This is a genomic window from Streptomyces sp. NPDC001135, from assembly GCF_053598395.1.
Genome location: NZ_JBSFKD010000051.1, coordinates 1 through 49,059, shown reverse-complemented (window position 1 = coordinate 49,059; position 49,059 = coordinate 1). Strand labels below are relative to the sequence as shown.

45 protein-coding genes and 2 pseudogenes are annotated in these 49,059 nt (G+C 72.6%); 28 read left to right on the top strand and 19 right to left on the bottom strand.

Annotated features, from left to right (window positions below):
• Positions 1-153 precede the first annotated feature (153 nt).
• Positions 154-1,365 (bottom strand): cytochrome P450, encoded by a 1,212-nt coding sequence (locus tag ACWC94_RS39310; protein ID WP_450802193.1) that lies wholly within the window; start codon positions 1,363-1,365, stop codon positions 154-156.
• On the bottom strand, positions 1,362-2,072 hold the full coding sequence (locus ACWC94_RS39305) for a tRNA-dependent cyclodipeptide synthase (RefSeq protein WP_450802191.1): 711 nt from the start codon (positions 2,070-2,072) through the stop codon (positions 1,362-1,364). The genes ACWC94_RS39310 and ACWC94_RS39305 overlap by 4 nt, the downstream gene beginning before the upstream one ends.
• A 227-nt stretch (positions 2,073-2,299) precedes the next feature.
• On the opposite strand from ACWC94_RS39305, the gene ACWC94_RS39300 reads away from it, so the two are divergent.
• From ACWC94_RS39300 to ACWC94_RS39285, 4 genes are all read left to right on the top strand, one after another.
• On the top strand, positions 2,300-3,136 hold the full coding sequence (locus ACWC94_RS39300; RefSeq protein ID WP_450802199.1) for a fructosamine kinase family protein: 837 nt from the start codon (positions 2,300-2,302) through the stop codon (positions 3,134-3,136).
• Positions 3,137-3,452: 316 nt separating this feature from the next.
• Positions 3,453-3,644, top strand: coding sequence for a putative ATP-grasp-modified RiPP (tgmA, locus tag ACWC94_RS39295; RefSeq protein WP_020938095.1), 192 nt, complete (start codon positions 3,453-3,455; stop codon positions 3,642-3,644).
• 17 nt (positions 3,645-3,661) lie between these two features.
• Complete coding sequence (gene tgmB, locus ACWC94_RS39290) at positions 3,662-4,645, top strand: ATP-grasp ribosomal peptide maturase (protein WP_450802190.1); 984 nt, start codon at positions 3,662-3,664, stop codon at positions 4,643-4,645.
• 35 nt (positions 4,646-4,680) lie between these two features.
• Complete coding sequence (locus tag ACWC94_RS39285) at positions 4,681-5,568, top strand: Gfo/Idh/MocA family protein (protein ID WP_450802188.1); 888 nt, start codon at positions 4,681-4,683, stop codon at positions 5,566-5,568.
• Positions 5,569-5,881: 313 nt separating this feature from the next.
• Here the strand turns inward: ACWC94_RS39285 and ACWC94_RS39280 are convergent, their stop codons facing one another.
• On the bottom strand, positions 5,882-6,790 hold the full coding sequence (locus tag ACWC94_RS39280; protein WP_450802186.1) for a GNAT family N-acetyltransferase: 909 nt from the start codon (positions 6,788-6,790) through the stop codon (positions 5,882-5,884).
• Between the two features lie 676 nt (positions 6,791-7,466).
• Here ACWC94_RS39280 and ACWC94_RS39275 point away from each other — a divergent pair.
• The 4 genes from ACWC94_RS39275 to ACWC94_RS39260 all read left to right on the top strand — a co-directional run bounded on the left by ACWC94_RS39275 (position 7,467) and on the right by ACWC94_RS39260 (position 12,212).
• Entirely contained in the window at positions 7,467-8,573 is a 1,107-nt protein-coding gene (locus ACWC94_RS39275) for a PP2C family protein-serine/threonine phosphatase (protein ID WP_450802184.1), read from the top strand.
• 204 nt (positions 8,574-8,777) lie between these two features.
• Positions 8,778-9,245 carry a hypothetical protein gene (locus ACWC94_RS39270; protein ID WP_450802182.1) on the top strand — a complete coding sequence of 156 codons (468 nt, stop codon included), beginning with the start codon at positions 8,778-8,780 and terminating at the stop codon, positions 9,243-9,245.
• A gap of 367 nt (positions 9,246-9,612) precedes the next feature.
• Positions 9,613-10,860: a serine hydrolase domain-containing protein gene (locus tag ACWC94_RS39265; RefSeq protein ID WP_450802180.1), complete on the top strand. Its 1,248-nt coding sequence runs from the start codon at positions 9,613-9,615 to the stop codon at positions 10,858-10,860.
• A gap of 119 nt (positions 10,861-10,979) precedes the next feature.
• Positions 10,980-12,212 (top strand): cytochrome P450 family protein, encoded by a 1,233-nt coding sequence (locus ACWC94_RS39260; protein WP_450802178.1) that lies wholly within the window; start codon positions 10,980-10,982, stop codon positions 12,210-12,212.
• A gap of 120 nt (positions 12,213-12,332) precedes the next feature.
• Here the strand turns inward: ACWC94_RS39260 and ACWC94_RS39255 are convergent, their stop codons facing one another.
• Complete coding sequence (locus ACWC94_RS39255; protein WP_450802176.1) at positions 12,333-13,874, bottom strand: helix-turn-helix domain-containing protein; 1,542 nt, start codon at positions 13,872-13,874, stop codon at positions 12,333-12,335.
• Between the two features lie 555 nt (positions 13,875-14,429).
• On the opposite strand from ACWC94_RS39255, the gene ACWC94_RS39250 reads away from it, so the two are divergent.
• The 3 genes from ACWC94_RS39250 (at position 14,430) to ACWC94_RS39240 (ending at position 17,273) form a co-directional block, all read left to right on the top strand.
• Positions 14,430-15,050, top strand: coding sequence for an L-threonylcarbamoyladenylate synthase (locus tag ACWC94_RS39250; RefSeq protein ID WP_450802175.1), 621 nt, complete (start codon positions 14,430-14,432; stop codon positions 15,048-15,050).
• 116 nt (positions 15,051-15,166) lie between these two features.
• Positions 15,167-15,922 carry a dienelactone hydrolase family protein gene (locus tag ACWC94_RS39245; RefSeq protein ID WP_450802173.1) on the top strand — a complete coding sequence of 252 codons (756 nt, stop codon included), beginning with the start codon at positions 15,167-15,169 and terminating at the stop codon, positions 15,920-15,922.
• 151 nt (positions 15,923-16,073) lie between these two features.
• A complete protein-coding gene (locus tag ACWC94_RS39240) occupies positions 16,074-17,273 on the top strand; it encodes a glycoside hydrolase family 64 protein (RefSeq protein ID WP_450802171.1) in 1,200 nt (399 codons plus the stop codon).
• A 54-nt stretch (positions 17,274-17,327) separates the two neighbouring features.
• Here the strand turns inward: ACWC94_RS39240 and ACWC94_RS39235 are convergent, their stop codons facing one another.
• Together ACWC94_RS39235 and ACWC94_RS39230 are read right to left on the bottom strand one after the other, a co-directional pair.
• The gene (locus ACWC94_RS39235; protein ID WP_450802197.1) at positions 17,328-19,646 is read right to left on the bottom strand and encodes a M4 family metallopeptidase; all 2,319 of its coding nucleotides are present in this window, start codon (positions 19,644-19,646) and stop codon (positions 17,328-17,330) included.
• Positions 19,647-20,406: 760 nt separating this feature from the next.
• Positions 20,407-20,595, bottom strand: a complete 189-nt coding sequence (locus ACWC94_RS39230) for a hypothetical protein (RefSeq protein ID WP_450802170.1) — start codon at positions 20,593-20,595, stop codon at positions 20,407-20,409.
• Between the two features lie 280 nt (positions 20,596-20,875).
• On the opposite strand from ACWC94_RS39230, the gene ACWC94_RS39225 reads away from it, so the two are divergent.
• The gene (locus tag ACWC94_RS39225; RefSeq protein WP_450802168.1) at positions 20,876-21,226 is read left to right on the top strand and encodes an antibiotic biosynthesis monooxygenase family protein; all 351 of its coding nucleotides are present in this window, start codon (positions 20,876-20,878) and stop codon (positions 21,224-21,226) included.
• Between the two features lie 155 nt (positions 21,227-21,381).
• Complete coding sequence (locus ACWC94_RS39220) at positions 21,382-21,807, top strand: DUF4267 domain-containing protein (protein ID WP_450802166.1); 426 nt, start codon at positions 21,382-21,384, stop codon at positions 21,805-21,807.
• A 384-nt stretch (positions 21,808-22,191) separates the two neighbouring features.
• Here ACWC94_RS39220 and ACWC94_RS39215 read toward each other — a convergent pair whose 3' ends face one another.
• Together ACWC94_RS39215 and ACWC94_RS39210 are read right to left on the bottom strand one after the other, a co-directional pair.
• Positions 22,192-23,466 carry an MFS transporter gene (locus ACWC94_RS39215; protein WP_450802196.1) on the bottom strand — a complete coding sequence of 425 codons (1,275 nt, stop codon included), beginning with the start codon at positions 23,464-23,466 and terminating at the stop codon, positions 22,192-22,194.
• A 17-nt stretch (positions 23,467-23,483) separates the two neighbouring features.
• The gene (locus ACWC94_RS39210) at positions 23,484-24,023 is read right to left on the bottom strand and encodes an ArsR/SmtB family transcription factor (protein ID WP_450802165.1); all 540 of its coding nucleotides are present in this window, start codon (positions 24,021-24,023) and stop codon (positions 23,484-23,486) included.
• A gap of 212 nt (positions 24,024-24,235) precedes the next feature.
• Here ACWC94_RS39210 and ACWC94_RS39205 point away from each other — a divergent pair, with 212 nt between their 5' ends.
• Together ACWC94_RS39205 and ACWC94_RS39200 are read left to right on the top strand one after the other, a co-directional pair.
• Positions 24,236-25,738: a metallophosphoesterase family protein gene (locus tag ACWC94_RS39205; RefSeq protein WP_450802163.1), complete on the top strand. Its 1,503-nt coding sequence runs from the start codon at positions 24,236-24,238 to the stop codon at positions 25,736-25,738.
• A 72-nt stretch (positions 25,739-25,810) separates the two neighbouring features.
• A complete protein-coding gene (locus ACWC94_RS39200) occupies positions 25,811-26,866 on the top strand; it encodes an LLM class flavin-dependent oxidoreductase (RefSeq protein ID WP_450802162.1) in 1,056 nt (351 codons plus the stop codon).
• Here the strand turns inward: ACWC94_RS39200 and ACWC94_RS39195 are convergent.
• Together ACWC94_RS39195 and ACWC94_RS39190 are read right to left on the bottom strand one after the other, a co-directional pair.
• Entirely contained in the window at positions 26,797-27,219 is a 423-nt protein-coding gene (locus ACWC94_RS39195) for an SbtR family transcriptional regulator (protein ID WP_450802160.1), read from the bottom strand. The genes ACWC94_RS39200 and ACWC94_RS39195 overlap by 70 nt on opposite strands.
• A 3-nt stretch (positions 27,220-27,222) precedes the next feature.
• Entirely contained in the window at positions 27,223-28,218 is a 996-nt protein-coding gene (locus ACWC94_RS39190; RefSeq protein WP_450802159.1) for a TauD/TfdA dioxygenase family protein, read from the bottom strand.
• Positions 28,219-28,299: 81 nt separating this feature from the next.
• Between ACWC94_RS39190 and ACWC94_RS39185 the strand changes: the two genes are divergently transcribed.
• From ACWC94_RS39185 to ligD, 3 genes are read left to right on the top strand one after another with little or no spacing between them, the layout of a single operon-like run.
• Entirely contained in the window at positions 28,300-28,521 is a 222-nt protein-coding gene (locus tag ACWC94_RS39185; RefSeq protein ID WP_450802157.1) for a hypothetical protein, read from the top strand.
• A 25-nt stretch (positions 28,522-28,546) separates the two neighbouring features.
• Positions 28,547-29,155 carry a DNA polymerase ligase N-terminal domain-containing protein gene (locus ACWC94_RS39180; protein WP_450802156.1) on the top strand — a complete coding sequence of 203 codons (609 nt, stop codon included), beginning with the start codon at positions 28,547-28,549 and terminating at the stop codon, positions 29,153-29,155.
• Positions 29,156-29,161: 6 nt separating this feature from the next.
• Complete coding sequence (ligD, locus tag ACWC94_RS39175) at positions 29,162-30,172, top strand: non-homologous end-joining DNA ligase (RefSeq protein ID WP_450802154.1); 1,011 nt, start codon at positions 29,162-29,164, stop codon at positions 30,170-30,172.
• 345 nt (positions 30,173-30,517) lie between these two features.
• Here ligD and ACWC94_RS39170 read toward each other — a convergent pair whose 3' ends face one another.
• The 4 genes and pseudogenes from ACWC94_RS39170 to ACWC94_RS39155 form a co-directional block, all read right to left on the bottom strand.
• Positions 30,518-32,848, bottom strand: coding sequence for a SpoIIE family protein phosphatase (locus ACWC94_RS39170; RefSeq protein WP_450802152.1), 2,331 nt, complete (start codon positions 32,846-32,848; stop codon positions 30,518-30,520).
• A gap of 77 nt (positions 32,849-32,925) precedes the next feature.
• Positions 32,926-33,393 (bottom strand): peroxiredoxin, encoded by a 468-nt coding sequence (locus tag ACWC94_RS39165; RefSeq protein WP_450802150.1) that lies wholly within the window; start codon positions 33,391-33,393, stop codon positions 32,926-32,928.
• Positions 33,390-33,770, bottom strand: a complete 381-nt coding sequence (locus ACWC94_RS39160) for a DoxX family protein (RefSeq protein ID WP_450802149.1) — start codon at positions 33,768-33,770, stop codon at positions 33,390-33,392. The genes ACWC94_RS39165 and ACWC94_RS39160 overlap by 4 nt, the downstream gene beginning before the upstream one ends.
• A gap of 298 nt (positions 33,771-34,068) precedes the next feature.
• A pseudogene (locus tag ACWC94_RS39155) lies at positions 34,069-34,516 on the bottom strand (MarR family winged helix-turn-helix transcriptional regulator); the annotation flags it as partial.
• A gap of 196 nt (positions 34,517-34,712) precedes the next feature.
• On the opposite strand from ACWC94_RS39155, the gene ACWC94_RS39150 reads away from it, so the two are divergent.
• Both ACWC94_RS39150 and ACWC94_RS39145 read left to right on the top strand, forming a co-directional pair.
• A complete protein-coding gene (locus tag ACWC94_RS39150; protein ID WP_450802147.1) occupies positions 34,713-35,288 on the top strand; it encodes a hypothetical protein in 576 nt (191 codons plus the stop codon).
• 186 nt (positions 35,289-35,474) lie between these two features.
• On the top strand, positions 35,475-36,266 hold the full coding sequence (locus tag ACWC94_RS39145) for an XRE family transcriptional regulator (RefSeq protein ID WP_450802145.1): 792 nt from the start codon (positions 35,475-35,477) through the stop codon (positions 36,264-36,266).
• Positions 36,267-36,389: 123 nt separating this feature from the next.
• Here the strand turns inward: ACWC94_RS39145 and ACWC94_RS39140 are convergent, their stop codons facing one another.
• Positions 36,390-37,247, bottom strand: coding sequence for a LysR family transcriptional regulator (locus ACWC94_RS39140; RefSeq protein WP_450802143.1), 858 nt, complete (start codon positions 37,245-37,247; stop codon positions 36,390-36,392).
• Between the two features lie 68 nt (positions 37,248-37,315).
• Between ACWC94_RS39140 and ACWC94_RS39135 the strand changes: the two genes are divergently transcribed.
• From ACWC94_RS39135 to hemC, 4 genes and pseudogenes are all read left to right on the top strand, one after another.
• Complete coding sequence (locus tag ACWC94_RS39135) at positions 37,316-38,215, top strand: EamA family transporter (protein ID WP_450802141.1); 900 nt, start codon at positions 37,316-37,318, stop codon at positions 38,213-38,215.
• A 357-nt stretch (positions 38,216-38,572) separates the two neighbouring features.
• Positions 38,573-38,975, top strand: a pseudogene (locus tag ACWC94_RS39130) (LuxR C-terminal-related transcriptional regulator); the annotation flags it as partial.
• A gap of 116 nt (positions 38,976-39,091) precedes the next feature.
• The gene (locus tag ACWC94_RS39125; RefSeq protein WP_450802194.1) at positions 39,092-40,048 is read left to right on the top strand and encodes an ATP-dependent DNA ligase; all 957 of its coding nucleotides are present in this window, start codon (positions 39,092-39,094) and stop codon (positions 40,046-40,048) included.
• 41 nt (positions 40,049-40,089) lie between these two features.
• Positions 40,090-41,031, top strand: coding sequence for a hydroxymethylbilane synthase (gene hemC, locus ACWC94_RS39120; RefSeq protein WP_450802139.1), 942 nt, complete (start codon positions 40,090-40,092; stop codon positions 41,029-41,031).
• Positions 41,032-41,056: 25 nt separating this feature from the next.
• Here hemC and ACWC94_RS39115 read toward each other — a convergent pair whose 3' ends face one another.
• The gene (locus ACWC94_RS39115) at positions 41,057-41,581 is read right to left on the bottom strand and encodes a hypothetical protein (protein WP_450802137.1); all 525 of its coding nucleotides are present in this window, start codon (positions 41,579-41,581) and stop codon (positions 41,057-41,059) included.
• A gap of 904 nt (positions 41,582-42,485) precedes the next feature.
• On the opposite strand from ACWC94_RS39115, the gene ACWC94_RS39110 reads away from it, so the two are divergent.
• Positions 42,486-43,277, top strand: a complete 792-nt coding sequence (locus tag ACWC94_RS39110; RefSeq protein WP_450802136.1) for an RNA polymerase sigma factor SigF — start codon at positions 42,486-42,488, stop codon at positions 43,275-43,277.
• A gap of 60 nt (positions 43,278-43,337) precedes the next feature.
• Here ACWC94_RS39110 and ACWC94_RS39105 read toward each other — a convergent pair whose 3' ends face one another.
• The gene (locus ACWC94_RS39105) at positions 43,338-43,652 is read right to left on the bottom strand and encodes an ANTAR domain-containing protein (RefSeq protein WP_450802135.1); all 315 of its coding nucleotides are present in this window, start codon (positions 43,650-43,652) and stop codon (positions 43,338-43,340) included.
• Positions 43,653-43,781: 129 nt separating this feature from the next.
• Between ACWC94_RS39105 and ACWC94_RS39100 the strand changes: the two genes are divergently transcribed.
• The gene (locus tag ACWC94_RS39100; protein ID WP_450802133.1) at positions 43,782-44,591 is read left to right on the top strand and encodes a VOC family protein; all 810 of its coding nucleotides are present in this window, start codon (positions 43,782-43,784) and stop codon (positions 44,589-44,591) included.
• 154 nt (positions 44,592-44,745) lie between these two features.
• On the opposite strand, the gene glgX is transcribed toward ACWC94_RS39100, so the two are convergent.
• Both glgX and ACWC94_RS39090 read right to left on the bottom strand, forming a co-directional pair.
• Complete coding sequence (gene glgX, locus ACWC94_RS39095) at positions 44,746-46,890, bottom strand: glycogen debranching protein GlgX (RefSeq protein ID WP_450802132.1); 2,145 nt, start codon at positions 46,888-46,890, stop codon at positions 44,746-44,748.
• Complete coding sequence (locus ACWC94_RS39090) at positions 46,887-47,399, bottom strand: pep a2 (protein ID WP_450802130.1); 513 nt, start codon at positions 47,397-47,399, stop codon at positions 46,887-46,889. Before ACWC94_RS39090 ends, glgX begins: the two co-directional genes overlap by 4 nt.
• 323 nt (positions 47,400-47,722) lie before the next feature.
• On the opposite strand from ACWC94_RS39090, the gene ACWC94_RS39085 reads away from it, so the two are divergent.
• Together ACWC94_RS39085 and ACWC94_RS39080 are read left to right on the top strand one after the other, a co-directional pair.
• Entirely contained in the window at positions 47,723-48,022 is a 300-nt protein-coding gene (locus tag ACWC94_RS39085; RefSeq protein WP_450802128.1) for a DUF5133 domain-containing protein, read from the top strand.
• 108 nt (positions 48,023-48,130) lie between these two features.
• Positions 48,131-49,059: maltotransferase domain-containing protein (locus ACWC94_RS39080; RefSeq protein WP_450802126.1), on the top strand; the 929-nt coding region annotated here is incomplete at its 3' end.

Sequence of the window (49,059 nt, the reverse complement as noted above, 5' to 3'; positions counted from 1 at the left end):
AGATCCCCCCTTTCATTGGGGAAGACACGCCCGTCCTTAGCGGTGCCGAACTCATTCAGGTGCGCTCGGAGCACCGCCGTCGGCCGGTCCCCTCGGCGTCCCCGCCCGGGGTGCCGGGGCGGGGACGCCGTACGGGTGGCGGGGTGTCGCGGGTTACCAGGTCACCGGGAGCCGCTCCGGGATCCGCTTCATGAAGCCCGTGCGCCAGACGAGTTGGCCGGACGGTACGGCGAGCGCGAGGTCCGGGAGCCGGTCGAGGAGGACCTCCAGGGCGATCCGGGCGTGCGCGCGGCCGAGCGCGGTGGCGGGGCAGTAGTGGGCGCCGCCGCCGAAGGAGAGGTGGTCGGCGGTGTTGTCCCGGTGGATGTCGAAGCGGTGCGGGTCGGGGAACTTCTCCGGGTCGAGGTTGGCCCCCTCCACCAGCACCAGGACGAGTTCGCCCGCGCGGATGTCGGCACCGCCGAGCCGGACGTCCTCCAGGGCGAGGCGGGGCAGGGCGTCACCGATGGAGAGGTTGACCCGCAGCAGTTCCTCCACACCCGGGCCGATCAGGTCCGGGCGGTCCCGCAGGAGGTCGCGGGCGATGGGATGGGTGAGCAGGTACACCAGGGCCATGGAAAGGAAGCCCGAGGTGGAGATGACTCCCGCGCCGAACATCGTGACACCGACGGTGGCCAGCATCTCGTCGGACAGGTGCGCGTACTCGGGGTCGTCGCGCAGGGCGGCGAGTTCGCCCATCAGGCCGTGCGTCGCCGGGTCGTCGAGCAGAGCCGTCATCCGGGCGATGTCCCGGTCCCAGTTGATCTTCGCGCCGGTGATCGGGCACGGGGAGTTCATGAAGGCGATGTCGAGGCTGCGCAGAAAGACCGGGGCCTCGGTCTGCGGGATGCCGAGGATCCGGCAGTGCATACCCGCCGAGTACGGCTCGCAGAACGCGCCGCGCAGGTCGGCCGTCGGGCCGTCGGCCGCCATCCGGTCCACCAGCCGGTGCGCCTCCTCGCGCAGCCACTCCATCAGACCCGGTGACTTCGGGTTGAGCGCCTTCAGCACCGCCCGGCGCAGTCCGGCACCGGTGATGTTGCCCATGTTGTTCACGACCTCGGGCGGGATCGTGAGGGCGTACTGCCGGGGTACGCCGGGGGCGGAGGTGTCCTTCAGGGAGAACCGGTCGTCCTTCAGCACCTGCGCGCACAGCTCGTACGACGACACCAGCCAGGCCTCGTCACCGGCGATGGTCCGCACGCGCCGTACGGGGGTTGCGGCGCGTACCTCCTCGACCTCGGCGGGAACCCGGGTGCCGTCCCAGGAGAACGGGAAGTCGAGCAGGGGTGGGCGGTCGGTGGGGGTATCGGGGGCGGTGGTCATGCCACGGCTCCTTCCAGGGCGGCAGGGGTGACGATGGCGTGGCCCTGGTTGCGGGAGGCGCGCAGGCCTGCGCCGCGGGAGTACAACAGCTCGGCCATCGGCAGCAGTTGGTGGTAGCAATTGAGTGAGGAGGGAACTTTGAGAATGGCGGGGGTGTCCAGGAAGAGCGGGGCCTCGGCGCACACGTACTCCAGGCACACCGCGCGCTGGCGCTCGGTGGGCTCCTCGCCACGGGCACTGAGGAAACGATTCACCAGGGCGTCGCACACGGCCCGGAAGGCCCCGTCGGAGGCCAGGCGCACCGTGAGGTGCCGGTGGATGTCCTGGTAGGCGGGGTTGGTGCGGAATTCCGACATGGGGTGCCAGTCCAGTCGCAGGCCCTCCGGGTCGGCCGCCGACACGGCGTCACGGACCTTGGCGCGTACCCCGCGCAGGTTCTTCACCGCCTTGCGCCGGGCCTCGTCCGGCGGGTAGCCGGAGGCCTCGTACATCTCGGCGACGTACAGGTCGGTGTACACGAAGTCGACCCTGTCGAAGTGGTCCAGTCCCCAGCGGGCGAGGTCGTGCAGGCGACGGGCGGAGAAGTAGCTGTTGCCCGGGGACACACCGATCACGGCGTGCGCGCCCTCGCCGAGGATGACTTCGCAGTGGGAGGTGTAGGGCTGGACTTCGAAGACGTCGGCCATCAGCACGGATGCTGTGGTCAAGGGGGAAATCCTCCGCCGCGCGCTAGTCCCGGCGGGGCCCTGTGCCCCTGGTGTGGCAGCGCGGCGTGCTCACGCTAGCCGTACGGATTCAGCACGGGTAGTTACCGCCGGGGTTTGGCTGAAAACAGTCGTAGTAATGGTTGAAGTTCCCCACTGCTGGGCCCAGTTGCGGGCCGTAGGCTGGGGTCGTGGTCAACCGAGACGAGGATCACGAGGATCCGCGGCGGGTGGCGTCCCGGCTCACCGGACGCCCGGTCACCGGCGCGCGGGCGCCCTCCGGGACACTTGCCCAGGTCACGCTGGACGGCGGGACTTCGGTGATGGTCAAGCACGGCGACGCTCCCGGGGCCGTGCGCGCCGAGGTGGCGGGGCTGCGCTGGCTGGCCGCCGCGGACGCGGTCCGGGTGCCGGCGGTGCTCGGGTACGACGAACACTGGATGGTGACGGAGCGGGTGCCGACCGGACGGCCGGATCCGACGGCGGCGCTACGTTTCGGCCAGGCTCTCGCCGCGCTGCACGCCGCGGGTGCTTCGGATTTCGGAGCGCCGCCGCCCGACGGCCCCGAGGACGCGTTCATCGGCCTGGCCCCGATGCGCAACACGCCGGGCACCGACTGGCCCGGCTGGTACGCCGAGCACCGCGTGCTGCCGTACGTGCGCGGCGCGGTCGACCGCGGCACGCTGCGGCCGGGCGAAGCGGCCGTGTTCGAACGCGTCTGCGCGCTGCTGCCGGAGCTGGCCGGACCCGCCGAGCCTTCCGCGCGGCTGCACGGGGACCTGTGGAACGGGAACGTGCTGTGGGGCGCCGACGGTGAGGTCCGGCTCATCGACCCGGCCGCGCACGGCGGCCACCGGGAGACCGACCTGGCGATGCTCCAGCTGTTCGGCTGCCCTCATCTCGACCTGGTGCTCGCCGGGTACGAGGAAGCCACACCGCTCGCGCCCGGCCGGCGGGAGCGGGTGGGCGTGCACCAGCTGTTCCCCCTGCTGGTCCACGCGGTGCTGTTCGGACGCGGGTACGCGGAACAGGCCCTGACGGTGGCCCACAGCGCGCTCGCGGCCTGACCCGGATCACCGGCCCCTCCCCCAGCCCCTCCACCCACAGCGGGAACGGCATCGCACCGCCCCCGCACCCGACGACGGTCGGCAGTCGACAGTCGGCAGTCGGCAGTCGGCAGTCGGCAGTCGGCAGTCGGCAGTCGGCAGTCGGCAGTCGGCAGTCGGCAGTCGGCAGTCGGCCGCAACGCCGCGGGGCTCGCCGGCGTCATGAGCCATGCGGGTCCTTTCAGCGCGGCCCCCCGGCCCGTGGTTACGCAGCGTAAGGAAACCAATCACCCGTTCGATTCGTATAAGGACGTGAAAGCCGAAACAGGGAGAGACCATGCAACCGTTCACGCTCAACTACGCGCGGCCCGCTGTGCAGTTGGACGTCACCACTCCGTACGCGTACGACTCCGGACTGCAGTTGAACGTCCTCCCGGACGGGCGGATCGCCGCCACCGACCATGCCACCCTCAGGGCACTTGGGACCACGACCTCCACGGCGGGTTCCAAGACGCACTTCGACGACTGAATCGCGGGCCCTGGAAGATGACCGTGCTCATCCTGACCAGTGAAGAAGACGTGACGGCCGACATGGTGGTCCTGCGGCTGGGCGAGGCCGGCGTGCCGGTCGTCCGGCTGGACCCCGCCGACCTCACCAACGGGGTGGCGCTGTCGGGCGAGTACGTGCAGGGCGCCTGCCGTGGACACCTGTCCGCCGGCGGGCGCCTCGTGAGCATGAACGGCCTGCGCTCCATCTGGGTCCGCAGACCCGGGGACGCCGCCACCCGCGCCGCCCAGCCGTCCGCCTGGCTGACGGAGGAGTCGTCGCAGGCGCTGTACGGCATGCTGCGCGCCACCGACGCGCGTTGGATGAACCATCCGGACGCGGCCCGCCGCGCCCGCCACAAGCCCTGGCAGCTGCGCCTCGCACAGAACAGCGGTCTGGCGGTGCCGGCCACGCTGATCACGACGTTCCCGCAGGCGGCGCGGGAGTTCGCCGAGCGCTTCCCGGACCTGGTGGTCAAGCCGGTGTCCGGCGCGCATCCGCAGGAGCCGCCGCGTGCGGTGCCGACCAGCCGGGTCCCGCCGGACACCGACTTCTCGGCGGTGGCCTTCGGCCCGACGCTGCTGCAGCGGCGGATCACCAAGCGGGCCGACATCCGGCTCACCGTCGTCGGCGACACGCTGCTGGCCGCGCACAAGCCCACCGACCCGGACGCCCACCCGGACGACGTGGACGTCCGTTTCGCCCCGCAGGTCTCTCCCTGGCTGCCCGCGGAGGTGCCGCCGCGCGTTGCCGAGGGCGTACGGCGGTACATGAGGGGCGCGGAACTGGCTTACGGCGCATTCGACTTCGCGGAGGACGCGGACGGGATCTGGTGGTTCCTGGAGTGCAACCAGTCGGGCCAGTTCGGGTTCGTCGAGATGGACACAGGTCAGCCCATCTCCGCCACGATCGCCAAGTGGCTTGCCGAGGGCGGGGATCGGGACCGCGGGTGTGCGGAGGGCGACCGGAGCGCAGCATCTTGAGGATGCGGGGATCGGCTGGGAGAGAGGAACGCCACATGCGTATCGGACTGCTGGGAACGGGCCCGTGGGCCCGGGCGGCGTACGCCCCCGCCCTCGCCGGGCACACCGGCGTGGAGTTCGCCGGGGTGTGGGGCCGCCGGCCGGTAGCGGCCACGGCACTGGCCGAGCAGTACGACGTCCCCGCGTACGCCGACGTGGACGCGCTGCTGGACGACGTGGACGCGGTGGCCGTGGCCCTGCCGCCGTCCGTGCAGGGCGAGTTGGCGGTGCGTGCGGCTCGGGCGGGCCGTCATCTGCTGCTGGACAAGCCGCTCGCGGTGTCGGTCGCCGAGGGGCGAGCGGTCGCGGAAGCGGCGGAGCGGGCCGGGGTGGCGTCGGTGGTGTTCTTCACCGCGCGCTTCCAGAAGGAGCCGGAGGCCTGGATCGAGGAACAGGCGGCCGAGGCGGGCTGGTTCACGGCCCGTGCCCAGTGGCTGGGGGCCGTGTTCACCTCCGACAGCCCGTTCGCGGCCTCGCCGTGGCGGCGGGAGAAGGGCGCGTTGTGGGACGTCGGTCCGCACGCGCTGTCGGTCCTGCTGCCGGTCCTCGGTGACGTACGGCAGGTCGTGGCGGCGGCGCACGGTCCCGCGGACACCGTGCACCTGGTTCTTGACCACGCCACCGGCGCGTCGAGCACGCTCACGCTGAGCCTGACGGCGCCGCCGGCGGCGGCCGGGGCCGACGTGGAGCTGCGGGGCGAGGCGGGCGTGGCGCTGATGCCGGGGAGTTCCGAGGGAGCGGTCCCGGCGCTCACCCGCGCCGCCGACGCCCTGGCGCGGGCCGCCCGCACGGGCCGCCCGCACGCCTGTGACGCCGCGTTCGGCCTCCGTGTCACCGAGATCCTGGCCACGGCGGAGTCCCGCCTGACAGCTCCCGGGGAGTAGGGGGCTCGTTTGGATCAGCCCGGGTACGCGACGCCCGGCACGGCACCTCGCCGCGTTGTCGGGTCACCCGGGTATGCCCCGTACACGGGTGACCCTCCGCCTTGCGATGCGCCGCACCGGACGCCCGCGGCCTGATCCGACCTGATGCGACCTGATCCGAACGAAACCCCCTGGCCCCGAACCCCCGCCGCCACTGCCCGCGCAGGGCCCCGGCTCCGGTCCGCCCTTCCGGCGCGGGCACGGGAGCGAGCGGTGGCGGTGGCCGTGGTGATGGCGGCGGGTGGGCCGTGTCGATCACCCCGCCACCGGCATGTCACCCGGTGCTGACGACGCCGTGGGACCAGAAGTTGATGCGCTCCCGCACGACGGGGTAGCCGCCCGTGGTGAAGTGGGCGGCCATGGGGAGGTTGGTCCGGTCGGTGGCGGCGGCGATGAACTCGGCGCCCTGAGCCGCCAGGAAGTGGGTGCATTCGGCGAGCAGGTCGTAGGCGTAGCCGTGGCCCCGCTGTTCGGGCACGACGCCGATGAAACCGACGCAGGGCCCGGAAGGGTTGCGCGCGGGGATGTGGATGCCGACCGTCTCGCCCTCGGGCGTGCGGGCGATCCGCCACCACGCGCGCGGTGACGGAAACCAGCGGAAGACGTCCAGTTCCTGCTGTGCCGCCCGGTCCGGTCCGCCCTGCTCGATGGCCCGGAGGGCGTGCGCGTCGAGGGTGACGGAGTGGATCCGGCGCAGCAGGCCGAAGAACACCGCGTCGTCCGGCTCTCCCGAGAAGAGCAGGCGGCCGGGCCGTTCGGGCAGGCCGCAGTCCGGGGTCCAGCGGTACACGAGCCGCTCCACCAGTGGTGCGTAGCCGGCCGCGCGGGCGGCAGCGGCGCGGACGTCGGCGGCGGCCTGCTGCCGGGCGTCGGTGCGCCAGCCGGCGGGCAGGTCGAGTTCGAGTTCGTCGGTCCGCCAGGGTGCCGTGCGCAGGAGTTCGGCCCCGGCCTCCTCCTCGCCGTCGGCGACGTCGAACCAGTTGATCACGAGCGGCTCGGGGTCCTCGGGGCGGCCCCACCAGGCGGCGCGGGCCACGGTGCGGCCGTCGCGTACGGCGATGCGCTGCCAGTCGGGGCGGTAGCGGGTGCTCCGGTGCTTGTCCCGGAACGCCAGCGGGTCGGGCATGGTGTGGAAGAGATGCGCGGTGCTCTCGTCGAGCGTGTGGATGACCGGGGTGGTCATGGGGTCCTCCGGGATGCGGCGTGCCGCGGTGCGGCGGGAAGGCGCTCCCGGTCAGGCGTGGCACACCCGGGTGACGGGGAGGTGGGAGCGCGGGATGACAGTGGCCATGACGCTCGCCTCCTTCCATCCGTCTAGGGCGTGCCGGCACAGGCTAAGCGGCCCGCGCCCGGGGCGTCCACCGCATATCGACACCACCGGCTCATCCGCACGGTCGGCTCATCGGCGCCGGCGTCCGGCGATCCGCTCCGGGCAGCGCGACCCCGGGCCGTACCACGACGCTGTCCGGCGAGTACCGAACGCCCCGAGCGGACGGCCCGGGCGCCGCCCTGGGCGGGAGACGCATGAGGCTTCCGCTGCCGGCCGGGGCGGGCCCTGTGCCGTGCCCGAGGCTCCGCCGTTGTCCCGGTCGGGGCCCTCGATGCCGTGCCGTACATGAGGCTTCCGCCGCTGCCCGAGGCGAGCCCTGTGCCGTGCGTGAGACTCCGCTGCAATCCCGAGCGGGCCCGGGTGCCGTGCAGTGCAGTGCGTGAGCCTCCGCCGCGGTCCCGGGCTGGAGGCCCCGGTGCTGTCCCGCTCGGTGGGGCCGGCGGGTCGCCGGTCACCGGTCACCGGCGGGACGCCCCGGTGCGGTCCCGGGCGGGAGGCCCGGGTGCGGAGGGCGGCGTAGCTTGGGGGTGTGCGATGGGTGCGCGGCGGGTCGTCGCGTGGGGACCTGGAGGACCGCGGCTGGCTGCGGGGCGCGCCGCCGCCGTGGTGGGTGCGGGTGTTGCCCGTGCTGCTGCTCGTGGCCGTCGGCACGGCCACCACGGTCACCCCCCACGCGCGCGATCTCGGCTTCCTGCTCGGAGCCATCCCGCCGCTGGCCGTCCTGTCGTACGGCCCGCTGGCCACCGGGCTCCTCGGCCTCGGGGTGGTCGTGGTGCTGAACGTGCCCGCCACGCATCTCGACCGCCCCGGCAACACCGATCTGCTGACCATCGTGTTCGTGGCCGCGCTGAGCGTGTTCGTGTCGTTCGTGCGCAGTCACCGGGACGCCCAGCTGGACGCGGAGCGGGCGATCGGCGAGGCCGTGCAGCGGGCGGTGATGCCGCTGCTGCCGCAGCGGGTCGGGTGCGTGGGGTGCACGGGTTTCTACCGGGCCGCGCAGGACGGGACGCTGGTGGGCGGGGACTTCTTCGACGTGCGGGACGGGCCGTACGGGGTGCGCGCGGTGATGGGCGACGTACAGGGGCACGGACTGTCGGCGGTCGCTACGGTGGTGTCGCTGCTGGGCGCTTTCCGGGAGGCGGTGCTGGACCAGCCGGACCTGGAGTCGGTCGCCGCGCGGATGGACCGCAGGCTGGCGGTGGACTCGGCGGGCGTGCGGCACACGGAGCTGTTCGCCACCGGGGTTCTGCTGGAGTTCTCCCCGGACGGGCGTGTGGTGCGGGTCGTGGCCTGCGGTCATCCGGCGCCCGTGCTGCTGCACGAGGAGCATGCCGTGGAGATGACGGTCGTGCCGGGACCGCCGCTGGGGCTCGGGCTGGTCGGCGTGGACCCGCCGAAGGAGGTCTCGGTGACGCTCGGGCCGGGCGACCGGATGTTCCTGGCCTCGGACGGGGTGTGGGAGGCACGGGACGCCGGTGACGCCTTCTATCCGCTGCCCGCCCGTCTCGCCACCCTGGCCGGTACACCGCCCGCCGAGTTGCCGGGGGTCGTGTGGGCGGACCTCGTGCAGCGGCGCTACGAGGTCCGGGACGACGTCACGATGCTGGTGCTGGCACCCGAGCCGCCGGCCGCCTGATCGCCCCGCTTCCTCTCCCAACCGGCGAACCCGTGACCGGGGTTCGAACGTTCCGTCTCAAACGCCAGGGTTCGCCACCCCTTCCGCCACGTAGAAATATCTACGAGCATGCATATGCCGGGTTGGTGTGCAGGCGCACGAAGTGCCCGGTCACGGCCGTTCCCTGGGCCGAGTGTGGGCGAGCGAGGACACCCGGAGCAGTGCATGACGAACACGATGTGGATGCGGGGCGTGGAGTGGCTGGCGGCGGCCGCGGCGGACCCGCGCTCCTGCAAACAGGAGTGGGATCACGGCGAGGGCATCGCGCTGCTGGAGGCCGGCCGCTTCTGGGACGTGCTGACCGTCCCCGACAAGCTGGGGCTGCTCACCCTGGATCTGTTGTGGCGGCCCGGGGTGCCCGCGCCGGGACCCACGCTGGTCGACACGGCGGCGGGCCGGGTCGGGTTCTTCCTGCCGCCGGATCCCTCCGGGGGCTGGGTGGGAGCAGGTCTGCGGTACGCGGCCAAGGGGGCCTGGGTGGCCGTACCGCCGCCGTACCGGCCCGCGCGTTTCCTGGAGTGGCTCGTACCGCCCGACGGCACCGGCACACTCCACTCGCCCGGCCCCCTCGAGGAAGCGCTCCAACACGCCAACGGCACCCTCGCGGTCCTCGCGCCGGTGTGCGGACAGTGAAGGGCCGGTCACGCCTCGACTCGGATCGCACGCCCCAGGGGCCCCACGGCCGACGGCTCACCCCGTCGCGCCGACACGGACCCCCGTGCGCCCGTCACCCGGCGACGAGGTGGGCGTGGGTCGGTTCCCCGACCGAGTCCGCTCCCTCCCCTCCCCTCCCCTCCCCTTCCCGGCCGGGGAGGGAGGTCGGCGTCGGAGGGAGGTCCTCCGTGCGTCGGGCAAGCGTTCCGTCGGCGGGTGCCGAGCAGGGCCGCCGTGCCCGTCCGCCCGGCGGGCGGGCCCGGATGGGCGCTCCTATGCTGGGGAGGTCCGGGCTCCGACGTCCCGCTCACCGCACGTTCGGCTCTCCCGTGGTTGGAGTCAGACCATGCCGCAATCCCGCCGTCTGCTGAGGGGGGCCGCGGTCGCCGTCACGGTGGGGACGCTGATGACACCACTGGCCGCCGGACCCGCCTGGGCCGCACCGGTCTCCGTGCCGGCCGCCCCCGCCGCCGCACAGCCCGGTCCGGCACCCTCCGGACCGGCCGTCCGTGATCTCACCCCGCGCGTGGCACGCCAACTCGACAGCGCCGTACGGAAGGTGATGCGCGAGGCGAACGTGCCCGGCGTGACCGTCGGCGTCTGGACACCGGGACAGCCGGACTACGTCCGCTCGTTCGGGGTCGCCGACAAGAGCACGGGCCGAAGGATGGCACCGGACCTGTACATGCGCATCGGCAGCGAGACCAAGACGTTCACCGTGACCGCGTTGCTGCAGCTGGTGGACCAGAAGAAGGTCGGTCTGGACGACCCGATCGGCACATATGTCGACGGCGTGCCCAACGGGAACAGGATCACGTTGCGTCAGCTCGCCGGGATGCGCAGCGGGCTGTTCAACTACTCGGAGGACCCCGGCTTCTCCAAGGCGCTCACCTCCGACCCGCAACGGCCCTTCACCCCCCGGCAGTTGCTCGCCTACTCCTTCAGACACCCGGTGATGTTCCAGCCGGGGCAGAAGTTCTTCTACAGCAACACCAACCTCATCCTGCTCGGTCTGGTGGTGGAGAAGGAGAGCGGGCAGCGCCTCGGGAACTACATCGCACAGCACATCCTCGACCCAGCCGGCATGAAGCACACGGTCTTCCCGACCGGCAGCGAGTTCCCCGCCCCGCACGCGCAGGGCTACACCCGGCAGACGGCGAACGGCAAGGAGGCCGACTCGGCCGACTGGAATCCGTCGTGGGGCTGGGCGGCCGGCGCGATGATCTCGACGCTCGGTGATCTGCACACCTGGGCGCGTACGGTCGCCACGGGCAAGTTCCCGGACGGAACGCGGATGGTCAGTGCCGCCGCCCAGAAGCAGCGGCTGATCACGCCGCCTACCAGCTCGATCAAGGGCGCCGGATACGGCCTCGGCATCTTCGACGTGCGGGGCTGGATCGGCCACAACGGCTCGCTGCCCGGCTACGAGTCGCTGACCGTCTACCTGCCGTCGTCACGGACGACGCTCGTAGCGCTCCTCAACACCGACACCGACTACCGGTCCCAGGAGCCGAGCACCGTCCTGGGCGAGGCCGTCACGAAGATCATCTCTCCCTCGCATGTCTACAACTTGCCAGTCTCGCCCACTGGTTGAGGGCCGTGTGCGGCCGGTTTCCCGCCCCCGGTGAGACCGTGCGGTGTGCCGGCCGACGATGACGGCGTCTACTGAGGGCGACCGCCTCGCAAGAGGGCCGCTCGGCCAGGAGAGCAGACGTGACCGTCCCCGACCGCACCGCCCTCGATCCCTTCGGCTCGGACATCGTCGCGCAGAGCGCCCGGCTGCGCGCGCTCGGTCCCGTCGTACCGGTCGAACTGCCCGGCGGCATCCCCGCCTGGGCGCCCACCGGTTACGACGGCCTGAAGGAGCTGATCCTCGATCCCCGGGTCAGCAAGGACGCGCGCCGTCACTGGCGCCTGTGGCCGGACCTGGCCCGGCATCCGTCCTGGAGCTGGATGGCGACCTGGGTGGGTGTGGTCAACATGCTCTCCACCTACGGCGCCGACCACGCCCGGCTGCGCAAGCTGGTCGCGCCGAGTTTCACGCACCGGCGTACCGAGGCGTTGCGGCCGCGTGTGGCGGCCCTGACCACCCAGCTGCTGGACGTGCTGGCGGCCGACGGGGCCGACGGCGGCGTGGTCGACCTGCGGGCCGGGCTGGCGCATCCGCTGCCGATGCGCATGATCTGCGACCTGCTCGGGGTGCCCGAGGAGTTGTGGCCCGACACGACACGGCTCGTCGCCGACATCATGGACACCTCCGACCCGAGCCCCGAGTTCGCCGCGTCCGTGCACGAGCGGATCGGCTCGGTGTTCGGCGCGCTGATCGAGTACCGGCGGACGCATCCCGGCGACGACGTCACCACGGAGCTGATCCGGGTCCGCGACGAGGACGGCGACCGGCTCTCGGACGAGGAGTTGCTGCACACGCTGCTGCTGGTGGTCGGGGCCGGGTTCGAGACCACCGTCAATCTCATCGGCAACGCGGTGGTCGCGCTGCTGACCGGTCCGGCGCAGCTGACGGCGGTGCGGTCCGGGGCGGTGGGCTGGGGCGGGGTGATCGACGAGACACTGCGGGTCCATCCGTCCATCGCGGCGCTGCCGCTGCGGTTCGCGGTCGAGGATCTGAAGGTGGGGGACGTGACGATCCCGGCCGGTGACGCGATCATCACGACCTACGCGGCCGCGGGCCTGGACCCCGCGCACTACGGCCCCGACGCGGCCGTCTTCGACGCGGCCCGCGACGCCGAGGACCATCTGGCGTTCGGGATCGGTGTGCACCGCTGCGTCGGCGCTCCGCTGGCCCGGCTGGAGGCCCTCACGGCGCTGCCCGCGCTGTTCGCCCGCTTCCCGGACCTGCGCCTGGCCGTGGACGCGGGTGAGCTGCGGCATGTGCCGTCGTTCATCGCGCACGGCTGGCAGGAGATCCCGGTGCTGCTGGGGGCCTGAGCCGGAACGCGGGGCCGCGACCGGTCCCCCGTGCCGGTCGTGCCCCGCGGCCTGCCGAACCTATGTCCCGCTGCCGGGCACGGGACAGTGCACCGGTGCCCGGTGCGGCCCGCACGGCACTCACCTGTGCACAGACGAGTCCGGTTGCTCCTGGTTCGCCGCACCCAGGTCGGGTACGGGCAGTTCGCCGGTGACGAGCTGGGCGAGGACGACCTCGTACAGGTCGGTGCCGCCGGCCGTCAGCCGGCGTTCCAGGACGGGTTCGGCCGCGCGGACACGTTCGCGCACGGTCTGGGCGTGTACGCCGAGTGCCTGGGCGGCGCGTTCGGCGTGCGCGTCGGCGGCGGTCCAGGCGCGCAGGGTGCGGCGCAGGTCGCGGCCGTCCGTGTCGAGGCGGCCGAGGAGCCCCTCGGCCCAGGAGCGGAGCTCGCCCGTGCCGAGCAACGCGGTGAGCCGGGTCCGGGCCGGCGGACCGGGTGCGCCGCCGCGCGGGTCGTACGGGCCGTGGGCGGCCTCGGTGTTGAGGGCGGCGTGGACGACGGCGCGGGCGGTCGGCCGGGACAGGTCGACGCCGAGCAGCGCGGCCATCCGGTCCATGCGGGCGCGGACCGTGTTGCGGCTGACGCCCAGCACCTTGGCGGCGTTCACGGCGGTGAACTCCAGGCCCAGCCGGGTGGTGGCGAGCAGTTCGGCACGCACATGGTGGGGCAGCGCGTCGAGGGGGCGCAGTACGGCGGCGGCCCAGGCCCGCAGTGCGGCGGGGTCCATGAGCTGTGCGGGGCGGGTGCGGGCGGCGTAGACGGCGGCCCGGTCGGGGTGGAAGCGGGCCACGGCGAGGGCGGTGACGGCCTGCCCGTAGGCGGTGGCGGTCAGCGCGAGGCGCTGGCGGGGGCTGCCGCCGAGGAAGGTGCCGGGCCGGTCGGCGACGAGGGACCGCAGCCGCTGCCCCACCTCGGCGGACGGGCCGACGACGATGACGTGTTCGTCCACCGCGGGACAGCGCACGACGAGCGCCCGGCCGTCGGTGGCGTCCCCGCACGCCTCGGCGAGCCGGTCGCGTTCGGCCGCGGTGCCTTCGAGGACGTACACGCGGGCGGTGTCCTCCTCCAGCAGGCCCGGCCACAGCCCGGCGGCGACCCGCCGGGCGGAGACGGTGTCCTCCACCATGAGCAGTTGCAGGATCGCCAGCCGCAGATCGGCCGTGGCCCGCCGCAGCCGGCGCCCGGATTCGGCCAGCTCCCGTTCCCTGAGCAGCAGTTCCAGTACGCCCGTGGTGTGGCCGAGGATCTCGGCGGTGCGCCGGTCGAAGGGTGCCGGGCGGGCCACGGCGAGGACGGCCCGGGCCGCCGGGCCGGGCCCGGGGTGCCGTATCCCGACCAGCCGCACATACCGTTCGCCGTCCTGCAGGGCCGCTGCGGAGACCCGGCCGGAGGTGACGTCGGCGACGACGGCGTCGTCGAGCGGCAGGCGTTCCCCGGCGAGCAGGCCGCCGCGGGCGTCCTGGAGACACACCGACGCGCTCACGGTCCGGGCGAGCCAGGCGACGAGCCGGCGAAGATCGCGTCCGGTGGGCCGCAGATGGTCCAGCAACTCCTGCGGCCAGGCGTTGTCGCCGCCGTCCGGCTGCTGGAACGCCGGGCCTTCGTCCGGTCGGGCGGCCACGTGCCCCTCTCCTCGCCTCCGCGTTCACCTGGGTTTGCGCGCCGCACGCTACCCCACGACACGCCCCGCGCGGGACATGGCTCCGCCGACGGCCCGGGGGGTGGACCGCCGGCGGAGACGTCGCCTCCGGGGCCAGGGGGGAGACCCGGGACGGCTCACGGGTCGGATGCCCCGGGAACGCGGGACATACGCGCGGCACTGTCCGGGCGATCAGCCGGAATCCGCTCACCCCGCCTCAGCCGGCACCCCACCGGGCGACACCGCCCCGCGATCACCGCTCCCCCACGCACGGCACGGCGGTGACCGGCGCAGAGGCCGGCGGGCCGGTCTCGAACGCCGGGTGGCCGTCCTCGCCCCCCGGTTGCCCCGTGAGTGCCCGTATGCCACCGGAGGCCGGCGCCGCGCCTGTCGCCGGCACCAGGTGCGGACGGCCCCCGGCGTTCCCCTGCCCGGTTCGGAACCGTCCGTGGCGCGGGAGGCGGGGGCGGCGGGCCGCGCGGCGAGCGGTGCGTGGGGATGTGCGTGTGGCGTGCGGGGACGGCATAAGCTCGACGTGTGGCGAAGTACTTCGACGTGCATCCGGACAACCCTCAGCCGCGCAGCATCGCGCAGATCGCCGACGCGGTCCGCTCGGAAGCGCTCATCGCATACCCGACCGACTCCTGCTACGCGCTGGGCTGCCGGCTGGGCAGCCGGGACGGCATGGACCGGATCCGCTCCATCCGCCGGCTGGACGACCGGCACCACTTCACCCTGATGTGCCGGGACTTCGCGCAGCTCGGCCAGTTCGTGCGGGTGGACAACGACGTGTTCCGGGCCGTGAAGGCGTCCACGCCCGGCAGCTACACCTTCATCCTGCCGGCCACCCGCGAGGTGCCGCGCAAGCTGCTGCACCCGAAGAAGAAGACCGTGGGCGTGCGCATCCCCGACCATGGGGTCACCCAGGCGCTGCTGGCCGAACTGGGCGAGCCGCTGCTGTCCAGCACGCTTCTGCTGCCGGACGAGGAGGAGCCGCTGACGCAGGGCTGGGAGATCAAGGACCGGCTCGACCACGCGGTGGACGCGGTCGTCGACTCCGGCGACTGCGGCACCGAGCCGACGACGGTCGTGGACTTCTCCGGCGGCGAGGCGGAGATCGTACGGCGGGGCGCGGGAGACACCAGCCGGTTCGAGTGAGCGCGCGGCCCACCCGCCGCGTGCTTGCCGATCTTGCGTGACAGCATGGTCTCCAGTCCTGGCGCCGGGGTTGACCGCCGTCCGACGCCCGTTCCCCCCAGAGAGGCCTGCCCACCATGACCGATGTCCAGGGAACCGACCTCGACATCCGGACCGAGGACGGCGTCGCCGACGCCTATGTCGTCCACCCCGCGGACGGACGTCCCCGTCCGGGTGTGCTGTTCTACATGGACGCCTACGGCCTGCGCCCGCACCTGAGGTCGATGGCCGACCGGCTGGCCGCCGCCGGCTACACGGTGCTGGTGCCCAATGTGTTCCACCGGCTCGGCCGGACTCCGGTCGTGGAACTGCCCGGGTTCATCGACCCGGGCGCCGACCCGACCATCTGGGAACGGCTCGGCCCGGTCGTGTCCTCGCTGACTCCGGACCTGATCGAGCGGGACTCCGCCGCCTATCTGAGGTGGATGGCCGACCACCCGCTGGTCGCCGACGGGCCGGTCGGGATCACCGGCTACTGCATGGGCGCCCGGCTCGCCCTGCGGACGGCGGCGGCGCATCCGGAGCGGGTGGCGGCGGCGGCCGGGTTCCACGGCGGCGGGCTCGCCACCGACGATCCGGCCAGCCCGCACCTGGGCGCCCCGCGCATCACCGCCGAGCTGTACTTCGGACACGCCGACAACGACCACTCGCTGCCGCCGGAGCAGATCGAGCGCTTCGAGAAGGCTCTGACCGAGGCCGGGGTCCGGCACACCTGCGAGGTCTACCCGGGTGCCCGGCACGGTTACACACAGGCGGACACCTCGGCGTACGACCACGAGGCCGACGAGCGGCACTGGGCGGCCCTGCTCGACCTGCTCCGGCGCACGTTCTGAGACCGGCTTGCGGCGCCGGCCGTACGGCGGGCGCCGCAAGCCGGTCTGCTCATTGCATTGACATGCACGCGGCATGGCCCGAGTCTGAGAGCGCTCTCACCCGGTACGGACCAATATCCGTACGACCCCGACCCCACACGGAGGTAGGAGAGTGCCTCACACACGCACGCGCCCCGCGCTGCCCCTGGCGGCCGCCGCGGCCCTCGTCGGCGGAGTGCTCGCCTTCGGTGGCCCCGGCCGCGCCGACGCGGTCGCAGCGGACACCGTCCCCCTGCAGATCACCAACAACTCCGGCCGCTCCGAGCCGGTCTACGTCTACGACCTCGGCACCCAGCTGTCCTCCGGCCGGCAGGGCTGGGCCGACGCGAACGGCGCCTTCCACGCCTGGCCGGCGGGCGGCAACCCCCCGACGCCCGCCCCGGACGCGTCGATCGCCGGTCCGGCACCCGGGCAGTCCAAGACGATCCGGATGCCGAAGTTCTCCGGGCGGATCTACTTCTCCTACGGTCACAAGCTCGACTTCCGGCTGACCACCGGCGGCCTGGTGCAGCCGGCCGTGCAGAACCCCTCCGACCCCAACCGGAACATCCTGTTCAACTGGTCCGAGTACACCCTCAACGACGCGGGGCTGTGGCTGAACAGCACCCAGGTGGACATGTTCTCGGCGCCGTACGCGGTCGGGGTGCGGCGTTCCGACGGCGGCGTGAGTACCACCGGCCACCTCAGGTCCGGCGGCTGGACGGGATTCTTCAACACCCTGCGCGGCCGGCCGGGCGGCTGGGCCGGACTGATCCAGACCGGCTCGGACGGCAGCATCCTGCGCGCGCTCTCGCCGCTGTACGGCGTGCAGACCGGCGCCCTGCCGCCGAACGTGATGGACGACTACGTCAACCGGGTCTGGCAGAAGTACGCCACGTCGACGCTGACCGTCACACCGTTCACCGACCAGCCGGGCACCAAGTACTACGGCCGGGTCTCGGGCGACGTCATGAACTTCACCAACGCCTCGGGCGCGGTCGTCACCAGCTTCACCAAGCCCGACGCGGACAGTGTCTTCGGCTGTCACAAGCTGCTCGACGCGCCCAACGACACCGTCCGCGGCCCCATCTCCCGCACCCTGTGTGCCGGTTTCAACCGCTCCACGCTGCTGGTCAATCCCCACCAGCCGGACACCACGACGGCTGGCTTCTACCAGGACGCCGTGACGAACCAGTACGCGCGTACGGTCCATGCGCAGATGGCCGACGGCAAGGCCTACGCGTTCGCTTTCGACGACGTCGGCAACCAGGAGTCGCTGGTCCACGACGGCAGTCCGCAGCAGGCGTATCTGACGCTGGATCCGCTCGGCTGACCCGACATGCCACGGCCCCGCACCACGTTCCGGTGCGGGGCCGCGACGGGTGGGTCAGCCGGTCGTCAGGGCGGTGTCGTCCACGACGAAGCTGGTCTGCAGCGAGGAGTCCTCCACGCCGTTGAACTTCAGCGTGACGGTCGAGCCCGCCAGCGAGGACAGGTCGAAGGACTTCTGGCTGTAGCCGGAGGCCTTGTTGAGGTTCGAGTAGGTCGCCAGCGTCTTCGAACCCGCGGTCACCGTCAGCTTGTCGTACTGCGTGCCGGTGGTGGTCTCCGCGGTGTCGATGTGCAGGTAGAAGGTCAGCGTGGCCTTGCAGCCCGCGGGGATCGTCACCGACTGGGACAGGGTGTCGGTGTGCGAGGAGCCGTAGCCGTCGAGCCAGGCCTTGTACGAGCCGCTGTGGGCGGCCTCACCGCTGTCGGTGGTGATGACGCCGCTGGTGGCGGTCCAGCCGGTGCTCCCCGACTCGAAGCCGGGGTTGCCCAGCAGCTGGGTCGAGGTGCAACCGCCGCCGCTGGGGTTGACCGTCCAGGTGAAGGTCGCGGTACCGGTGGCGCCCGTGGAGTCGGTCACCGTCACCGTGGTGTTGGAGGTGCCCGCCGTGGTCGGCGTGCCGGTGATCAGGCCGGTGGCGGTGTTGATCGACAGGCCCGCCGGCAGCCCGGAGGCGCTGTAGCTCAACGCGCCGCTGTTGGTGCTGCTCGCCTGGATCTGCAGACTCACCGCCGTGCCGACGGTCGAGGTCTGGCTGCCCGGGTTGGTGACCGTCACTCCGCTGCTGGGCGGGGTGATGTGGCTGCCGACGTTGATGCCGGCGAAGGCGTTGCCGACTCCCGCGTACTGCGTGGAGTTGGTGCCGTACAGGGCGGCGGCCGCGTTCAGGGCGGCGGTGCGGGCGGCGGCGTAGTCGGTGGTCGACGTCATGTACGTCGTCAGCGCCTTGTACCAGATCTGCAGCGCAGCGGCCCGGCCGATGCCGGTGACGGCGACGCCGTCGGAGGTCGGGCTGTTGTAGGTCACGCCGTTGATGACCTTGGTGCCACTGCCCTCGGACAGCAGGTAGAACATGTGGTTCGCGGGGCCCGAGGAGTAGTGCACGTCCAGGTCGCCGACGCCGGAGTACCAGCTGTCGGCCGAGCCGCCGTCCTTGCTCGGCTTGTCCATGTACCGCAGCGGCGAGCCGTCGCCGTTGATGTTGATCTTCTCGCCGATGAGGTAGTCGCCGGGGTCGGAGGAGTTGTTCGCGTAGAACTCCACGCCCGTGCCGAAGATGTCGGAGGTCGCCTCGTTCAGCCCGCCCGACTCACCGCTGTACTCGAGGCCGGCGGTGTTGGAGGTGACGCCGTGGCTCATCTCGTGCCCGGCCACGTCCAGGGACGTCAGCGGGTCGTTGTTGCCGGAGCCGTCGCCGTAGGTCATGCAGAAGCAGCTGTCGTCCCAGAACGCGTTCACGTACGCGTTGCCGTAGTGCACGCGGGAGTAGGCGCCGACGCCGTCGTTCTTGATGCCGCTGCGGCCGAAGGTGTTCTTGTAGAAGTCCCAGGTCTCCGCCGCGCCGTAGTGGGCGTCCGCGCCCGCGGTGGCGGCGTTGGAGTTGGTGCCGTCGCCCCAGGTGTCGTTGGACTGCGAGAACAGTGTCCCGGTCCCCGAGGAGCCGTGGTTGAGGTTGTACGTCTTGTGCCCGCCGCGCGCCCCGTCGGTCAGCGTGTACGTCGAACCCGACTGGGTCGTGGTCAGCGTGACCTGCCCGCTGTACCGGGTGTTGCCCGTGCCGGTCCTGATCGCCTGGTAGCGGTACAGCTCCTTGCCGGTCGTGGCGTCGGTGATGACGTGCAGCTGGCTGGGCGTGCCGTCGTCCTGGAAACCGCCGATGACGGTCTCCCAGGCGAGCTTCGGGCTGCCGGTGCCCGCCCAGATCACCTTGCGGGCGCTGTCGGTGGTGGGCTTCCGCGCGTCGAGCGCCTTGGCGGCCTTCAGGGCCTTGGTCTCGGCGGCCGACTTGGTGAAGGCCGCGGTGGTGGAGGCGACCTTGATCCTGTGTTTGTTGTTGTAGGTGGTGCTCACGGTGCCCGTGGCCAGGGAGGCGGGCGGGGTGTGCACGACGAGGTCGCCGCCGAGGACGGGGAGGCCGGCGTAGGTGCGGTCGTACCGTGTGTGCAGGGTGCCGTCGTTGTCCCTGACGACGTCCTTGACGACCAGCTTCTCCTTGGCGCCGAGGCCGAGGGTGCGGGCGGTCGCGGCGGTCTGCTGCCGGGCGCTGTCGATCAACGCCCGGTGCTGGGCCGGGCTGAGCCGGGCCTCCTGGCCGCCGGTGCGCAGCGGGCTGGGGTGGGGGGCGGCGGGCTTGGCGATGGCCGGAGCGGCCTGCATGCCGACGGCGAGCAGGGCCGCGGTGGAGACCAGGGCGGCTCCGACCGTGGCACGCTTGTGACCTCCGGGGGAAAGAGGTCTGAGGGGAACGGGTCTGTGGGGAAGACGTCTCACTCGTACTCCTCCTGCTGCGGTCGCCGGGTCGCGACCGGTGACAGACGGGCAGAGGGGTCTGCTGCCCGGGCGAGCTGAGCTGTGCGGGACCGTGCTCCGCGAACACACCGGGGATGCGCGGTGTGGGGGAAGGATTCCAGCCTTGACCCGCACATGTCAGCCATGTGCGGGTATTCGAGGGTTTTCCCTATGCCGGTCGGCGCGGGCGACAAGATCCCGATCACGGGGTTCGAAGCAGAGGATCGGCCCGTCGCCCCGGTCACCGGGTCCGCATCGGGAATGCGGCGAACTTCTCGCCGCGCTTCGAGGACCTGGGCGACCAGCGGTTCCGGCGGGCGGAGACGCCCGGAGGGGAGACCGGCGGCTACGGGCCACTGGAGGACCCGGCCCGCGACAAGGTGAACCCGACCAAGGCCACCAAGGGTCCTGCGCCCGCTGCGCGACCCGGCGGCCGTCCACCTCGACGAGGACGACGAGGGCAACGGCGAATGACGCGACGTCAGGGCGCATAGCGGTCGTGAGCCATGAGCATCGCAGCCTCCGGGGCGGGTGACCGTCCGGGGTACGGGGGCCCGGCGATCCGCGGCTGCGCCGTGCGGGCGCGACGCCGGCCGCGACCATCCTGACCGCTCACAGCGAGGAGGCCTTATGCGATCCCTGTGAGCGGGGTGCGGGCGATCCGGGCGGCGAAGGCGTCTACCGGCTGTAGGAGGTTGCCCCCCGGGGACCTGTCGTTGGTGAAGGCTCGTTGGGCGCGGGCGCCCAGGAGGAGGGAGGCGGCGACGAACGTGTCGACCTGGGCGCTGATGCGGCCTGCCTCCCGTTCGGTCCTCAAGCAGGCGTCCAGACCCTCGATCGGGCGGTGCGGTCTGCTCGCAGAAGAGCGCCGCCTCGTGGGCGATGTCCCCTGAGCTTCTGCCCGACTGTGCGGTCGGGGCTTCCCATGCCTTCGGAGCGAAGGCGTTCGTGGAGTGAACCGAGCTTCGGCAGGCGCTCGTTGAGTACCGCCAGGAAGAGCTCTCCTCGCAGGCTTGACGCGGGGGTGAGTACTCACTCACCATAAGGGCGAACGAGGTGAGTGAGTACTCACCCACCCACGAGAGGAAGTACCGAAGATGGCCAAGTTGCAGAGGCTGGACCCGCATACGCCGCTGTTCGCGCAGTTCAAGGAGAAGACCGGCCCGATCGTCCTGGCCAACACCTTCCTCGTTCCGAAGGAGAGGACTGAAGCGTTCCTGCCCCTCTTTCGGAGGCAGGCGGAGTTCATGAAGGCTCAGCCGGGATTCGTCTCCCTGCAGATGCACAAGGGAACGGCGGACAGTCAGCTTCTGATGAACGTCGCCGTCTGGGAGTCGACCGAGGCTCTCGCCACGGCGTTCGGCAGCCCGGAGTTCCAGCGCATGGCGGCCGAGTTCCCCGACGACATCGTGTCGTACCCGCACATCTTCGAGCAGATCGACGTATGACACAGCAGCGGTAGCCGGGAAGGGCACCCGGAGAGGCCTCGTCGTCACCGCCGGCGCGCTGGTGAACCGCTGGTCCTGATCAGGCCCCACACGACCCAGCTCCACGAAGCTCACCAAGCTCACCAAGCCGACGAAGACCCGCAAGGAGAAGAACAATGCCGCTGAAGAAGATCAACACCGTCCTGGCCGCCGCCTTCATCCTCTTCATCCTGTGGTTCGGTACGGACTTCATCCTCAGCCCGGCGACGACGGCGCCGGGCTTCGGCCTGCCGAGCTGGCCGTCCGGCGACGGCGGCGGCTTCCTGATCATCAAGGGAATCCGCGACGTCGTCCTGGCCCTGGTCCTGGGCATCCTGCTGGTGACGGGCCAACGCCGGGCGCTGGGCTGGGTGCTGCTGGTGGAGGCCCTCGCCGCGTACGGCGACATGGCCACCGTGCTGGCCCACCACGGCTCCGTGGCCACCGCGCTCGGCGTCCACGGCCTGACCGCGACACTGTTGGTGGTCAACGGCCTGCTGATCATGCGCGAGACCCGCACGGTCGCGACCGCTCCGGCAACACCCGCCCCGCAGCCCGCCTGACGCCACCTTGGCGCGTGGCGGTATGCGCCTGTCAGCGCCCGCGGGGAAAGGCGACGCGCACGAACTCCTTCCAGTGGGCGGCGGCCCGGTCCCGTCTCTCGGTCCCGTCTCTCCGGGATGGCGCAGCGCGGCCCCCGCGCCGATTCTCATGAACGGTCCTTTGCCCGAGCACGATCAAATACCAGGACTATGTGCGTGCCGACACCATCGCCGCGGCGAACGCCGCGCTGATCGGCCGCGGCGTGACCTGGCTCAACGCCGTCAACGACCAGGCGGCCGGGATCGGCGCGATGGTCGTGCGCGGCACACCCGACCGAACCGGCCACTCGTCGCGCCCCACGGGGACCTGGCACCCGACTCGTCGTGACGCCTTCGCGGCAGGCGTCACAACAATTCGGGTGCAGTCTCCTGGGCGGGGTCCTTGGGTGCCGGGTGATCCGGACCGCCGGCCGGGGCGGCGGCACGCAGCGCCGCTTCGACCCGGCGGTTGCTGGTCATGGTCGCGGTGACGGCCGTCATCGCCAGGAGGAGGACGGCGGCGGCGTAGAGCGGGGTGCGGATGTCGTAGGTGGTGGCCAGCCAGCCCCCGAGGAAGGCCCCGAGGGGGGCGGCGCACATGGCCAGCATGCGGGAGGTGGAGGCGACCCGGCCCATGAGGTGGGCCGGGACGATCGTCTGCCGGAGGGAGGGCCCGAGGACCATCGTGGCGCCCATGCCGGCCCCGCAGACGGCGAGCGCCAGCCCGGCCACGTACGGGTTCGGGGCGGCGGCAAGGCCCAGGATGGCGAGCCCTTCGACTGCGGCCGTGCAGGTCAGTGCGGTGCCGGTGCCGAGTCGTCGGCCCAGGTAGGAGGCGATGCCCGCACCGAGCAGACCGCCGGTGGCCTCCGCCGTGAGGAGCAGGCCGAAGCCGTAGGTGTCGATGCCGAGGCGGTCGTGCGCGAAGAGGGCGAGTACGGTCTCCACCGCGAGGAAGGCGATGTTCCCGACCGCCGGGCGGAGCGCGAGCCCGAGCAGCAACCGGTCCCGGAAGACGTACGAGGCCCCGGCCCGCGCCTGCCGAAGCAGCGACTCGCGGACCTCCGGCACGGGCCGGGGCATGGCGGGAAGCGACCGTACGAGCAGTGCGGAGAGCATGAACGACACCGCGTCGGCGAGCAGCGGAACCGCCCGCCCGAGCGCGAGCAGCGCACTGCCCGCGGGCGGCCCCGCGAAGCCGGACATGGCGGTCTGGGCGCCGCGCAAGCGAGAGTTGGCCCGCTCCAGCAGTGCGGGGGCGCGGCCGAGCAGATCCGGCAGATAGGCCGTGGCGGCCGTGTCGAAGAAGAGTCCGCCGAGGCCGAGCAGGAAGGCGACGGCCGCGAGCAGCGCAATGCTCAGCACGTCGAGCGCGGCCGCTGCCGCCGGTATCGCGAGCAGCACCGCACGCGCCGCGTCCATGACCCACATCGTGCGCCGGCGGTCCCAGCGGTCCACCAGCGCACCGCCGAGCACCCCGAAGAGCAGCCACGGCAGAGTCCCGGCGGCGGTGACGACGGCGAGCGCCATCGGGTCCCGCGTCAACGTCAACGCGAGCAGCGGCAGCGCGGCATGCGACACCCCGTCACCGAGCGAGGACACCGTCTGCGCGGTCCACAGCCGTCCGAACCCGGTCGGCAACTTCCGCATGGCCGAAGTCACTTGGCGCCCCCCTCGGCCTGCTCGCGCGGTGCCGGACGGAACAGTGCGAAGACGAGTGACGCGTCCGGCAGTGACGGATCGGACAGCTCCCGGTACTCGTCCGCCAGTGCCTGCAGCCGCGCCCCCAGCTGCGCGAACTGCTCCTCGGTGAGCCGCAGATGCGCCATCCGTACGTGCCGCTCGCCGTCCGCCGGCGATGCCTCCAGGTCCGCCACCGCATGCCGCATCAGAACATCGGGCTGCCCCACGCCGGGGTCCGGCAGCTCGATCGACCGTGCGGCCATCGCGTAGTACCGCTCGGTGACCCCCCGCACCTTCCGTGTCCGTACCACCTTCACCAGGCCGGCCCGCTCCAGCAGCCGCACGTGGTAGCTGGAACTCCCCTTCGCAAGGCCAACCCGCTCGGCGATCTGTGTGATCGTCGCCGGCTCGAAGCGGAGCACGGCCATGATCCGGTGGCGCGTGAGACTGGAGACGGCGCGCAGTTGCTCGTCCGTGGTGACGTGAAACGTCTCGGGAAGATCATCGGTAGGCATGCGAACAATGGTCAACGATTCTTGACCATTGTGCAAGGGGATTCCCCGCGGACGTCCGGAATCTGCTGTCCGGCGCGCCAGACCTCCTGTCGGACGACGCGGACGCGCTCGTCGCCGAGCCGCTGGTGCGCACCGAGACGGCCGCAGGGCACCGGGGTCCGCCCGGCACCCCGCCAACCGCCGCTGACCGGCGCATTGTTACCGTTCAGAGCGTGTCTGACTCCTCGCGCGATACCGCCCAGGGCGCTGGCTGGGGCTCGGCCGAGCCCGGTGCCTACAAGCAGCTGATGCCGGACCACGTCGAGAAGCTGTCGTGGCTGAATCCACGGACCCTGTGGGCCGCCCGCAACGGCGTGCTGGCGTCCTGGTTCGGTGATCCGACCGGCCGCACCCGCAGCCGCTGGGTCGCGCACCGGGAAGCGGCCGGGGCGCCCGCCGACAAGGTGATCCGGCGGGAGGTGGCCGACCCGTTCTCGTTCATGGTCATCGGGGACACCGGCGAGGGCGACGACTCGCAGTACGCTGTCGTGCCAGGGTTTCTGAAGGCAGGTCAGGACACCGACTTCGCGGTGATCGCGAGCGACGTGATCTATCCGGTGGGCAGCGCCGACGACTACGGCAGCAAGTTCTTCCGCCCCTACCAGGACTATCCGGCGCCCATCTTCGCGATACCGGGCAACCACGACTGGTACGAGGACCTCGGCGCCTTCATGCGCGTCTTCTGCGCCGACACCCCGCCGCCCGGCCCCGAGCCCCGGCCCCGCCCGTTCACCCGCGCCTGGTGGCGCACCCTGCTGTGGCACCGGCCCCGCCCTGCCGACGAGCAACGACTCGCCGCCGCACGGGCGTTGCGGCCGGCCCCGGGCCAACAGGCCGTGCAGCCCGGGCCGTACTGGGCGATCGACGCGGGCCCGGTACGGATCGTCGGCATCGACACCGGTCTGCTCGGCACGATCGACGCCGAACAGGGCGCCTGGCTGCGTGAGGTGTCGAAGGGAACGAAGCCGAAGATCCTCATCACCGGGTCGCCGCTGTACGTCGACGGCGAGCACCACCCGTGCGCGATCGAGGGCGGCGGCACGGTGGACGACATCGTCCGGGACCCGGACCACCACTACGTGGCCGCGATCGGCGGTGACATCCACAACTACCAGCGCTACCCGGTCGACGTCGACGGCCGCACCATCCAGTACGTGGTCGCGGGCGGCGGCGGGGCGTTCATGCACGCCACGCACACCATCCCGCGGGTGTCGGTCGCGGGCGTCACCGAGCGGGACTTCCGCTGCTACCCGCTGCGCGGCGACTCGCTGGCCTTCTACAGCCGCCTGTACGGCCGCCGGCTGCGGCTGCGCCGCTTCTTCACCCTGACCGAGGCGGAGGCGACCGCGGTCGTCGCCGAACGCCTGGGCATCGAGCCGGGCCGCAAGACCGACCCGGACGCCCGGATCACCCGGCGCACCCGTCTGGTCGCGAACCTCCTCGGCACCGGTGGCCGCCCGGACCGTACCTCCCGGTTCCGGCTGCCCGTGCGCAAGGTCTACACCCAGCTGTTCTCGCCCGGCTCGGCCACCTACAGCCCACCGTTCTTCAAGTGCTTCCTGCGACTGGACGTCACGGCGGAAGCGGTCCTGCTGCGCTGCTTCGCCGCGACCGGCAACCGGGCCCAGGAAGTCGATCCGCCGGTCGAGGACGAGATCACCATTCCACTGAAGTGATCACACGGTTGTCACACCCGCCTGCGAGAATCACCGTCACAGGGAAGCGACGTACGACCGCTGGAGGAGCCCGTGCCGTCCACCGCCCGCCCGCTGCGCAAGCTGGGTTTCCTCACGATCGGCCTGTTCGACCCGGCGGATCCGGCCCGCGGCCACGCGTCGACGCTGGAGATCATCGAGCTGGGTGAGCGGCTCGGCTTCGACAGCGCCTGGCTGCGTCACCGTCATCTCCAGTACGGCATCTCCTCCCCGGTCGCCGTCCTCGCCGCCGCCTCCCAGCGGACCCGCCGGATCGAGCTGGGCACCGCGGTGACCCCGCTCGGCTGGGAGAACCCGCTGCGGCTCGCCGAGGACCTGGCGACGGTGGACATCCTGTCCGGGGGCCGGCTGAACCCGGGCGTCAGTGTGGGACCGCCGATGCACTTCGAGCACGTCAAGGGCGCCCTGTACCCGGACACGGCCGAGGCCGAGGACTTTGGTTACGAGCGGGTGCGGCGGCTGCTGGACCTGGTGCGCGGCAAACCCGCAGGCGACTTCAGCGGCGTCGAGGGTTTCGAGGCCGCGCGGCGGCAGCCGCATGTCGAATTCATCTCGGACGTGGTCCAGCCGCACTCTCCGGGCCTGGGCCGGCGCATGTGGTACGGCGGCGGCAGTCCGAGCTCGGCGCGCTGGGCGGGCGAGCACGGCATGAACTTCCTGACCAGCAGCGTGGTCAAGGCGGAACAGCCGGACGGCCCCTGGGACTTCGCCGAGATCCAGCTGTCCCTCGTCCGGGAGTTCCGCGCCCATCACCCCGACGGCGAGGCGGCCCGGGTCTCGCACGGCCTGGTCGTGATCCCCATCGACTCCGCGACCCCGGAGCAGCGCGCCAAGTACGAGGCGTACGCGGCCGAGCGGCTGCCGCGTACGGCCTCCCCGCAAGGACCCGGACGGCTGCTGTTCGCCCCGGACCTGGTCGGCACCAGTGACGAGATCGCCGAACGGCTGCGCGCACACGCCGCGTTCCGGGAGGTGGACGAGGTCGCGTTCGCGCTGCCGTTCACCTTCGAGCACGAGGACTACGTACAGATCCTGACGGACATGGCGACGAAGCTGGGCCCGGCGCTGGGATGGCGGCCGGCGGCCTGACCTCTGTTCGCCCGCGGTGGAACGCGGTCACGAGAAGTACGTTGCCGATGCCCGGCTCGTGGCCGGCGCCCGCCCCGCGCACACGACGGCGAGCGTGCGGGAACGTGTCCCGACGTCCACAGGCGCGTGGGGGCGGCGCGCGACGCGCCGACCAGCGGGACGTAGACCTCGGGCAGTTCGACGTCGTCGCGTACGGCGCCGGCCTGTTGAGCGCCCTGGAGGAGTTCCGCCACCGCTCGACGCGGAGCATGCGAGGCTTCGGCGACCTCACTGTCGCCGGCGCCGCCCGCTTCCAGCAGGGCTTCCCCGATGGCGGTCCTCGTCTCCGCGTCGGCGACCGGATGGCGGAACAAGGACTACCAGCGACCCGCCGCCGTACCCGTGACGGCCTGCGACCGCCTGCCGTCCACCCCCACCGGCACGTCTCCAGCGAGCATCACCCGGTGCATGGTCCGGGGGAAGCCCAGGTGGGCGTTGTCGCTGGGGGCGAGGTGGATGGTGGCCCGGTTGTCCCAGAAGGCGACGCTGCCCGGCTCCCAGCGGAAGCGAACGGTGTACTCGGGGCGCACGGCCTGCTCCAGCAGCATCTCCAGCAGGGCCGCGCTCTCCTGGCGGGAGACGTCGGTGATCTGTTCCACGTAGTAGCCGTTGACGAACAGCACCCGCTCTCCCGTCTCCGGGTGCACCCGGACCAGCGGGTGCACCGAGGCGACCTGGTGGTCGAGCAGATGGCGCAGGTACGCGTCGTCTCCGGCCCGGGGCTGGTAGCCGACGCCGAGCCGGTGCTCGGCGCGCAGCCCGTCCGCGAAGGCCCTGACCGGTGCCGACAGGCCGGCGTAGGCCGCGGCCAGGTTGGCCCAGGTGGTGTCGCCGCCGTACGGCGGCACGGTCCCGGCGCGCAGGACGGTCGCGGCCGGCGGGTCGATCCGGGCGCCGTGGTCGCAGTGCCAGCCGCGCAGGAGGGTGTGCCGGCGGCGCCGCAGCCACTCCTCGTGTTCCATGCCGAACCGGCCGCCCAGCTCCAGCCGGTCGGCGGTCGTCTCGATCTCGGGGAAGTCCGCCGGTGAGGCGCTGCCGCGGCGGCCCAGGACGACCGGTTCGCCGAAGCGGCGGGCGAAGGCGACATGCCCGGCGTGGTCCAGTTCCTGCCCGCGGAAGAACACCACCTTCCAGCGCAGGACGGCCTGCCGGACCAGGGCCACCACCGATTCGTCGAGCGGTCCGGCGAGGTCCACGCCGGTGATCTCGGCTCCGATGTGCCCTGCGGCCGGCCGCACCTCCACACCGGGAACCGTCACCTCCACGCCCTCGACCCGCTCCGTCTGATCCGCGGTGGCCCTGTGCGTCGTCATGCGCGCTCCGATGCTCGTACGAACCGGCTCCGCCCACGATCGTGGCACCGCGGCCCTCACACGGCGAACTCCCGGACCACCGTGTTCCGGAACACCGCCGTACCGCCGGCCCGGGCACCGAACATCGCGCTCGTCCCCGGCACCTCCTCGCCGGAGCACGTGCGCGAGAACATCGCCGCCGCGAGCCTCGTGCTCCCGGACGACGCGGTCGCGGACCTGAACGGCATCGGGGCTGAACGGTGGCGCGGGCTGAACGAGGGGCGCGGGCTGAAGGACCCGGCCCGGGGTACCCGGGGCGCGTGAGGCGGACGCATGGAAGGAGCCGCACGTGGCAGCGGAGGACCGGCTGCGGACGTACCGCGGCAAGCGTGACTTCGAGCGGACCCGCGAACCCTCGGGTCACGAGCCCCGGGCCGGAGGCGACGCACCCCGGTTCGTGGTACAGATCCACGACGCGCGGCGGATGCATTTCGACTTCCGCCTCCAGGTCGACGACGTCCTGAAGTCCTGGTCCGTTCCGAAGGGCCCGTCCACCGACCCCGCCGACAAGCGGCTGGCCGTGCCGACCGAGGACCATCCGCTGGAGTACGAGCAGTTCGAAGGCGTGATCCCGAAGGGCGAGTACGGCGGCGGCACGGTGATCGTCTGGGACCGCGGGACCTACGAACCGCTCAGCCACGACCGCCGGGGACGCCCGGTGGGGTTCGCCGAGTCCCTGGAACGCGGGCACGCCACCTTCCGGCTGCACGGGACCAAGCTGCACGGCGAGTACGCGCTGACCCGGTTCCGCGGCGGCGAGGGCGAGGAGGAGGCCTGGCTGCTGGTGCGCAAGGGACCGGCGCGGTCGGACGGGCACGGCACGCCGGATCCCCGCCGGGCCCGCTCGGTGCGGACCGGCCGCACGCTCGCGCAGGTCGCGGCCGACGGGCAGGAGTGAGCCGCGGTGCCGGGGCTGCTGGAGGCGCTGCCGGCCGACCGACGGGGGCTGCTGCGGCCCGCCCGGCCGGGTCCGGAACTCGCCGCCACCCCGATGCTGGCCACCCTCAGCGACCGGCGGGAGTTCGGTGAGGGCTGGCTGTTCGAGCGGAAACTGGACGGCGTCCGGCTGCTGGCGGTCCGCGAGGGTGACCGGGTGCGGCTGCTGTCGCGCACGGGTCAGCGGCTGAACGACACCTACCCGGAGATCGTGGCGGCGCTCGCGGCGCAGGAGTGCGCCGACTTCACGGTGGACGGTGAGGTCGTCGCGTTCACCGGGGGCCGTACCGATTTCGCGCGGTTGCAGCGGCGGATGGGGCTGACCCGGCGCCGGGACGTGGAGGCGTCCGGGGTCGCGGTGACGTACTACGTCTTCGACCTGCTGCGTCTGGAAGGCGCCGACACCCGTCAACTCCCGCTGCGTGTCCGCAAGTCGCTGCTGCGCCGGGCGCTGTCCTTTCGGGCCCCGCTGCGGCTGACCCCGCATCGCAACGCGGGTGGCGCCGAGTTGCTGGAGCAGGCGTGTGCCCGGGGCTGGGAGGGGCTGATCGCCAAGCGGGCCGACGGGCCGTACCGGACGCGCCGGTCCACGGACTGGCTGAAGCTCAAGTGCGCGCAGGGACAGGAGTTCGTGATCGGCGGTTTCACCGAACCGGCGGGCAGCCGGGCCGGGTTGGGGGCGCTGCTGCTCGGTCACTACGAGGGTGACCGGCTGCGGTATGCCGGGAAGGTCGGCACCGGCTTCGACCGGCGCACGCTGCTGTCCCTGCGCGAGCGGCTGGACGGGATGCGCCGGGACGACTCGCCCTTCACGGGTGCGGTGCGCGAGGCGCGCGCCCGCTGGGTGGAGCCGGAGCTGGTCGCACAGATCGCGTTCACCGAGTGGACCAGGGACGGAATGCTGCGGCACCCGCGCTACCTGGGACTGCGCGGGGACAAGCGGCCACGGGACGTGGTCCGGGAGAAGGCACCGGCCTGATGCCGGGTCACGCCGTCGCCCGCGGTGTGCGCCCGCGTCGTGATCACCGGGACGCCCGCCCGGTGGCGGCCGGTATCCGGATCGCCGGGGTTCCGGCCCCAGCGCGCCTGTGCGCACGCGTACCGCCCTCGGGTCGCCGTCACCGGCGCGCCGGCCGCCGCCCCACGCTGCGGGAGATCACCGTTCCCGGACGGGTGCGACGATCGAGGAGCCGGCCGCCCGGACCATGACCACCTCGGGCGGAACCTCGTCGCCACCCCGCTCGCGGTCGATGTGCTCCACGTCCTGCCGCACGGCTCCCCGTTCTCGAAGGACGCGCCGGACCCGGGCTGCCCGTTCGAGTGATCAGGGGCCGGGCAGCGCCTGCTCGGCCCAGATCGTCTTGCCCCGGCCCGTCTGCCGGCTGCCCCAGCGCTGGGTGAGCTGGGCGACCAGCAGCAGTCCGCGGCCGCCCTCGTCGTAGGCGTGGGCCCGGCGCAGGTGCGGTGAGGTGGAACTGGCGTCGGAGACCTCGCAGATGAGGGCGCGGTCGCGGATCAGCCGGAGTTGGATGGGCGGTTCGCCGTAGCGGATGGCGTTGGTGACGAGTTCACTGACGACGAGTTCGGTGACGAAGGCGGCCTGGTCCAGCCCCCAGGCGGTCAGCTGTTCACCGGCCGCCTGCCGCAGGACGGCGACCTCGGCGGGATCGGGCCGGACGTCCCAGGTGGCGACCCGGTCGGCGCCGAGAGCGCGGGTGCGCACCAGCAGCAGGGCGACGTCGTCGGCGTGCTGGTCGGGCAGGACGGCCTTGAGGACGCTGTCGCACAGGGCCTCCAGGGAGTCGGCGGGTGCGCTGAGGGCCCGGCGCAGTTCGTCGGTGGCACTGTCGCGGTCCCGGTCGCGGTTCTCGATGAGGCCGTCGGTGTAGAGGGCGACGACGGACCCCTCGGGCAGTTCCAGTTCCGTCGCCTCGAACGGCAGCCCGCCGACGCCGAGGGGCGGTCCTGCGGTCATGGGGACCGGCTCGGCGGTGTTGCCGGGCAGGACGACGGCCGGGGCCGGGTGGCCGGCGGCGGCCAGGGCGAGCCGGCGGGAGACGGGGTCGTACACGGCGTACAGGCAGGTCGCGCCGAGTTCGGCGACCTCCTCGCCGCTGTCGTCGGAGGCCAGGTGGGTGACCAGGTCGTCCAGGTGGGTGAGGAGTTCGTCGGGTGGCAGGTCGACGTCGGCGAGGGTGCGTACGGCCGTCCGCAGTCGGCCCATGGTGGCCGAGGACTGGATGCCGTGGCCGACCACGTCGCCGACGACCAGGCCGACCCGGCCGCCGGAGAGCGGGATGACGTCGAACCAGTCGCCGCCGATACCGGCCAGCGACCCGCAGGGCAGATACCGGTGGGCCACCTCGACCGCGGCCTGCCCGGGCAGGCCCCGCGGCAGCAGGCTGTGCTGGAGGGCGAGGGCGGTGGTGCGTTCGCGGGCGAAACGGCGGGCGTTGTCGATGCAGACGGCGGCGCGGCTGCCGAGTTCCTCGGCGAAGACGGCGTCGTCGGTGGCGTACGCGTCGGGGTGGGCCATGCGGACGCAGACCGCGACGCCCAGGGTGGTGCCGCGGGCCCGGAGGGGAATCGCGATCGAGGAGTGGGCGCCCTGCCAGAAGGAGCGGCCCTCGGGCGAGCGCGCGGCGCGTTCCTCCAGCCACTCGACGAAATCGGGCTCACCGGCCTGGCTGAGCACGGCGTGTCCGGCGCGCAGGGCGCGGGTGGGCGGCGAACCCGGCACGTAGTCATCGGTCTCGCCGATGCGGACGGCCGCACCGGGGTCGCCCTCGCGGGTCGAGCCGTGGGCGACACGGTGCAGGACGACACCGCCGGCCGGGAGCATCGGCGGCTCGTCCGTGCCGAGTACCCAGTCGAGCAGGTCGACGCTGGCGAAGTCGGCGTACCGCGGGACGAGGATGTCGATGAGTTCCTCGGCGGTGCGCACCACGTCCAGGGTGGTGCCGATGCCGGTCGCCGCCTCGTTGAGCAGGGCGAGGCGGCGCCGCGCCCAGTACTGCTCGGTGTTGTCGAAGGCCGCCATGCCGACCCCGGTCAGCTCGCCGGTATCGCCGCGCAGCGGCCACATCTCGATGCTCCAGAGGTGTTCCCGGTCGAGTGCGGGGGCGTCGGCGAAGCTCTCGTAACGGACGGGCCGGCCGGTCTCGGCGACCTCCCGGAGGTGGTTCAGGAAGCCCTGGTTGTATGCGGTCTCCCGCACGGTCTCGGGGAAGAACCGGCCCTTGAGCGCGGCCTCGGGGACGCCCATGACGGTGCAGGCGGTGTCGTTGACGCGCAGATAGCACTGCTGGAGGTCGAACACCGACATGGACATGGAGGCCTGCTCGAAGGCCTGGGCGGCCAGGAGGGTGCCGGGCGGGTCGGCCGTGACGACGTAGCCGGTGGGCTTCCCGTCGGCTCCGGCGACGGGGCAGGCGGTGAGGGTCACCTCGATGAGGTGGCCGTCGTAATGGCGCAGCCGGACGGTGCCGGTGCCTGCGGCGAGGGTGTCCGGCGGGAGGTCCCCGGCGAGCAGTTCGGCCGCGGGCCGGCCCACGACGTCCCCCGCCGGGTGGCCCGTGAGCCGCCGCGCGCCCTCGCTCCACCCGGTCACCGTGCCCAGGGCGTCGACGAACGCGACGGCGGCGCCATGCTTCATATACTCAAGGATGTTCCGATTGCCCCGGCGCATCAAGCGCGGGACCGGTCCCCCGCATCCGGCGCGCAGGGGGCGGATCAGCCCTTGTGGGCGCGCAGGGCGGCGAGGGCCCGGTCGGCGTGGGTGTTCATGCGCAGTTCGCTGCGGACGATCTCCAGCACCGTGCGGTCCTGGGCGATCACGAAGGTGACGCGCTTGGTGGGGGCGAGGGAGAAGCCGCGCCGGACGCCGAACCGCTCCCGGACCGTGCCGTCGGCGTCGGAGAGCAGGGGCATGCCGAGGCCGTGCCGGCCGGCGAACTCCTGCTGCTTGTCGACGCCGTCGCCGCTGATGCCGACGGGCCGGGCGCCGACGGCGGCGAATTCGGCGGCGAGGTCGCGGAAGTGGCAGGCCTCGGCGGTGCAGCCGGGGGTGAGCGCGGCCGGGTAGAAGAAGAGCACGACCGGGCCGTCGGCCAGCAGCTCGGTGAGCCGGCGGGTGGTGCCGGTCTCGTCGGGGAGGGCGAAGTCCTCGGCCTTGTCCCCGACCTCGATGCGTTCCGTCATGACCGTCCCTCTCCGTTACGGGCGACTCCTCGCGCCCACAGCACCAGCGGCACCTGCAGGGGCAGCCGCGCGAGGGCGGCCGTCCGCAGCGGTGCGGGCCGGTGCCGCCAGTCAACGGCCATCTGTACGTTCGCCGGGAACACCCCGACGAAGAAAGCCGCGGCCGCTTTCGCGGCGACCGCGCGCGTCCGGGGTGCGGCGATCCCGGCGGCGAGCGCCAGCTCCACGGCTCCGCTGCCGTACGTCCATGCCCTGGGCGAGCCGGGCAGCCGTCGCGGGATGGTGGAGTCGAAGGGGCGCGGGCTGGCGAAGTGGGCGACTCCGGCTGCGGCCAGCAGGCCGGCGAGCAGCAGGGGCGAGCGTTCGGAGCGGGGCACGGTTCCTCCTGTGGTGACCTGCGGCCGGATATTACTGGACGGTAGGCGCGGGGTGGTCCACTGCCACAGGAGGCAGCCTTCCGCCACGGCGAGGCGCGACGGCGCCCCGCCGCCACGCGACCTCGACCTCACGCCCTGCGGAAGCAACGGCGGCCCGTTGCCGCGGGGCCTCGAACCGCGACGGGGATGGCGGTGACCCCTTGCCGCACAGCCCCGGCCCCACGCCGTACGGAAGTAACCGTGGCCCGTTGGCGCGGGGTCTCGGTCGTCCCGCCGTGGCGACGGTGTCGTCCGTCTCTCGGCCGGGGTCCTCGTCGATCGTGTACGTGAGGAAGTCGTCGACCATGCGGTGGAAGAGGGTCGCCGTCTGCCGCAGGTCCGCGGACCGCCGGTCGGCGAGGGCGAGCCGCTTCCCCGGGCCCCGGCCTCGCGAATCAGGGTCGACGGCCTCCCGGCCCGCGTCGGTCAGCTGGATCCGCTGAGCCCGCCGGTCGACGGGGTCCGGGACGCGCGTGACGTGTCCGGCCCGCTGCAGTCGCCGCACGGTCCGCGTGACGTGGGAGGCCTCCACGCCCAGGCGCTGCGCCAGCCCCCCGGCCGCAGCGGTTCGGAGTCGGCGATCTGCCGGAGGAGCGCCACCGCGGCCCGGTCCAGCGGCACACCGGCCGGCGCCATCAGCCGCTCATGCTGCCGGGCCCGGGTGCTGAACAGGTGATGCGCGTCAGGGCGCGCTCGATCTCGGTGATCTCCGGGCACGCGAGGGGCCTGAGCCAAGTAGGTTCCGCCCCGCCGTCAGCGGACCCCCGGCGGCACGCGCACCCGTCCCGGGGACGTCCCGGCCGTCCCCGGGGACGGCGGGACGGCATGGCGACGGTCCGTCACGGAAACGCTGGCTGTCGTGATCACTGCTCGTGGTCACGAGAACGAAAGCCGGAGGTTTCCATGATCCGACGGACCCTCAAGAGCGGACTGCTGGCCACGGTCGCGGTGCTCGCGTTCCTGCCCACAGCGGCGGGGATCGCCGCGGCGAGCGCCACCACCCAGCACCCGGCGCCCAGCGCCGTCACCCAGGACGACGCCCACCACCGCACCCACGTCACGCACCGCGTCCACCACCGCGTCCACCTCCGCAGGCACCAGGCGCACCGCGTGCACCGCCACACGCCCCAGGGAGCCGCGTACCGCTCCGCCCCGCGGACGACGGCCCACCGCTTCACCCCGTACGCGGCGCCGTACCGCCTGCAGTACCGCCTCGTGGCGCGGTGGGTGCCCTACCGCCCCCTGCGGCCCGTCACCGGCCGCGTCACCACCCGGCACGCCCGGCTCAACGTCCGCTCCGGGCCGGGGACCGGCTACCGGGTGATCGGCCACCGGCACACGGGCCGGCACCTGACGCTCGCCTGCAGGACGCGCGGCTCCTCGGTGTACGGGAACCACACCTGGTACCGGCTCTCGCACCACCGGGGCTACGTCTCGGCGCGCTACGTCCGCGCCGACCGCGCCCTCCCCTGGTGCTGACGGCACATCACCGCCGCACCACAAGTCACCGAAGGCCCGTTCGACGACCCCCGAACGGGCCTTCGGCACGTCCGTACTTGACCTTCCTCCTACCTCACGAGGTGTTGCGGGCGCCGCACTCCCGGGAAGTCATTCCGGCAACAGGGGCGAAAACGCCCATAGCGGAAAGGGAGTCGAGGACGCACGATGCGGCACCCCCAAGCAGCGACCACGCCGGACGAGCCACTGGTGGCAGGACTGCGCGAGCTGAAGGACCGTACGGGGCTGAGCCTGGCGGCGCTGGCCGCGCGCACTCCGTACAGCAAGTCCGCGTGGCACCGCTATCTGTCCGGCGGCGCGCCGCCGCCCAGACCCGCCGTGGAGGCGCTCTGCCGCCTCGCCGGCACCGATCCCGACGCCGTACTGGCCCTCTGGGAGGCCGCGGAAGTGCACCCGCCCACGACCGCACCCGAAAAGCCCGGCCGATGGCGGCTGTCCAGACGGTTCCCGTCGTGGCGTGCGTCCTGGCTGCCGTTGTCCGCGCTCGCGCTGTTCGGGGCGGCGACGGCGGTGACCGCCGCCGTCGCCCTGTCCGACCGCCCGGACAGCGCGCCCGCCGCGCAGCACCTGCCGGCGGTGCCGCGCTGTCACGGCCGGTCGTGCCAGGGCGCGTTGCCCGACGCGTCGGCGTGCGCCCGGGACGCGCGAACCACGAGCACGGTCACCGGCCCCGCCTACACCGTCCTGCTGCGCTACTCACCGGCCTGCGGCACCGCCTGGTCCCAGGTGCGGCTGCGGTCGGCCAAGGCTCGCGAGGTGTCGGTGCGGGCAGGCCAGGACGTGCTGTCGGCCCGCTACCCGGCGGACGACCCGGCCGGGAACAGCAGCCCCATGCTCTCGGTGTCCTCGCCGCGGGGCGTGGAGGCGTGCGCCGAGGTGGACGGGGAGCTGGCGTGCACGGGCCTGGACGCGGAGCCGGAGCCGGACGCCCAGGGGTGACAGGCGCACCTGCCGGCGTAGCACCTCGATCTCCTCGAGGGTCTTGCCCCCGCGCCAGGACTTGACGGACTCACGGCGCTCTTCCCCTTGCCCGCGTGTTCGGCCCGGCTGCGAACGGGCGCCTCAGGCGGTCCGGTACAGCTCGGTGAGCAGTTCGAGGACCGCCTGCAGGGCCGGGTGCGGGTCGTCGCGCCACCAGGCGAGCCGTACGGCGACCGGCTCGGCGTCGCGCACCGGCCGGTAGACGACTCCGGGCCGCGGGTACTGGTTCGCGGTCGACTCGGCGGTGACACCGATGCCGCGTCCGGCGGCGATGACCGTGAGCCAGTCGTCGACGTCGTGCGTGTCCTCGACGGCGGGACGGGCGTCCGGCGGCCACAGCTCAGGGGTGGTGGTGCCGGTACGCCGGTCGACGAGGAGGATCCGCCCGGTGAGGTCGGCCAGCCGTACGGACCGGCGCCGGGCCAGCGGATCGTCGGCGGCCATGGCGCACAGCCGCCGCTCCAGGCCCACGATGGCCGTGTCGAACCGCCGGTCCGCCAGCGGCCGGCGCACCACCGCGACGTCGCAGGCACCCTCACCGAGGCCGGCGGACGCCGTGTTGACACGGACGAGATGCAGATCGATCCCGGGACGGGCGGCGGTCCAGCGCCGCTGGAAGGCGACGGTGTGACGGCCGACCGCCGACCAGGCGTAGCCGATCCGCAGCCGGGTGTGCCCCGAGGCCGCCTCCTGGACCAGGGCTTCGACGTCCGCCAGCACCCGCCGGGCCTGCGCCGCCACCCGCAGCCCGGTCGCGGTCGGGGTCACCTCGCGCGAGGTGCGCCGCAGCAGCCGTACCCCCAGGGCCCCTTCGAGGGAGGCGAGGGTGCGGGAGACGGCGGCCTGGGAGACGCCCAGGGCGATCGCGGCGTCCGTGAAGGTTCCCTCGTCCACGATCGCCACGAGGCACCGCAGCTGCCGCAGCTCGACTCGATCCATACGTTCAGCGTATAGACGGAAGGTTCCATGCATTTTGCGCAAGGGTGCGGGCGGCGCACCATCCAGCCATGCGACGCGCCCTCGAACGCTCCGCCGCGGCCGTGCCCGCGGCCACCACGACCCCGTCCCCGCCGAAGGCCCGGCGGCTCGCCGGTGTGGCCGCCATGGCCGGCAGCGGCCTGTCCAACCAGACCGGCGCCGCGGTCGGCGCCCTGGCCTTCCCGGTCCTCGGTCCTCTCGGGGTGGTCGCCGTACGCCAGTACGTAGCCGCTGTCGTCCTGCTCGCCGTGGGCCGGCCCCGGCTGCGGACCTTCACCTGGCGGCAGTGGTGGCCGGTCCTGCTGCTGGCCGGGGTGTTCGGCGCGATGAACCTCAGTCTGTACAGCGCCGTCGACCGGATCGGCCTGGGCCTCGCGGTGACCCTGGAGTTCCTCGGGCCGCTCGCCGTCGCGCTGGCCGCGTCGAGGCGCCGGCTGGACGCGGGCTGCGCGGTGCTCGCCGCGGCCGGAGTCGTGGTCCTGATGCGGCCGCGCCCCTCCGCCGACTACACCGGCATGGCCCTCGGCCTGGTCGCCGCGTGCTGCTGGGCGTCGTACATCCTGCTCAACCGGCTCGTCGGACGGCGCACACCCGGGGCACAGGGCGCGGCGGCGGCCTCGACGGTCTCCGCGCTGGCCTTCCTGCCCGCCGGCATCGCCGTCGCGCTGCGCCATCCCCCGACGCCCGGTGCGGTGCTGTGCGCGGTGACGGCCGGCGTCCTCTCCTCGGCCGTGCCGTACCTGACCGACCTGCTGACGCTACGTCATATACCCGCGCAGACGTTCGGCCTGTTCATGAGCGTCAACCCGGTCCTGGCCGTCGTGGTCGGCTGGGTGGTGCTCGGCCAGGCCCTGGGCGGCGCGGAGTGGGCGGGCATCGGGGCGGTGGTGCTGGCCAACGCGGTGAGCATCGCGACGAAGCGAGCCTGACCCTGCGGCCGACGGCGGCGAGCCGACCCGGGGCGCGAAGTCCCGTGCGGCGAGGCCGAGTCGGTGGTCCAGGCGAGCGCCCTCCAGCCCGGCCGGAGAGCGCAGCCGCATCCGCTCCGGCGGCCGTTGCGCGGACGGGGAGCCGCCTGGGCGGGGGCGGGTGGGGTTGGTCGCCGACGACAGCGGAGCGTGCCGTCGCGGCCCTCGTGGCGGCGCGTACCGGCCACGGCGAGCCCGGCCGATCAGCCACCGGGTGCCGTTCGGCGAGGCCGACCGGGCCTTTCGGCCGGCCCTCACGCCGGGGGTCGCGGAGAAGGTCGTGGTGACGTTCGGTGAGTGAAGTCCGCCCACTCGCCGGTCCTCTCGCGGTACGTCGAGGAGTCGTACGCCGTCGAACTGCTGAGCGGCGGCGCCCGCGGGGTGGGCTACCTGCTCAAGGGCCGCGTGGGCTGCGTCGACGAGTTCCTCGACGCGCTCGGACGGGTCGCGCGGGGCGGCACGGCTCTCGACCCCGAGGGTGACGGAGTTGATGAGCCGCCGCGACGGCACTCCCCTGGACACGCTCACCCGGCGCGAGCGGGAGGTACTGCGGCTGATGGCCGAAGGCCACGCCAACGCCACCATCGCCCGCACGCTCGTCCTCACCGAACGCTGCGTCAGCAAGCACATGGGCAACGTCTTCCTGAAGCTGGGCCTGCCCCCGAGCGGCAGCGGACACCGCCGGGAGCCGGCCGTGCCGGCCCATCCGCGTCACACTTGACGCCGCCGGCCGCCCGGGCCCGTTCAGGGGAACCGGCGGCCGAAGGCGCGTGAGGCCGCCGGGAGCGGTCGAGACCTTCAGCCGTGACCGCCGTACCCCTGCCGCTCATCGCGCCGATGCTCGCCACCCCCGGTACCCTGCCGCCCGCGGCTGAGGACCAGCGGTGGGCGTACGAGACCAAGCAGGACGGGCAGCGGGTGATGGTCTATCTCCCCGGCGACGGCAGCGTGCTCCTGCGCGCCCGTTCTGGCGAGGACATCACCGGGGCCTATCCCGAACTGCGCCCGCTCGGCGGCGCGCTGGGCACCACGCCCGCCGTGCTGGACGGCGAGGTGCTGGCCCTGGACGAGCGGGGACGAGCCGACTTCCAGTTGCTGCAGAGCCGGATGGGTCTCGCGCACGCCCCCGCGCGGGCGGCCCGGCGGGCCGCCCTGGTGCCGGTGCACCTGGTGCTGTTCGACGTGCCGTACCTGGAGGAATCCCTGGTGCGGCTGCCGTACGTACGGCGGCGCGCGCGGCTGGAGGACCTCGGGCCGGCCGGGCCGTACTGGTCGACTCCGGGCGCGGTGACCGGGCACGGTGCCGAGGCGCTCGCGGCGACCAGGGAACACGGCCTGGAGGGCCTGGTGTGCAAGCGGCTGGACTCGGTGTACGAGCCCGGCGTGCGCTCCCGCGCCTGGATCAAGATCCGGAACATGCGCGCCGAGGACGTGATCGTCGGCGGTTGGCTGCCCGGCAAGGGGCGGCTCGCCGGACTGCCCGGCGCGGTGCTGGTCGGACAGCGCGACGCGGGCGGCCGGCTGCGGTACGTCGGTGGGGTGGGCACCGGCTGGAGCGGGGCGGAGCGGACCCAACTGGCCCGGCTGCTGGAGGACGCCGCGAGCAGCCGGTGCCCCTTCGACCCCGTCCCGCGGGTCCCGGACGCCCGCTGGGTGCTGCCGCGGCTGGTGGGCGAGGTCAACTACAGCACCCGTACCCGCGCCGGGCTGCTGCGCCAGCCCTCCTGGCTGCGGCTGCGCCCCGATCTGACACCGGAGGAGTCGGCGGCGGACCTGCCCGAGGGCTTCGGCTGAGACCGGGCGTCGAGTCCGGCTCGGGCGTGTGGGTCTATCGTGTGCGCATGCCGGTTCCCGAACTGATCCGTATCGTCTCCCGTGACTCCCCCATGGCCCTGGCCCAAGTGGAGCGGGTCCGGGCCGAGTTGGCCGTCCTGCACCCCGGTGTTCGCACCGAGGTCGTGCCGGTGAAGACCACCGGCGACAAGTGGCTCGGCGATCTGTCCAAGGTCGAGGGCAAGGGGGCGTTCACCAAGGAGGTGGACGCCGCACTGCTGGCCGGCGAGGCCGACCTCGCGGTGCACTGCGTCAAGGACGTGCCCGCCGACCGGCCGTTGCCCGCCGGGACGGTGTTCGCCGCGTTCCTGAAGCGGGACGACATCCGCGACGCCCTGGTGCACCCGGGCGGTCTCACCCTGGACGCGTTGCCCGCCAGCACCCGGATCGGTACCTCCTCGGTGCGTCGGGTGGCCCAACTGGCCGCCACGCACCCGCATCTTCAGTGCGTGCCGTTCCGCGGCAACGCCAACCGGCGGCTGGAGAAACTGGCCGCCGGGGACGCGGACGCGCTGCTGCTGGCGGTGTCCGGGCTGGAGCGGATCGGCCGGACGGACGTGATCAGCGAGGTGCTGTCGCCGGACACGATGATGCCGCCGATCGGCGCGGGCATCCTCGCCCTGCAGTGCCGGGAGGACGACACCGACCTCATCGACGCCGTCAGCGGGCTCGGCGACCCGGACACCCACCGGGAGGCGACGGCCGAGCGGATGTTCCTGCACGTGCTGCAGGGCCACTGCAACAGCCCCATCGCCGGCTACGCGCGTGTCGACCGCGGCGGGGAACTGTCCCTGCGGGCCTGCGTCTTCACACCGGACGGCAAGACCAGGCTGAACGCCCACGAGTGGGCGGGCCGGCTCGATCCGGCCACCCTCGGCACGTCGGTCGCGGTGGCGCTGCTGCGGCAGGGGGCCCGGGAGATCATCGACGGCATCCCGCACTGACCGTACGGCCCCGTCGCCGCCCGTGTCAGGCGGTGCCGGGCTCCGTCTGGTCCCGCAGGAAGGCGCTGACCTGGTGGGCCAGGCCGCCCTGTCCGGCGGCCGTGGGGGCGGCCGCCGGGGCCGCCTCCAGGACGCCGATGCCGCCGGTCCACAGCCGGCGGTCGGCCCACTCGTCGTCCACCCGCAGCTGCACCTGTACGTCCACGTGGGTGAGGTGGGCCTCGGGGGCGGCGGCGTAGAGGACGGCGGTGGCGCGGCGCAGGGGGTAGACGTCGAAGCCCTCGATGAACTGGGAGTTCCGCCAGTCGATGAAGGCGCCCTCGCCGTCGGGGCCGACCCGGACGTCGAGCTGGCCGTCCTCCAGGTGGATGCCCAGGGGCCGCGCGCCGCGGTTCTCGACCGTCACCCGGACGCTGAAGTACGTCAGCCCGGCAGCGGCGTCGTCGCGTCCGCGTGGCGGCTCGGTCGCCTCCAGGCGGTGGACGCGGACCCGCAGACCGGCATGCTCGTCGTACTCGTGCCAGTCCCCGACCACGTTCGGCTCGTACACAGTGCCCCTCTCGACCTTCGAGAGCTGCTGTCTATCTGTGCGTCGAGGGCACTGTCAAATGAGCAGAATGCGCTGTGGCCAGGGGGTTCGCCCGCTTTGATCGGTGATCAAGCGCTGCCCAGGAAGAATCCGTTCACGGTGCCTTCGGAGAGGGTACGCGCGCGTGCCGCACATCACGTCCGCGGCAAGATCACCGGCCCCGCCCGGCCGGGCACCGGGGAGTCCACGGTGACACCGGGGGCAACGGCCACCGCCAGGACGGCAAGGGCGGCGGCGGGACACGCGGACGCGCCGCGCAGGAGGCCGCACGGCGCGTCGGCTCGGAAGACGTCCCCCAGCGTGATCGGGGTGCCGGCACCTGGTCCTCGGTGAGGCCGCGGCACATCGGGCCCACCCGGTCGCAGTACCGGTCCGTCTCGCCCTCGCAGTGGATGGTGACCAGGACGGCCGTGCCGGTGGCCGGGCGGACGGCGTTGATGTCCCGGACGCCGGTACGCGAGACGAGGTCCGTCGAGCGGTTCTCGGGCGGTGCGGTCGGCTGCAGCGCACCTGGCGGGTGACTCCGTCTCGCCCCCCTCCACTGGCTGGGCCGGACCGGAAACCCGCCCCGCGGCACGCCCCGCCGCCCGGGCTCCCGGCTCCCGGCTCCCGGCTCCCGGCTCCCTGGCGGCATCGGGGGTGCCGGCACGGTCCGCCGGCCGTCTCTGCCGTACGCAGTCCAGACGCATCCTGTTTGCACCCATTTGTTTGATGATGTCCCTGTGCGGGAAAAGGAACGTCAGTGCTTCGGACAGGAGGCACGTCCGTGGGAGCCGGCGTCGCCGGACGCCCCGGTGTCCTTTCCATGGTCCGAGCGCACCTCCCACGGTGTCTGTCCATCCAGCACCTGAGAGAGGTGCGCACGATGCGTGTGACCGGCACCACGTCCCCCCATCCTCACGATGACGCCCCCGACACGGCGGAGTCCTTCGAGCGGCTCGCGCGGCTGCCCGACGGTTCCGAGCGGCGGGCGCTGCGTGACGAGCTGGTCCGGCTGTGGCTGCCCATGGCCGAACGGATCGCTGTGCGGTTCCGCGGCCGTGGGGAGTCCCTCGAGGACCTGTACCAGGTGGCTGCCCTCGGTCTCGTGAAGGCCGTCGACCACTACGACCCGGAGCGCGGTCGCGCCTTCGAGGCGTACGCGGTGCCCACCATCACCGGTGAGATCAAGCGCCACTTCCGCGACCACATGTGGACCCTGCACGTGCCCCGCCGGGTACAGGACCTGCGCAACCGGGTCCGCAGCGCCACGAAGGAACTCTCCCAGAGCACCTCGGGCCGCCCGCCGTCCGTGGCGGAGATCGCCGCGTACACGCGGCTCAGCGAGGACGAGGTGCGCACCGGGATGGAGGCGCTGGAGTGCTTCTCCGCGCTGTCCCTGGACGCCGAGGTGGCCGGCACCGACGGCTACGCCCTCGGGGACTCGCTCGGCGCCCCCGACCCCGGGTACGACCTCGTGGTCGACCGGGCCGCCGTCAAGCCGTGCCTGGATGCGCTGCCGGAACGCGAGCGCACCATCCTCTACCTGCGGTTCTTCGGCGGGATGACGCAGAGCCGCATCGCCGAGCAGCTCGGCATCTCACAGATGCACGTCTCCCGACTGCTCAGCGCCTGCTTCGACCGGATGCGCGAGGAGCTGCTCGCCGAGGCCCGCTGATCCGGCGCCGGGCCGCGAGAACCACGGCCCCCCGAAACCCCCGCCCTCTCACTCCTGCCCTCACTCCTGCGCGGTCCCGGGCACCTGCGTGGGCCCGTACCGGTCCAGGGCGTCCTCCAGCGCGGCGCTGATGTCGGGCGGAATGTCACCGCGGCGGCCCCAGATGAGGATCAACTCCGCGATGTTGCGCAGCTTGATGTTGGTGTGCTGGGAGACCTCCTTGAGGATCTCCCAGCCCTCGTCCGGGGTCACTCGGCCCAGGGCCACCACCATCCCGATGGCCTGGTCGACGACGGCGTGGGATGCGACGGCTTCCTTCAGCTGGTCGACCTGTGCCTGCAGCTCGGCGATCTGTTCCGGCTCGCTCGCTCCCATGCCCCCATCGTCCCTCGGCGGCCTGGACCGGTGCCACCGGGGGTACTCGACGGGCACTCCACCCCCTTCCGGTTGGAGACTGGTCCCAGACCGGTGGCCGCCCGGCCCCGAGAGCAGGACGCGACTGCCATGAACCACAACGCCCCTGTCAGCGGTGGACCGCGGAGGCGCGACATCGTCTCCACGCACTCCGTCTTCGGTGCCCCCTGCTGGGTGAGCCTGACCAGCCGTGACCTCGGGGCCACCCAGGACTTCTACTCGGCCGTCCTCGGCTGGCGCTGGCGCGGCGCCAAGCTCGGCGAGCACTTCCGTATCGCGCTGGCGGACGGGGTGCCGGTGGCGGGGATCGCCGCGGTCGCCGCCATGTGGCAGATGGCGGTGGCCTGGACGCCGTACTTCGCCGTGCCGGACGCCGACGTGGCGGTCGCCCGGGCCCGCGAGCGCGGCGGTACGGCCGCCGTCGGCCCGCTGTCCTTCCCGCCGGGCCGGGCCGCGCTGCTCGCCGACCGGGACGGGGCGACCTTCGGCATCTGGCAGGGGGAACTGGTCGGCAACTGGGAGGCCTGGCGGCGGGCGTCGCCGACGTTCATCCGGCTGCACACCCGTGACGCCTTCGACGCCGCGCTGTTCTACGGCGAGATCCTCGACTGGGCGTCCGGGCTGCCGGGCTGCTGCGAGGTGGAGTACGAGGGCGGCGAGGTGGTGCTGCGCAGCGAGGGCGACATCGTGGCGCGGATCGACTCGGGCGCGGTGGAGTCGGCACCGGATCCCTCCGTGCGGCCGCACTGGCAGGTCCACTTCGCCGTCGCGGACGTACCGGGGTGTGCGCGGGCGGCGGAGAAGCACGGCGGCAGCGTGCTGAGCGAGGACGAGACCGAGGCGATCCTGCGGGATGTCGACGGGGCTCAGTTCACGGTGACGTCCCACCGGGCGCGCTGACCGCGCGGGCGGCTGACCGCGGCGGCGACGGCGCCTCGAAGCGGACGGCACCGCGGCGGCTTCGCCGCGTGGGCGCGACCGGCCACGACGGGCCCGCGGCCGGGCACCCGGGGGGCGTTCGGATCAGCCCGGGTCCGACCCGATCCGAACGGAACTAGCTCGCCGCGCGCGACGGCCGCGACAGGAGAACCAGACTGCGTGCCTCCACGCGCAGCCTCGTGCCGGCCTTCCGTTCGCGTTCGTCGGGGATGCCGTCGGGGTCGGCGGTGTCGATCACGGTGGTCCAGCGTTCACCGAAGGAGTTGTCGGGCAGGCGGAAGTCGACCGGTTCCCAGTAGCCGTTGATCAGCAGCAGGAAGGAGTCGTCGACCATGCGGCGCCCGTAGGGGTCGCGCTCGGCGATGGCGTCGCCGTTGAGGAAGACGCCCATCGAGTGCGCGTCATCGCGCTGCCAGTCCCGGTCGGTCATCTCGCCGGCGTCGGGCCTGAGCCACATCAGGTCCGGCAGCGGCTGCTCGGCGTTGGTCGCGGTCTCGCCGCAGAAGAAGCGGCGGCGGCGCAGGACCGGGTGCGCGGCGCGCAGGGCGATCAGGTGCCGGGTGAAGTCGGTGAGGGCCCGCTGGTCCTCCGTCAGTTCCCAGTCGATCCAGGAGATCTCGTTGTCCTGGCAGTAGGCGTTGTTGTTGCCCTGCTGGGTGCGGCCGAGTTCGTCGCCGTGGCAGAGCATCGGGATGCCCTGCGAGAGCAGCAGCGTGGCGAGCAGGTTGCGCTGCTGGCGGGCGCGCAGTTCGAGGACGGCGGGGTCGCGGGTCTCGCCCTCCACACCGCAGTTCCAGGACCGGTTGTGGCTCTCGCCGTCCCGGCCGTCCTCACCGTTGGCCGCGTTGTGCTTGTCGTTGTACGACACGAGGTCGCGCAGGGTGAAGCCGTCGTGCGCGGTGACGAAGTTGACGCTGGCGCGCGGCCGGCGCCTGCTGTGCTGGTACAGGTCCGAGGAGCCGGTCAGCCGGGAGGCGAACTCGCCGAGCGAGCCGGGCTCGCCCCGCCAGAAGTCCCGGACGGCGTCGCGGTACTTGCCGTTCCACTCCGACCACAGTGGCGGGAAGTTGCCCACCTGGTAGCCGCCCTCGCCCACGTCCCAGGGTTCGGCGATGAGCTTGACGCGGCTGATCACCGGGTCCTGCTGGATCAGGTCGAAGAAGGCCGAGAGCCGGTCCACCTCGTGGAACTGCCGGGCCAGCGTGGCCGCGAGGTCGAAGCGGAAGCCGTCGACGTGCATCTCGGTGACCCAGTAGCGCAGCGAGTCCATGATCAGCTGCAGCACGTAGGGGTGCCGCATCAGCAGGCTGTTGCCGGTGCCGGTGGTGTCGTAGTAGTGCGCCCAGTCGCCGTCGACCAGGCGGTAGTAGGAGGCGTTGTCGATGCCGCGGAAGGACAGGGTCGGGCCCATCTCATTGCCCTCGGCGGTGTGGTTGTAGACCACGTCGAGGATGACTTCGAGGCCGGCCGCGTGCAGCGCCTTCACCATGGCCTTGAACTCGTTGACCTGCTGGCCCCGGGTGCCGAAGGCGGCGTAGGCGTTGTGCGGGGCGAAGAAGCCGATGGTGTTGTAGCCCCAGTAGTTGGACAGGCCCCGGTCCTGGAGCACACCGTCCTGCACGAACTGGTGCACCGGCATCAGCTCCACCGCGGTCACGCCGAGCGAGGTCAGGTGCTCGATCACGGCGGGGTGCGCGAGGCCGGCGTAGGTGCCGCGCAGCCGCTCGGGGACGTCGGGGTGGGTACGGGTCAGGCCGCGTACATGGGCTTCGTAGATCACCGAGTCCGAGTACGGCGTCCTGGGCGGGCGGTCGTCGCCCCAGTCGAAGTACGGGTCGGTGACCACGCCCAGCATGGAGTGCCCGGCGCTGTCGGCGGGGGCGGGGCCGTCCGGGGCCCGCTCGTACAGCGAGGCGTGGTTGTCGATCTGGCCGTCGACGGCCCGGGCGTACGGGTCGAGCAGCAGCTTCGCCGGATTGCACCGGTGGCCGAGCGAGGGCTGCCAGGGGCCGTGCACCCGGTAGCCGTAGCGCTGCCCCGGGGCGATGCCGGGCAGATAGGCGTGCCAGACGAACCCGTCGACCTCGTGCAGCCGTACCGGCGTCCCCTTGCCCGCGTCGTCGACGAGGACCACCTCGACCCGCTCGGCCACCTCGCTGAACAGGGCGAAGTTGGTGCCCTGTCCGTCGAACGCGGCACCCAACGGGTAGGGCTGCCCGCTCCACACGGGCAGCCCTTTCCTTCTCCTGCGGGCGGTCACCGGCTGCCCTCCAGGGCGTGGTCACCGGCGGGCGCGGGAGCGGCCAGCACCACGACGGGGTCGGTGCGCGGCACTTGGCGCCCCGTCCGCAGCGTGGGCGCGGGGGCGGTCGGCACCAGCGGGACGCGCTGGCCGGCGCGGGCGCGCTGCGAGAACCAGATGATCTTGGCTCCGGTGTCGGAGGCGCAGCAGCCCCAGCCGTCGCTCATGGCGGCGATGTCGGCGAGAGGAGCCCGCAGGTCCTGGTCGGGGCGCAGATCCGGGTCGTCGTCCCCGAACGCGGTGATGAGGTGCTGGCCGTTCCACCACATCTCGATCGACGTGCGCTTGTCGTTGGCGTGCTGGTCGATCGCCCGCAGCAGCAGTTCGGCGCCGCGGCAGACGGGGACCGTGAGGTTCTCGAGGTCCCAGTAGCGGAGGTGGGCGGCCAGGATGCGGCTGACCTGTCCCACCCGTTCCGGGCTGACTTCCACGTCGAGGTGGTAGTAGCAGGGCACTGCGGTCTTCATCGTCGCTTGCTCCTCACCGGCGAAGCTCTCGCTCCCCTCGCCCGTCCGGGAGGGATCCCGGATGCCCGTCCGGACAGCCCGGACACACAGCGTGAGCACTGAGCGCTTCTGAGTCACCTCCACGGTGAGGGCACTACGCCATTCGTGCAACATGAGCACCCGACACCGCCCGTGGTTGAAGCTCCAACAAGACGCTGCGTCGTCGTGCGTGCACCATAAGTGAAAGCCTCGATCGCCGTAACGGTGCCGTGCCCTTCCGCGCGCGGACACCACCCGACCGTCGGGAACGCGCCCAGTCGAGAGCGTGGAAGGTGAAGAGGGCAATGCTGCTACCCGCCAAGGCCGAAGTGGCCCGGGCGTTGCGGCGTTACCGGGCGTGGGAGCGCGTGATGCTCGCCTCGCCCCACGACCGCACGGTCCGGGGCACCTTCGAGGACTCGGGCTACACACTGTGCGTGCTGATGGGCAAACGCTGCGCCCGCGAGGCCGCGGACGCCGCCGAGCGCTATCTGCGCACCAATCTGGTCACCTACCTGCGCGAGCAGGACGGACGGCCGCGGTCGCGCCGGTCGGCCAGAAGAGCGCCGCCACCGGAGCGGCGTTCCACGGCGCCAAGCCCCTGACCTGGCACCGTACAAGGCGTTCCCCACGGGACCGACGTCGGTCGGCCCCGTCTCGGATCGCGAAGCCGGGCCAGGTGCCCGGCTTCGCGCACGGCGGAGGTGAGATACATGCGCAGGACCCCGGCCATCGGCCGTGTACCGGTACGTGACGTACGGCCGGCCGTGGAGTGCGGCAGGCGCCCGGCGAAAGCGGTGGCCGGGGAAACGTTCCAGGTGACGGCCACCGTGTTCCGCGAAGGGCACGATGCCGTGGGCGCCAATGTGGTCCTGCGTGATCCGAAGGGCCGACGTGGCCCGTGGACGCCGATGCACGAGCTGTCCCCCGGCAGTGACCGCTGGGGCGCGGAGATCACCCCGGACGCGACAGGCCGGTGGACCTTCCGGGTGGAGGCCTGGAGTCATCCGCTGGCGACCTGGCGGCACACCGCCTCGGTGAAGGTGCCGGCCGGGATCGACATCGGGCTGGTGCTGGAGGAGGGGGCCGAGCTGTACGAGCGGGCGGCCGCCGGAGTGCCGAAGGGCCCGGAGCGGAACGCCGTCCTCGCCGCCGCGCAGGCCCTCGGTGACGACTCCCTGTCCGTGCACGAGCGCCTCGCGGCGGCGCTGGCCCCGGAGGTGGACGCGGTGCTGGCCCGCCATCCGTTGCGGGAGCTGGTCACGGCGTCCGATCCGATGCCGCTGCTGGTGGAGCGTGAACGTGCCCTGTACGGCTCCTGGTACGAGTTCTTCCCGCGCTCGGAGGGCACCGCCGAACAGCCGCACGGCACCTTCCGTACGGCCGCCCGCCGGCTGAAGCCGATCGCGGACATGGGCTTCGACGTCGTCTATCTGCCCCCGATCCACCCCATCGGTACGACGTTCCGCAAGGGACCCAACAACACCCTCACGGCCGGGCCGCAGGATGTGGGCGTGCCGTGGGCGATCGGCTCGCCGGAGGGCGGGCACGACGCCGTCCATCCCGCCCTCGGCACGATCGAGGACTTCGACCACTTCGTCGGCGAGGCGCACAAGCTGGGTCTGGAGATCGCCCTCGACTT

Excerpts from the sequence above, each read along its gene's own strand:
- ACWC94_RS39310 (WP_450802193.1), bottom strand. The coding sequence starts at position 1,365 with ATGACCACCGCCCCCGATACCCCCACCGACCGCCCACCCCTGCTCGAC.
- tgmA (WP_020938095.1), top strand. The coding sequence starts at position 3,453 with ATGCAACCGTTCACGCTCAACTACGCGCGGCCCGCTGTGCAGTTGGAC.
- tgmB (WP_450802190.1), top strand. The coding sequence starts at position 3,662 with ATGACCGTGCTCATCCTGACCAGTGAAGAAGACGTGACGGCCGACATG.
- ACWC94_RS39285 (WP_450802188.1), top strand. The coding sequence starts at position 4,681 with ATGCGTATCGGACTGCTGGGAACGGGCCCGTGGGCCCGGGCGGCGTAC.
- ACWC94_RS39280 (WP_450802186.1), bottom strand. The coding sequence starts at position 6,790 with ATGACCACCCCGGTCATCCACACGCTCGACGAGAGCACCGCGCATCTC.
- ACWC94_RS39270 (WP_450802182.1), top strand. The coding sequence starts at position 8,778 with ATGACGAACACGATGTGGATGCGGGGCGTGGAGTGGCTGGCGGCGGCC.
- ACWC94_RS39265 (WP_450802180.1), top strand. The coding sequence starts at position 9,613 with ATGCCGCAATCCCGCCGTCTGCTGAGGGGGGCCGCGGTCGCCGTCACG.
- ACWC94_RS39245 (WP_450802173.1), top strand. The coding sequence starts at position 15,167 with ATGACCGATGTCCAGGGAACCGACCTCGACATCCGGACCGAGGACGGC.
- ACWC94_RS39235 (WP_450802197.1), bottom strand. The coding sequence starts at position 19,646 with ATGCAGGCCGCTCCGGCCATCGCCAAGCCCGCCGCCCCCCACCCCAGC.
- ACWC94_RS39225 (WP_450802168.1), top strand. The coding sequence starts at position 20,876 with ATGGCCAAGTTGCAGAGGCTGGACCCGCATACGCCGCTGTTCGCGCAG.
- ACWC94_RS39220 (WP_450802166.1), top strand. The coding sequence starts at position 21,382 with ATGCCGCTGAAGAAGATCAACACCGTCCTGGCCGCCGCCTTCATCCTC.
- ACWC94_RS39210 (WP_450802165.1), bottom strand. The coding sequence starts at position 24,023 with ATGCCTACCGATGATCTTCCCGAGACGTTTCACGTCACCACGGACGAG.
- ACWC94_RS39190 (WP_450802159.1), bottom strand. The coding sequence starts at position 28,218 with ATGACGACGCACAGGGCCACCGCGGATCAGACGGAGCGGGTCGAGGGC.
- ACWC94_RS39170 (WP_450802152.1), bottom strand. The coding sequence starts at position 32,848 with ATGAAGCATGGCGCCGCCGTCGCGTTCGTCGACGCCCTGGGCACGGTG.
- ACWC94_RS39165 (WP_450802150.1), bottom strand. The coding sequence starts at position 33,393 with ATGACGGAACGCATCGAGGTCGGGGACAAGGCCGAGGACTTCGCCCTC.
- ACWC94_RS39150 (WP_450802147.1), top strand. The coding sequence starts at position 34,713 with ATGATCCGACGGACCCTCAAGAGCGGACTGCTGGCCACGGTCGCGGTG.
- ACWC94_RS39145 (WP_450802145.1), top strand. The coding sequence starts at position 35,475 with ATGCGGCACCCCCAAGCAGCGACCACGCCGGACGAGCCACTGGTGGCA.
- ACWC94_RS39140 (WP_450802143.1), bottom strand. The coding sequence starts at position 37,247 with ATGGATCGAGTCGAGCTGCGGCAGCTGCGGTGCCTCGTGGCGATCGTG.
- ACWC94_RS39135 (WP_450802141.1), top strand. The coding sequence starts at position 37,316 with ATGCGACGCGCCCTCGAACGCTCCGCCGCGGCCGTGCCCGCGGCCACC.
- ACWC94_RS39125 (WP_450802194.1), top strand. The coding sequence starts at position 39,092 with ATGCTCGCCACCCCCGGTACCCTGCCGCCCGCGGCTGAGGACCAGCGG.
- ACWC94_RS39110 (WP_450802136.1), top strand. The coding sequence starts at position 42,486 with ATGCGTGTGACCGGCACCACGTCCCCCCATCCTCACGATGACGCCCCC.
- ACWC94_RS39105 (WP_450802135.1), bottom strand. The coding sequence starts at position 43,652 with ATGGGAGCGAGCGAGCCGGAACAGATCGCCGAGCTGCAGGCACAGGTC.
- ACWC94_RS39100 (WP_450802133.1), top strand. The coding sequence starts at position 43,782 with ATGAACCACAACGCCCCTGTCAGCGGTGGACCGCGGAGGCGCGACATC.
- ACWC94_RS39090 (WP_450802130.1), bottom strand. The coding sequence starts at position 47,399 with ATGAAGACCGCAGTGCCCTGCTACTACCACCTCGACGTGGAAGTCAGC.
- ACWC94_RS39085 (WP_450802128.1), top strand. The coding sequence starts at position 47,723 with ATGCTGCTACCCGCCAAGGCCGAAGTGGCCCGGGCGTTGCGGCGTTAC.